49 protein-coding genes, 1 tRNA gene and 2 pseudogenes (2 of these 52 only partly in view) are annotated in these 57,671 nt (G+C 49.7%); 37 read left to right on the forward strand and 15 right to left on the reverse strand.

The genetic code is table 11. The annotated features are described in order from the left end of the window. Positions 1–779, forward strand: partial view of a photoactive yellow protein gene (gene pyp, locus ACINK7_RS12320; protein ID WP_404355527.1) — the 3' portion only. Its footprint begins 679 nt before the window's first position; 779 of the gene's 1,458 nt are visible here — the last part of the coding sequence; its start codon lies beyond the left edge, outside the window; it ends in the stop codon at positions 777–779. Further along, complete coding sequence (locus ACINK7_RS12325) at positions 776–1,957, forward strand: hypothetical protein (RefSeq protein WP_404355529.1); 1,182 nt, start codon at positions 776–778, stop codon at positions 1,955–1,957. The genes pyp and ACINK7_RS12325 overlap by 4 nt, the downstream gene beginning before the upstream one ends. A gap of 252 nt (positions 1,958–2,209) precedes the next feature. On the opposite strand, the gene ACINK7_RS12330 is transcribed toward ACINK7_RS12325, so the two are convergent. Continuing rightward, a complete protein-coding gene (locus tag ACINK7_RS12330; RefSeq protein WP_404355530.1) occupies positions 2,210–2,725 on the reverse strand; it encodes a YkgJ family cysteine cluster protein in 516 nt (171 codons plus the stop codon). A gap of 395 nt (positions 2,726–3,120) precedes the next feature. Between ACINK7_RS12330 and ACINK7_RS12335 the strand changes: the two genes are divergently transcribed. The 4 genes from ACINK7_RS12335 to xdp1 all read left to right on the forward strand — a co-directional run bounded on the left by ACINK7_RS12335 (position 3,121) and on the right by xdp1 (position 8,817). After that, entirely contained in the window at positions 3,121–3,558 is a 438-nt protein-coding gene (locus ACINK7_RS12335) for a multicopper oxidase domain-containing protein (protein WP_404355531.1), read from the forward strand. Beyond that, complete coding sequence (locus ACINK7_RS12340; protein WP_404355533.1) at positions 3,491–4,546, forward strand: multicopper oxidase family protein; 1,056 nt, start codon at positions 3,491–3,493, stop codon at positions 4,544–4,546. Before ACINK7_RS12335 ends, ACINK7_RS12340 begins: the two co-directional genes overlap by 68 nt. A gap of 572 nt (positions 4,547–5,118) precedes the next feature. Next, the gene (gene prsT, locus ACINK7_RS12345; protein ID WP_404355534.1) at positions 5,119–7,917 is read left to right on the forward strand and encodes an XrtA/PEP-CTERM system TPR-repeat protein PrsT; all 2,799 of its coding nucleotides are present in this window, start codon (positions 5,119–5,121) and stop codon (positions 7,915–7,917) included. 111 nt (positions 7,918–8,028) lie between these two features. Next, positions 8,029–8,817, forward strand: coding sequence for an exosortase-dependent surface protein XDP1 (gene xdp1 / locus ACINK7_RS12350; protein WP_404355536.1), 789 nt, complete (start codon positions 8,029–8,031; stop codon positions 8,815–8,817). 92 nt (positions 8,818–8,909) lie between these two features. Here the strand turns inward: xdp1 and ACINK7_RS12355 are convergent, their stop codons facing one another. Then, entirely contained in the window at positions 8,910–9,554 is a 645-nt protein-coding gene (locus tag ACINK7_RS12355) for a hypothetical protein (protein ID WP_125219207.1), read from the reverse strand. Positions 9,555–10,190: 636 nt separating this feature from the next. Here ACINK7_RS12355 and ACINK7_RS12360 point away from each other — a divergent pair. Together ACINK7_RS12360 and ACINK7_RS12365 are read left to right on the forward strand one after the other, a co-directional pair. Beyond that, a complete protein-coding gene (locus ACINK7_RS12360) occupies positions 10,191–10,595 on the forward strand; it encodes an antitoxin Xre-like helix-turn-helix domain-containing protein (protein WP_404355538.1) in 405 nt (134 codons plus the stop codon). Continuing rightward, complete coding sequence (locus ACINK7_RS12365) at positions 10,537–11,307, forward strand: RES family NAD+ phosphorylase (protein ID WP_404355540.1); 771 nt, start codon at positions 10,537–10,539, stop codon at positions 11,305–11,307. Before ACINK7_RS12360 ends, ACINK7_RS12365 begins: the two co-directional genes overlap by 59 nt. 304 nt (positions 11,308–11,611) lie before the next feature. Here the strand turns inward: ACINK7_RS12365 and ACINK7_RS12370 are convergent, their stop codons facing one another. From ACINK7_RS12370 to mfd, 8 genes are all read right to left on the reverse strand, one after another. Next, positions 11,612–11,794, reverse strand: coding sequence for a PLDc N-terminal domain-containing protein (locus tag ACINK7_RS12370; protein ID WP_014146695.1), 183 nt, complete (start codon positions 11,792–11,794; stop codon positions 11,612–11,614). 1,066 nt (positions 11,795–12,860) lie between these two features. Then, on the reverse strand, positions 12,861–13,076 hold the full coding sequence (locus ACINK7_RS12375; RefSeq protein ID WP_125219200.1) for an addiction module protein: 216 nt from the start codon (positions 13,074–13,076) through the stop codon (positions 12,861–12,863). A 303-nt stretch (positions 13,077–13,379) separates the two neighbouring features. Continuing rightward, on the reverse strand, positions 13,380–14,156 hold the full coding sequence (locus tag ACINK7_RS12380; RefSeq protein ID WP_404355542.1) for a general secretion pathway protein GspB: 777 nt from the start codon (positions 14,154–14,156) through the stop codon (positions 13,380–13,382). Between the two features lie 4 nt (positions 14,157–14,160). Next, positions 14,161–15,834 (reverse strand): AAA family ATPase, encoded by a 1,674-nt coding sequence (locus ACINK7_RS12385; protein ID WP_404355544.1) that lies wholly within the window; start codon positions 15,832–15,834, stop codon positions 14,161–14,163. A 373-nt stretch (positions 15,835–16,207) separates the two neighbouring features. Then, positions 16,208–16,363, reverse strand: a complete 156-nt coding sequence (locus ACINK7_RS12390) for a hypothetical protein (RefSeq protein ID WP_404355546.1) — start codon at positions 16,361–16,363, stop codon at positions 16,208–16,210. Positions 16,364–16,700: 337 nt separating this feature from the next. After that, positions 16,701–17,129, reverse strand: coding sequence for a hypothetical protein (locus ACINK7_RS12395; RefSeq protein ID WP_404355548.1), 429 nt, complete (start codon positions 17,127–17,129; stop codon positions 16,701–16,703). A gap of 32 nt (positions 17,130–17,161) precedes the next feature. After that, the gene (locus ACINK7_RS12400; RefSeq protein ID WP_404355550.1) at positions 17,162–17,434 is read right to left on the reverse strand and encodes a YqjD family protein; all 273 of its coding nucleotides are present in this window, start codon (positions 17,432–17,434) and stop codon (positions 17,162–17,164) included. Positions 17,435–18,107: 673 nt separating this feature from the next. Next, the gene (mfd, locus tag ACINK7_RS12405) at positions 18,108–21,569 is read right to left on the reverse strand and encodes a transcription-repair coupling factor (RefSeq protein ID WP_404355551.1); all 3,462 of its coding nucleotides are present in this window, start codon (positions 21,567–21,569) and stop codon (positions 18,108–18,110) included. Positions 21,570–21,938: 369 nt separating this feature from the next. Between mfd and treZ the strand changes: the two genes are divergently transcribed. Together treZ and treY are read left to right on the forward strand one after the other, a co-directional pair. Further along, the gene (treZ, locus tag ACINK7_RS12410; RefSeq protein ID WP_404355553.1) at positions 21,939–23,795 is read left to right on the forward strand and encodes a malto-oligosyltrehalose trehalohydrolase; all 1,857 of its coding nucleotides are present in this window, start codon (positions 21,939–21,941) and stop codon (positions 23,793–23,795) included. A gap of 30 nt (positions 23,796–23,825) precedes the next feature. Beyond that, positions 23,826–26,723: a malto-oligosyltrehalose synthase gene (treY, locus tag ACINK7_RS12415; protein ID WP_404355555.1), complete on the forward strand. Its 2,898-nt coding sequence runs from the start codon at positions 23,826–23,828 to the stop codon at positions 26,721–26,723. A 50-nt stretch (positions 26,724–26,773) separates the two neighbouring features. Here the strand turns inward: treY and ACINK7_RS12420 are convergent, their stop codons facing one another. Continuing rightward, positions 26,774–28,030: an MgtC/SapB family protein gene (locus ACINK7_RS12420; protein WP_404355557.1), complete on the reverse strand. Its 1,257-nt coding sequence runs from the start codon at positions 28,028–28,030 to the stop codon at positions 26,774–26,776. A gap of 454 nt (positions 28,031–28,484) precedes the next feature. Between ACINK7_RS12420 and ACINK7_RS12425 the strand changes: the two genes are divergently transcribed. Then, positions 28,485–28,898 carry a VOC family protein gene (locus tag ACINK7_RS12425; protein WP_404355559.1) on the forward strand — a complete coding sequence of 138 codons (414 nt, stop codon included), beginning with the start codon at positions 28,485–28,487 and terminating at the stop codon, positions 28,896–28,898. A 6-nt stretch (positions 28,899–28,904) separates the two neighbouring features. Here the strand turns inward: ACINK7_RS12425 and queA are convergent, their stop codons facing one another. After that, positions 28,905–29,927: a tRNA preQ1(34) S-adenosylmethionine ribosyltransferase-isomerase QueA gene (gene queA, locus ACINK7_RS12430; RefSeq protein WP_404355560.1), complete on the reverse strand. Its 1,023-nt coding sequence runs from the start codon at positions 29,925–29,927 to the stop codon at positions 28,905–28,907. Between the two features lie 89 nt (positions 29,928–30,016). Here queA and ACINK7_RS12435 point away from each other — a divergent pair. From ACINK7_RS12435 to ACINK7_RS12500, 14 genes are all read left to right on the forward strand, one after another. Next, positions 30,017–30,103, forward strand: a tRNA-Leu gene (locus tag ACINK7_RS12435). A gap of 164 nt (positions 30,104–30,267) precedes the next feature. Further along, positions 30,268–31,455: a tyrosine-type recombinase/integrase gene (locus ACINK7_RS12440; RefSeq protein ID WP_404355562.1), complete on the forward strand. Its 1,188-nt coding sequence runs from the start codon at positions 30,268–30,270 to the stop codon at positions 31,453–31,455. Between the two features lie 107 nt (positions 31,456–31,562). After that, complete coding sequence (locus ACINK7_RS12445) at positions 31,563–32,402, forward strand: hypothetical protein (protein WP_404355564.1); 840 nt, start codon at positions 31,563–31,565, stop codon at positions 32,400–32,402. 81 nt (positions 32,403–32,483) lie between these two features. Then, a complete protein-coding gene (locus ACINK7_RS12450; protein WP_404355566.1) occupies positions 32,484–32,711 on the forward strand; it encodes a helix-turn-helix transcriptional regulator in 228 nt (75 codons plus the stop codon). Next, complete coding sequence (locus ACINK7_RS12455) at positions 32,711–33,478, forward strand: hypothetical protein (RefSeq protein WP_404355568.1); 768 nt, start codon at positions 32,711–32,713, stop codon at positions 33,476–33,478. Before ACINK7_RS12450 ends, ACINK7_RS12455 begins: the two co-directional genes overlap by 1 nt. A 3-nt stretch (positions 33,479–33,481) precedes the next feature. Further along, a complete protein-coding gene (locus ACINK7_RS12460; protein ID WP_404355570.1) occupies positions 33,482–33,964 on the forward strand; it encodes a hypothetical protein in 483 nt (160 codons plus the stop codon). 106 nt (positions 33,965–34,070) lie between these two features. Then, positions 34,071–34,241, forward strand: coding sequence for a hypothetical protein (locus ACINK7_RS12465; RefSeq protein ID WP_404355572.1), 171 nt, complete (start codon positions 34,071–34,073; stop codon positions 34,239–34,241). Further along, complete coding sequence (locus ACINK7_RS12470) at positions 34,238–35,176, forward strand: toprim domain-containing protein (protein WP_404355574.1); 939 nt, start codon at positions 34,238–34,240, stop codon at positions 35,174–35,176. The genes ACINK7_RS12465 and ACINK7_RS12470 overlap by 4 nt, the downstream gene beginning before the upstream one ends. Further along, positions 35,169–37,115, forward strand: coding sequence for a cell wall-binding protein (locus tag ACINK7_RS12475; protein WP_404355576.1), 1,947 nt, complete (start codon positions 35,169–35,171; stop codon positions 37,113–37,115). Before ACINK7_RS12470 ends, ACINK7_RS12475 begins: the two co-directional genes overlap by 8 nt. A 359-nt stretch (positions 37,116–37,474) precedes the next feature. After that, positions 37,475–37,927 (forward strand): hypothetical protein, encoded by a 453-nt coding sequence (locus tag ACINK7_RS12480; protein WP_404355577.1) that lies wholly within the window; start codon positions 37,475–37,477, stop codon positions 37,925–37,927. A 271-nt stretch (positions 37,928–38,198) separates the two neighbouring features. Continuing rightward, positions 38,199–38,828 (forward strand): hypothetical protein, encoded by a 630-nt coding sequence (locus tag ACINK7_RS12485; RefSeq protein ID WP_404355579.1) that lies wholly within the window; start codon positions 38,199–38,201, stop codon positions 38,826–38,828. Further along, positions 38,825–39,313 carry a hypothetical protein gene (locus ACINK7_RS12490; RefSeq protein WP_404355581.1) on the forward strand — a complete coding sequence of 163 codons (489 nt, stop codon included), beginning with the start codon at positions 38,825–38,827 and terminating at the stop codon, positions 39,311–39,313. The genes ACINK7_RS12485 and ACINK7_RS12490 overlap by 4 nt, the downstream gene beginning before the upstream one ends. Further along, positions 39,313–39,972: a hypothetical protein gene (locus tag ACINK7_RS12495; protein ID WP_404355582.1), complete on the forward strand. Its 660-nt coding sequence runs from the start codon at positions 39,313–39,315 to the stop codon at positions 39,970–39,972. The genes ACINK7_RS12490 and ACINK7_RS12495 overlap by 1 nt, the downstream gene beginning before the upstream one ends. A 475-nt stretch (positions 39,973–40,447) precedes the next feature. Continuing rightward, a complete protein-coding gene (locus tag ACINK7_RS12500) occupies positions 40,448–40,810 on the forward strand; it encodes a head decoration protein (protein WP_404355584.1) in 363 nt (120 codons plus the stop codon). Positions 40,811–41,177: 367 nt separating this feature from the next. On the opposite strand, the gene ACINK7_RS12505 is transcribed toward ACINK7_RS12500, so the two are convergent. Next, positions 41,178–41,312 carry a hypothetical protein gene (locus tag ACINK7_RS12505; protein WP_404355586.1) on the reverse strand — a complete coding sequence of 45 codons (135 nt, stop codon included), beginning with the start codon at positions 41,310–41,312 and terminating at the stop codon, positions 41,178–41,180. An 830-nt stretch (positions 41,313–42,142) separates the two neighbouring features. Between ACINK7_RS12505 and ACINK7_RS12510 the strand changes: the two genes are divergently transcribed. Continuing rightward, complete coding sequence (locus ACINK7_RS12510) at positions 42,143–42,538, forward strand: hypothetical protein (RefSeq protein ID WP_404355587.1); 396 nt, start codon at positions 42,143–42,145, stop codon at positions 42,536–42,538. 14 nt (positions 42,539–42,552) lie between these two features. Here the strand turns inward: ACINK7_RS12510 and ACINK7_RS12515 are convergent. Then, positions 42,553–42,783: pseudogene (locus tag ACINK7_RS12515) on the reverse strand (hypothetical protein); the annotation flags it as partial. A 147-nt stretch (positions 42,784–42,930) separates the two neighbouring features. On the opposite strand from ACINK7_RS12515, the gene ACINK7_RS12520 reads away from it, so the two are divergent. Both ACINK7_RS12520 and ACINK7_RS12525 read left to right on the forward strand, forming a co-directional pair. Further along, entirely contained in the window at positions 42,931–43,464 is a 534-nt protein-coding gene (locus tag ACINK7_RS12520) for a helix-turn-helix domain-containing protein (RefSeq protein WP_404355589.1), read from the forward strand. Continuing rightward, complete coding sequence (locus tag ACINK7_RS12525; protein WP_404355591.1) at positions 43,461–43,667, forward strand: hypothetical protein; 207 nt, start codon at positions 43,461–43,463, stop codon at positions 43,665–43,667. The genes ACINK7_RS12520 and ACINK7_RS12525 overlap by 4 nt, the downstream gene beginning before the upstream one ends. A gap of 27 nt (positions 43,668–43,694) precedes the next feature. Here the strand turns inward: ACINK7_RS12525 and ACINK7_RS12530 are convergent. Beyond that, a protein-coding gene (locus ACINK7_RS12530; protein ID WP_404361446.1) for an IS3 family transposase occupies positions 43,695–45,178 on the reverse strand; the annotation gives its coding sequence in 2 pieces (ribosomal slippage) (positions 43,695–44,749 and positions 44,749–45,178; 1,485 coding nt in all). Between the two features lie 210 nt (positions 45,179–45,388). On the opposite strand from ACINK7_RS12530, the gene tnpA (ACINK7_RS12535) reads away from it, so the two are divergent. From tnpA (ACINK7_RS12535) to ACINK7_RS12575, 9 genes and pseudogenes are all read left to right on the forward strand, one after another. Then, complete coding sequence (gene tnpA / locus ACINK7_RS12535) at positions 45,389–45,682, forward strand: IS66 family insertion sequence element accessory protein TnpA (RefSeq protein ID WP_404355498.1); 294 nt, start codon at positions 45,389–45,391, stop codon at positions 45,680–45,682. After that, positions 45,670–46,020: an IS66 family insertion sequence element accessory protein TnpB gene (gene tnpB, locus ACINK7_RS12540; protein WP_404355496.1), complete on the forward strand. Its 351-nt coding sequence runs from the start codon at positions 45,670–45,672 to the stop codon at positions 46,018–46,020. Before tnpA (ACINK7_RS12535) ends, tnpB (ACINK7_RS12540) begins: the two co-directional genes overlap by 13 nt. Positions 46,021–46,105: 85 nt before the next feature. Then, positions 46,106–47,719 (forward strand): IS66 family transposase, encoded by a 1,614-nt coding sequence (gene tnpC, locus ACINK7_RS12545; RefSeq protein WP_404355494.1) that lies wholly within the window; start codon positions 46,106–46,108, stop codon positions 47,717–47,719. 106 nt (positions 47,720–47,825) lie between these two features. Continuing rightward, positions 47,826–48,149 (forward strand): hypothetical protein, encoded by a 324-nt coding sequence (locus tag ACINK7_RS12550; protein ID WP_404355593.1) that lies wholly within the window; start codon positions 47,826–47,828, stop codon positions 48,147–48,149. 3 nt (positions 48,150–48,152) lie between these two features. Beyond that, a pseudogene (locus ACINK7_RS12555) lies at positions 48,153–51,212 on the forward strand (type I restriction endonuclease subunit R). A 116-nt stretch (positions 51,213–51,328) separates the two neighbouring features. Then, entirely contained in the window at positions 51,329–51,622 is a 294-nt protein-coding gene (tnpA, locus tag ACINK7_RS12560; RefSeq protein ID WP_404355498.1) for an IS66 family insertion sequence element accessory protein TnpA, read from the forward strand. Continuing rightward, the gene (tnpB, locus tag ACINK7_RS12565; protein WP_404355496.1) at positions 51,610–51,960 is read left to right on the forward strand and encodes an IS66 family insertion sequence element accessory protein TnpB; all 351 of its coding nucleotides are present in this window, start codon (positions 51,610–51,612) and stop codon (positions 51,958–51,960) included. Before tnpA (ACINK7_RS12560) ends, tnpB (ACINK7_RS12565) begins: the two co-directional genes overlap by 13 nt. 85 nt (positions 51,961–52,045) lie before the next feature. Beyond that, positions 52,046–53,659, forward strand: a complete 1,614-nt coding sequence (gene tnpC, locus ACINK7_RS12570; protein ID WP_404355494.1) for an IS66 family transposase — start codon at positions 52,046–52,048, stop codon at positions 53,657–53,659. Between the two features lie 66 nt (positions 53,660–53,725). After that, positions 53,726–57,671 carry the 5' portion of an AAA domain-containing protein gene (locus ACINK7_RS12575; RefSeq protein WP_404355595.1) on the forward strand. The gene runs 266 nt beyond the window's last position, so only the first 3,946 of its 4,212 coding nucleotides appear in the window; the start codon lies at positions 53,726–53,728; its stop codon lies off the right edge, out of view.

Here is a 57,671-nt window from a genome sequence, read left to right on the forward strand (position 1 = left end):
AAGTACGAAAACTCGCTTTTGATACGCAAGAAGCTACCCAACAAATACATGCCATCATTGCCGACCTGCAAGAATCAGCACAAGCAGTAACTGGGGCGATTGAACAAGGTACGACACAAGCGCATAACTGTGTAGAACAAGCCAATAAGGCTGGAGAATCTCTGCATACAATCGATCATCGAGTGGATTCGGTTTACGATATGGGAAAACAAATTGCTTTAGCCGCTCGCGATCAAAATAGCGTAGCAACCGATATTAGCCAAAGCATGCTGCGCATTAATGAACTCGCCGAGGCAAACGCTCAGGCAATGAATCAAAATCAAGAAGTGAGTCAAGCGCTGTCACAACGCGCCCAAAAACTGGAAAAATTGGTTTCCAACTTCAAAACCAACACACTCTCCTCCAGCATCGTCGAATTTGGACGCGACGATATCGAAAGCGCTATGCGTAAAATGAGCAGCGAAGAATTGGATCGCATTGCATTCGGTGCAATCGAATTGGATAAAAACGGCCGCATTTTGCGATATAACTCCGCGGAAGGCGATATAACCGGACGCAATCCGAAAGAAGTCCTCGGTCGAAACTTTTTCACCGAAGTCGCCCCCTGCACAGACACTCCCCTATTCAAAGGCGAGTTCGACAAAGGGGCTCGTATGGGCTTTCTCAACAAAAAATTCGAATACACTTTTGATTACAACATGCGCCCCACCAAAGTTAAAGTACATATGAAAAAATCACTGAGTGGCGATACCTATTGGATTTTTGTTAAACGTGTATGATGTGGTGGCAAAACGGCGCTAATATGCGCCGATTGATTGTCGATTTCGTACTTGGGCATATAAGTCGATTACGCCCTGGCGCTCACATGCCGTCTCCACAAGCAGTTATGCTCTCAGAAAACTGGTCGGCTTCACCGCTAAACATTGACTCATTGGAATTAGTGGATTGCGCAACGGCATTCGCACAAATGTTGCATATTGCGGATTCCGGGCTGGAAGATTATTTACTTGCAAAACCTTCGGTCAACGGCTGGAAGGAGATCGCGACGGCGAGTCTTGAAAATTTTCATCAATTCATCAGCTTTTCCAGCTCAGGATCGACATCCCCTCCTGTCGTTACGACAATACCTCTCGCTCATATTCAGCAGGAAGTCGATTTTATCGCTCAGCATTTGTTAACCGGCAATAGCGCTGTTCGTCGAATCTGGACTTTGATTCCGGCTCAACATATCTACGGCTTTATTTTTACAATGGCATTGCCGAGCAGATTGGTCAATCGACCGGAAGTGATAGATGGACGCCAACGCTTACCGATTTCATTAGAAAAAAGCTTACAAAATGGCGACATGATTGTCTCAATACCTGACTTTTGGCAACATTGGATAAATTCGGGTCTTAGATTGCCGCGTCCGGTTACTGTTGTTATGGCCGGCGCACCTTGCGCACCAAAAATACTCGCGGCTTTATTAGCGCAAAACGCAGATACCATTGAAATATACGGAGCAACCGAAACCGGAGGCATCGGCTATCGAAAAAAACCTGATGAGCCGTTTGCTTTATTCCCTTATTGGCAAATCCTCAACGATTCGATTCGCAACCATCTTCATAGCGCTTACATTCCAGACAAACTACACTGGGTAGATAAAAAACACTTTATTGTTCAAGGACGTAAAGACGGACAAATCCAAATCGCCGGAATCAATCTTAGTCTCGAAACGATTGCTTCAGAGATCAAACAGCATGCTGCTATCCATGAATCGGTGGTTAGATTCGATGGAAAACGACTGAAAGCATACATCGTACCTAATAAAGACAGCAAACTAAACTCGTCTATGTTGATCGATGAACTGTCTTCATGGTTATCGACTCGACTGCCTAGTACACAGATACCCAAACATTTCACGGTAGGTTCAAAATTACCGCGAAATGGGATGGGTAAACTATGTGATTGGGATTAATTACTCTTTTAATCCTACTCCCTTAATACTCAAAAAATAGCTATACCTTTGTAACTATTCAGTCCCCGGAAATTATCGTTCCCACGCTCTGCGTGAGAACGATAGGGGGGTATGAATAATTACATACCTTTCGCACTTCAAATTTCGGCATTAGTGTATGGAGGTGGCGGGTTGTTCGACAAAGGCTTTGACAGCATGGATGCTGTCATAGAGACTACATGTCCCCCAGCTTCATATCAATTTTTTGCCGGATCAAAAATCCCCCTGCTCCCGCCAGCTCGCGAACCACTCGGTCAAATCGCGGCTGGCGCCGAAGTCATTCAAGCGTCGGTCGACAACATCTTGATTTCCCCACACCACGCCATCCAAACACCCCCCTTCCACCTCAGCCTCGATGTCTTTGCAGTAAAGCCCTTGATCACGGTCGACATAAAACCCGTAAGTCCGGCAGGCTACCGGACGATATAGGTAGACGCGACAAGCTCCCGCAGAGCGGTCCAGTAATGGACAGACGTAGGGGCGGGACTGCTGCTCGGCTAACGCAGCCATATCATGATCAATCTCCTGAAGCCGGTCCGAAGGCAAAACGGCCAGACCTTCCCGCAATAATTCCCATTCGGCCTCGGTCAGTTGAGGCACAGCCGCGAGCCGCCGGCAACAACCGTCGCAGCCCATACGGCATAACCAATCGGCATGATCCTGCCGGATAGAATCGACGCGCTCTTCGATATCGGCATGGAGCCGAAGCAATGTTTCCATCGTTTGCATACTTTACTTTTGAATAATGTCGTTAAAAATGCGCCTTTCTCTCACCATTCCCGTTGCGAGGCTTGTTGAAACTCACGCCTTCGTAGCGGCTACCGAAAGCCGCTAACGCTCGAAAATCAACCGCTTTGAAATAAGACGGCCAATACTACCATTGAGGCTGTCATAATACTCCCGTCTTACTGAAGAATCGTTCAACTTTATTGGGTATGGAGCATGCCTATAGAGGAACCCCGTGAACCCGTCCATGGGGCTTGACGGCGACTCAATCGCCAGGGTGGCGATTACAAAAGCTTTGATAGCATGGATGCTATCATAGAGCCGACATGGACGTGTTCACTGTGTCCTTTGACGTACACCCCGGCACCGACATTTAACTAGCAAAGGGTTTAAAAAGTATGAAATCATCTTTATTGTTTTCGCTACGATTATCGTTATGTTGCGGCCTGAGCCTATTGATCACAAAGCTACCGCATGCCGAAGAGACTTTATCCGTCGATAACGAAGCGGTGATAGAGCAATTGCAACAAGAATTTCACGGTTCTTATCCGGAAACCGCCCCGCCTTCGAACAAAGTCCAAAGCCAAGAACTGATTGCCGCCGAAGCCGAATGGGGAATCCTACCGCCTTACCAGACTACGGTTTGGGCCTATAACGGCAAAATCGCACCCGTTATCCGCATCAAGCTGGGCGAAACGCTCAAGCTGACGCTACACAACAAGTTACCGCAAGCGACTTCGATTCATTGGCACGGAGTAAGACTGCCGAATGCCATGGACGGCGTGCCGGGCGGTCACCCAGCCGGCCATCGAACCCGGCACAAGCTTCACCTATGAATTTACCCCGAAAGACGCCGGCACGTTCTGGTTTCATCCACATGCCAATTCTCCCGAACAAATCGAACGCGGCTTGCAAGGACTATTGATCGTCGAAAACCCGGACGAACCGAAATATTCACAAGATCTCGCCTGGATCGTGGATGACTGGCTATTGGAAAAAGGCGCGAAAATTCACGATCGTTTCGTCACCGGTCACGATTTGATGCATGACGGGCGCTGGGGCAACGTCGTGACGGTCAACGGCCAGTTCCGGCCTTCGATTCCGGTCAAACCCGGCGAACGCATTCGGATCAGAATGGTGAATTCCGCCAACGGCCGCGTGTTCGCGCCGACCGTGGAAGGCATCGAAGCCCAGATTATAGCCGTTGACGGTCTGCCGGCCCAAAGCCCCATAACGTTACAAAATTTTTATTTGGCTCCCGGCAATCGCATCGATCTGGACCTGACCATTCCTAAAAACGCCGCCGGAAAAACATTCGCTGTTTTGGATAGCTTCGGCAAAAAAGCCAACAACTTGGCCATGATACAAGTGGAAGACACGACAGCCGTAACTACGCCGACCTTCAAGCCTATCCAGGCCAAGCATTTTCCGGACTGGCGATCGGCAATCGACGCCCCGGTCACGCACGAGTTCATGCTGAACGCAATGCGCGGAGGCGAACACGGCATTACCTGGACCATCGACGGTCACAGCGGTCACGACACTATCGCGCAAGAACTGCAAGCCCATCGCTTTTACCGCCTGCGCTTTACCAACCGCTCTTATCGCTTGCATCCAATGCATCTGCACGGCCAATTCTTCCAAGTCATCGCGGTCGACGACCGGCCGGTGCGAGAAGGCTTTTGGCGCGACACGGTATTGATTGGTCCCAAGCAATCGGTCGATATCGGCTTGGTGCCGATCGACAAAGGGCTCTGGGCGCTACACTGCCATATTCTCGAACACGCCGAAGCCGGCATGATGACTACGATACGCATTCAATAACCCGAAAATCTCGGTACGGAATATTGCTAGCGAGCAAAATCATTCGACTAGAATAACCTCCGCTCTTCCCAAAAATACGGCTATAGGTTTTGAATATCAGCTAACGTTTCTGTAGCTGAGGCCATGACTTAGTATTCGATGCTGAAATGTGTACTTTGCCAAGCCGGCCGCCACCATTAAACCTAAAATCGGCAGTTTAATCATGGTTCATTATGTAACTCAAGAGGTTGCCTGAGTATCACCGACAAGCTATCGGGTGAGCGAAAGTTTTATACGAACGCTCAACAAGTTATTGAATTAACTTCTTATCCTTCATAGTGACAGGAAAGTTGAATTTCCGCTATTTGCGATACACTATGGATTCTTATGCTTAATTATCGCATGGTAGTCGGGTTCGCGCGATCTTCGAATGAAACCGGCGCGGCGGAAATATGGCACTGCCGAGCGGCATGGATTCGCTATGTTCTGATAAGCTTAGCGAGTTAAACGATTTCTTTTTTCTATCGTCGGAATACAAAATAATGAATACATTAAGCAATTTATTTATCAGAACCTGCCGTCTAAAAGCAATTATGATGAAAAAATTCGCATCGAGTCTGATCGTCCTGCCGGTATTGTTATACTCGGCCGGAGCCTTGGCGATTTCTGATCAAGCCGGTCAAGATTATGAAAAGGCGGTTGTTGCGTATCGTAATGGTGAAGTCAAGACAGCCATCATTCATTTAAAAAATGCTCTTCAGCATCATCCTGATTACGTATCGGCACATATTTTATTGGGCGAAGCTTATTTGCTGGAAAAAGATCTTGCCGGCGCCGAAGTCGCTTTATCCCGAGCAATGAAGCTTGGGGCCGACAAATCGCTGCTTGTCCGGCATCTGGCGCAATTGTATCTTTACCAAATCAAATACAGTCAACTAATCAATGAAATCGATCCCGAGCATTACAGTCAATCGGTTCAATCCGAACTTCACGTATTCCGCGGCGACGCCTATTTGCAACTCGGCCTGATCGACAATGCAATTGAAGAATATAATACGGCAGCTCGAAAAAACCCTGCATCGGTTGCCCCATCAATAGGTAGAGCCAATGCCCTGCTCCGCAAAAACGATTTTCAAGAAGCATCATTGTTTGCCGATCAGGCTACCTTGATGGAACCCGGTAATGCCGGTACTTGGTATATCAAAGCATCCATCAAACATGCCAAAGGCGAATTGAATGCTGCGGTCGCCGATTACGACAAAGCGTTGAGCATTGATCCCGAACATCTCGACGCCCGTCTGGCCCGTATCGGAATTTTCATGGACCAGAAAAAAGACGAACAAGCCGAGTCCGATCTTCTATTCGTTAGGAAAATGTATCCCTTCGACCCCAAAGCGGCCTATTTACTTTCCGTTGTATTGGCGCGTAACGGTAAAGTAGATGAAGCAGCTAAGTTTCTGGAGGAAGCCGACGATATTTTGAGTCAGATCAAACAGGAATTTTTACTACAACACTCGCAAAGCTTACTACTTTCAGCCTTGGTCAATTACAGCCTAAACCGGTTCGAACAAGCGTCCGTTTTCGCAAAAAACTATATCGATCGTTTTCCGGATCATCCCGGCGTCTACAAATTGCTCGGAACGATGCTCCTGTCGAAAAACGCTCCGGACAAAGTCATCGAACTGCTGAATCCGGTGATACCGCACGCGCACAAAGATTTCCGGCTATCGTTGATCCTTGCCGAAGCCTATATGAAATTGGGCCGTTACGACAAAGCAACAGAAATGCTCAACCTAGCGTCCGAAAACACCTCGCACGTTGAGGGTGGACGGACTGATTTGGGGCTGGCATGGCTTGCTTTGGGTCAAGAAAACCAGGGTATTGAAGAACTGGAACGCGATTTCGCGGCTAACCCCGTGTCCGGTACAGCCGGTTTGCCTCTGCTAATTCTCTACGTCAAAAGGGGCGAAACCGGCAAAGGAATGGCTCTCGCACGACAGTTGCATCTCAAAGAACCCGAAAATCTCACGATATTGAACATGCTTGGCATCGTTCAGGCGGCTGCGGGACAATTGACCGAAGCCCGGAACAGTTTTGAAAAGGCGGCGGAGATTAACTCCCAATTCCTTCCCGCACAATTCAACCTAGGCAAATTGGACTCGGCTGAAAAAAAATTCGACAAAGCTGAACGTCGTTTGTCTGAATTGCACAGCAAATACCCGAAAAATCAAGCCGTCATGATTGAATTGGCCAGAGTACTCGGTAATACCTCGAATTATGATGAAGCGGAACGTGTGTTGACGGAAGCCAAAAAAATCAACGCCAAATCGGTGCCGGTTTTTTTAGCGCAAATCGATTTAAAATTAAAACAGCAGAAGTATTCCGAGGCGGTACAAGTTGCCAGGGGAGCTTTAGCTTTAGCACCTGAGGACGCAGGCATACTCGGTGCGCTTGGACAAGCATACCTGTCGTCGGGCAATAATAAACAGGCGGCCGTGATTTTCGAACGGATGGCCAGGAACGCCGGATTTCATGCGGAACGGCTCTATGACATCGCAAACCGCCAGATTGCCGCCGAAGATTATCTAAACGCCATCGAATCCCTTAAAAATGCCGTTTTGAGTGATGAAGCCCATGTGCCCTCACGAATTAGACTAGCCGAATTGCAATTGAATTACGGTAATCCGCTTTTGGCTCTAAATTTGGCACAGGAATTGGTTGAAAAATATCCCGAAAAAGCCCACGGATACCGGTTAATGGGCGATATCCAAAGGCGCGAACAAAATTATACCGGTGCTTTGCAGCACTATCGAACGGCTTTCGGCAAAGAAAAGAATATCGATCATTTGATGAAGCTGTACTTTGCTTACAAACAGGCAGGACAAAATAACGACGCATTCGAATTGTTGAAATCTTGGACAGGCGACCGGCCGGACGACCATGCGGCGATTGCCGCCTTGGCCGAAGAGTTTTTACATAGAAACAAATGGCACGAAGCACAACAGCATTTTGAACGATTGTCGACGATTTACCCGAACGACGCGTCCTTAATGAACAATCTGGCTTACATTTATTTTCAGCAAAACGACAGAAATGCTTTACGCGTTGCCGAGCGCGCGCGCGAATTGGCGCCCGAGCTTGCCAGCGTCAACGATACACTGGGATGGATCTTGGTCCACGAAGGACAAATCGAAAAGGGCTTGAATTATTTGCGCAACGCCCACTCCAGGGCATCCGAAGATCCGGAAATTCGCTATCACATCGGCGTAGCGCTTTATCGTCTGGGCCGGCTCGACGAGGCAAAGGCAGAGTTTGAAACTGCAATAAACGCGGGGCAAACATTCAACGGCATCGAAGACGCGAAAGCATTAAGGGATAAGATCGGTCGATGATTCATTACGCGGATTAAACAAATTTCGTACCATCGTACAATAGCAGTGATATCCGGTTCGTGATAAAAAGTGTCTAAATTCAATCATTCAGCCAATCAAGGGGAAAAATATATGTTGAAAATTTATTCTGCGGCACTTTTTCTGTCCGTAGCGACAGCCTTGCCGGTAACGGCACAAGCTACGGCTTCTTTTACCATAACGTCGTCGCAGAGCCAATGCGGCAGCAGCGGTTGCACGTTCAACGGGGACGGTGTCTCGGCGGACGTTACGGCTTTTTCATCGACAGGGTATTCAAATACCACTTTCCGAAACGCAACAACGGCATACTGGAACGGTAGCGGTTTGGGAGTATACAGTTCGAATGACAGCGGATCGCCTAGTCATTCGGTCGATAATTATAATGGCGTCGACGTCGCACTGTTTTCATTTAGCGAAAACGTAACGCTGCAATCCATTTCTATCGGCTGGAAATACTACGATGCCGATATCTCGGTATTGGCCTATACCGGAGCCGGAGCGCCATCCAGTTTACTTGGTAAATCTGCAGCGGGTTTATTGTCTTCCGGATGGACGCTGATAGGTCATTACGCCGACTTAGTCACGAATACCGCTAAAGCAATCAACGAGGCGGCCGTTTCTTCCAGCTATTGGCTGATCAGTGCCTACAACAGTGCGTTAGGTAGCGCCCCTTCGGGCAATAGTCCGGGCGGTTATCTCGGTATGAGTAACGATTATTTTAAAGTCGTCAATTTAAAGGGTACAACGCCGCCGTCAACGGGCAACACGCAAAGCGTACCGGAACCGTCGACTATCTTAATGTTGACATTGGGGCTCATTTTCTTCTGGAAAACAGCACTTAAATCGCGTCAGGAAGGTTCCAGTCATACCTTGGCAGCATAGGGTCGAATTAGGGAACACCCATTAACTTGTCATAGTCAATAATATGTAAATTTCAAAATCTGCCTCCTTTCGCAATAGTTTAGCCCATGTTATCAGCCTAGTTTCAGCACATGAACTAAATAGTTGTGGTTGGGCATACCTTCATAGGGGCGGTCGGGGCTTATAGTCATTTGGGTCTTGGCGCCCCAGTTATACATGTAGCCGGCTTCGTTAATGTAGACCCAATGACGTAGGCCAAGAAAGCCGTTATTTATGTTCGCGTTATCACCGACACCGCATACACAATTCTTGAAATTACTTAAGTTCTCTTTGCACCAGACACCATTGTGTGGAATCTCGGTCGCCTTGGCACCGATCCAGTCGATATATGCCATCAATGCGTTCTTTGTCATGGCAATACCCCAGCCGGCTTCGGTTGCCTTTGCTCCTTTAGTACCGCCACTCAACTTGATCGCATTGACTGATTTTTGGCACTCTAGGATCAGAGTGTCAATGGTCTTGTTGGCATGAACGCCTCCGAACGTCCGAGTGAACCTAACCAGTTCATCCGCAATCTCCGGTTTACTCAACTTAACATATTTTAGAAAAGCCAATATAGACAGCCCCAGGTTATATTCCAGTTCGTCCTGACTCAGTCCATTCAGAGCATCGCCGTCATTTTTCGATAGTAGTATTCCATGAATTACGGAGACGAACCCGCAAACACCACCCCAATAGTTTTGACCAAGAAGCTGCATGGTAAACCCTTTTTATTCTAGCGTTATAATTAAGAAAACGACCCATCCAGAATAGCGATAAAAATGTTTAATTTATAGCGATGTATGCGGTAATAGTTTAAAAACATCGAAATCGTCATCCCGACAGGGATTGACGGGCGCCCGGCGGGCCAAACCGGGATGGCGCCAACTTTTAACGCGAACATAATCTAATTAATAGTCCATTCAACAAACGACGTCAATAAATCGGTAAATTGAGGTCAATCCTTATGGCACTCGCCCTTCACAGTTTCACCTATTTGACTAAGCGGATCACAGCAGGGGCTTTGATTTTGCATTATTTCGTTGGTTTCCGAGAAACCGGGGTTTCGACTAGAACAGGCCCCCCAGCGCGGCAGGCCCCCTGTGTCAAGATAGTTGTCGCCGAACACTAAAAATTGAAGAGCAAGGTCTGGATGTCAAATTTAAGGACTGCCCCACAGTCTTTCTACGTCCAGCCTACACCAATTGTTAATGGCCAATAAAAACTGGCCTCTAGCGCCCCGATGACTCAGGCCGGCCGCTCATTATTTTTTGTGCAGTCGGATATGATTGACAAAGCGCATTAATAGACATATTTTATAATTATATCTATATATGGATTAACAGGAAGGAGATATGAACAAGAGTGCTAAACATGATTTTTCACATGATAAATCTTCTATCGCAAAAGGCGCTTTAAACACATTCTTCAATATAGCCGACGCATGGCGGCTTAATACAGAGCAGGCCATGAAGCTATTGGGATTAGACTCAAAAAGTACTTTCTTTAAATGGAAAAAGAAGCCTGAGGAAGCTAACTTGACTCAAGATAAGCTTGAGCGGCTTTCCTATATCTTTGGGATCTACAAGGCGCTGCAAATTCTTTTACCTAAACCTGAGGCCTCCGATACTTGGTTGAGTCGACCCAATTCAGCGAGTCCGTTTAATGGGCAGTCTGCTTTGGACAGAATGTTATCAGGACATGTGGCTGATCTATATGTCGTCCGCCAATACTTGGATAGCCAACGTGGTTGGTCTTAGTGAGTTATTGCAGAACTCTTTGATCAACTGGAAACCCTGTTGGCGACTCGTTCCAAGCAGGTTTCCACCCGTTGGCCTATTTGATCGAGTTGCAGACCCGGAGTATTTGGAAGTGGTTTTCTTAATTGAAAGCCTAACCAATGATCGTTTACGCGAAGAGGCTGGAGAGATTTCTCTTGTCCCGCCGGACGAACGAATTTCAGGCCCGGGAACAACGCCAATCATGGCCGCATTCACGCATTTAAATCCGGAAGGCAGCCGCTTTACCGATGGCTCATATGGCGTATATTACGCGGCAAAGGATATTGATACCGCTATTGAGGAAACCAAGTTTCATAGGAAACGATTTCTTGAGGCAACCAATCAGCCGCCAATAGAAATAGGCATGCGCAGCTATGCATCGGATATAAATACAGAGTTTCACGATATCCGCGGCAAACAGAGCGACATGCCGGATATTTATACTTCCAGTCCGGACCAATATTCTTATCCTCAGACGCTTGCATGTGAACTTCGCAATAATGGCTCAAACGGTATCGTTTACGATAGCGTCAGGCGCCAGGGCGGAGAGTGTATCGCAATATTTAGACCTAAGGTTTTGTCACCCGTACGCCAAGGCAAACATTACTGTTATGTTTGGGATGGTTCTGATTTTTCAAACGTGTATGTAAAAACGGAATATAAGCCAAGCAAGAGAAGCAGAACCCGTTAAAACAACCATTTTCGGTCGGACATTTGGCACAAGCGCGTTTCAAACAGGATGGGGTGGACTCAACACTCGTGTCACCAACCGCCATTTAAACTGATCGATTGGCCGCTGCCGACGGGCAGCTTCCAGCTCGCGTAGCTCCGATTAGCGAACGCGTAATCGGAGGAATGAAGGCCGCCTTCGAGCGATTACGCTATGCTAATCGCTCCTACGGCCCTGATCTCCAATCATGCATTGCATGATTGGAAGACTTGACCCCGTCCGCGTCTTGTCTGACCCCAGTTTCTTGCAATTTCGAACAAGTCCGTTAACCCCCTTTCGGCCCCGCAAACCACCAGAGTATCAGACCGACAACGGGCAGCAGTAATATCAAAATCACCCATAAAACTTGCGATCCAGTTGAAGCACCACTTTTTACAATGCTAATAATGGCCCAGATATTCAGGACAAGCACTATAAGTCCCAGAAAACCGCCGACTTCAATATCCATAAGTCCCCCTAACAGGTTTGTGTTTAATGAATAAACTATTTTGTCTCATCAGCTTCAAACTTTACGCTTAAAAAATGGGTGAGTTCTGTACGGTAACGCACATTGCTCAGCTTGCAACAAATTAGATGATGGAAATATCGCTCAAAAATATCGTGTCTAACCCTGAGGTATCCCCACAAAACGCTCGTTCCCACGCAGAGCATCACTGCCATTAAGTTAAGGGAAACCCGTCATTCCGCCATGGACTGGCGGAATCCAGTGCCATGGATGGCAAGCTTTTGAGGCACATTAGAGCCTGAATGCAAGCATTACTTATCTCTGTGACGGCTTAACTTAATGGCAGTGGCGCAGAGCGTAGGAACGATGATAAAAAATAAATATATCTATCAACCAATTTTCAGCCAAAAAATTGTTTTATTTGGCTATTTCGTGGGGATACCTCAGTGTCTAACCCCATTTCCTTATTGTGACCCTTCCGCCATTGCGGCGGTGACATGCGCATCGTGAAAACGCGCATACCGAAAGTCTACGCTATTCAAGCCAATCCGCCAACAGTAAATCGGGGTCAGGCCTTACACTTGACATTTGCCTTCCCCTTTTTTTACCCATTACACTGCGCGGCTCACTGTAGGAGTTCTAATTTTGCATCATCTCATTGCTTTCCGCGTAGATAGGCCATTCAAAATCGCCCTGGGCTACACCTCGTTTTCTCCAGATTCAAAACGACAAGAAACCAATAAATCAATCGCTCTGTTCATTGAGCTCTATTAGTTTATCGATGCCTTCAAAGGCTTTATGAAGCTTTTTTGGATCGCGTCTGCAATCAAGAACTCGAAATACGTGGGCGTTGTCATCAATAATCCTGTAGTAAACAGCCTATGGAAAACGCTTTGCCAACAATCGATGAAACCCGAATGCACTGAATGAATTCCACCGTATATCGTCAGAGAATCTATTTCGGCAAAAAGACTATCGAAGAAGTAGTCTCCTACACCCGCTTCTTGGCGATCTTAAAATTTACGAACCGCCGCGAGGTCTTCGACAGCGGAACGAAGAATTCGGATTTTCATTCAAATCGGGATCGTAATTCTTTCTTGGCTTGTCGCCAATCTAGTATTTCGATGCTATCAGCTTGAAACCTTTCTTCGGTTTCTTTGAGTTCACTTTCATGCCAAGACAGATTTGGAAGGCTGGCTTCGTCATTTACCAAATCGCTCCAAAGTGCTTCAATTATCTTCAGTTTCTCAATGGCGGGTAATTTGTGAAGTTCGGTTATGCTCATGGTGGAGAAATACCTGCTTGGATGATTGATATTTTTGAATTTGCCTCAGCACCGGGGCCGAGTAGCCAACTTAATCCAATAGACAAGTTTAGTCAATTAATCCTCTTAATCATGACGATCGCGATCAATCCTTACATTTGTCATTAACAGGAAGGTAAGTTTCTCATTATCCTAAAGCTCGGGTCTCTCGTTGATAATACACTCTCACGGCCGGCCGGATAACGGCAATAGCGCCCGGCACGACGAGCGCAGTTTAAGTTGATCCGGCTAAAAGCCTCTGTATACAGGTGTCTTTATTCACCATCAAGGACGTTCGAGCATGAAAATCCGGCCGTCGTAGCGCACGACTAGACCGTCCTGTTTAATTTCGACGATGCCGACTCCATCTTTAGTATCCTGCCCCGGTTTGTATTTGACCATATCGATCAAGACAAAACGCTCGGACGGATCACTGGCATAGACAAAAACATTGATGTTCATCTTAGGAACGGTCTGGCGGAATTCGAATGGCATTTCCCGCAGCCATGGGATATCGTTTGCCCGCTCCGGCTTAGGCTCGGGAGGCGCGATAGCAAACGGCCGCGGCGCCACGACCGGTTCGGGAACGGACGTTGTCACAAGCGGCGCCTTGGCGGCCGTTAGCGGCTTTTGTTCCTGAACAGGACGAACTGGCCGTGATGCATCGTTCGGTTTTATTTCCGGCTTGTACTTCGAAGGAGCTTGGCGTTTCGGCGAGACATTCGAATTGGTCAATTCGGCAATTGGAGTCGTTTTTCGCTCGAGCGATAATTTCGGTTTAGGTTCTTCAACACGCGTAAGCGAGTCGGACGATCGCTGTTCGGAAACGATCGAGGCCGGAGGTCGTTTCGGAATCTCCGTTGTTTCCGTATTTTCGATCGATTTGGTTACATACCAGAACAGACAGGCGATAGCGATCAAATTAACAATCACGATGACGCCTATCCATCGAAACATGCTTTGCCGCCGCTCCGGTTCCTGCTCTAATATTCTGTTCGTGACCTGCTGCGAGGCTTGTCGTTCCCTGTCTGACTTGCGTAATGCATTAAGGATATAGGACATAACGTTATTCGTTGGTTTGCAGGCGCATCGATCGACCCGCCTCATTCAAATTATCGAGATAAATAAGGGTCTGAGGTCCCGCTATTCCGTCTTCGGTCAGATTGTAATGATGCTGAAATTTTTTTACGCGCGTGGTCAAATCACTATCAAAATACTGCGGCATCGTTTCTTTGTCGGTCACGCCATCGAATAACGCTAACTGTTGCCGCAACCAAAGCACGGCTTCGGACTGGGTTCCCGGACGAATCACGCGCAAGTCCGAAACCGGGGATTCCCACAGAATCAAGTAATAACCATTCCAATACCTGAGCACATCGCTCAAGGTGAATGCCGATTCCTCGTCGACTCGCATGACTGGTTGGCCTTTACGAAGACTCGCCAGCAATGCGTGACGTCTACTATCTGAATCCAACAAAAACTCGAGAATCACGGGTCTGTCCATTTCCAGAATGTCTTTCCAGCTGGCCTTACCGTGCAAACAGTTCAGACCGAGGGCCCGCACCGCCGTACAGTCGATGGGATCCGTTTCCTGATAGACTTTACCGAACAGCTCAAGCGTATTAAGAATACCTCGCTCCAGCGTCAATTCAGGATTTTCCAACCATTGGTCGAATAGCATGACCGGATCGACCAAGTTTTCCGATTCGGACTTCTTCAGGATCTCTTGTGTTGCCGATTGTACTGAAATCGATTGCAGCAAGCCGTCAACCGCCTGAGGAAGGTCTGTAATTGGATGTATCAATACTCTTGCTGGGTCTTCCTGCCCCTCCGCACCAACCAACCTATCACCATCCTGATAGAAAAACCAAAGCGTTATGCTAAGCACTAACAGACTCGATAAGACCGTAAAGCGCACCCGACTCTGAACGGGTTGTGCAAGCGTCTCGCTGGCTGCCTTATCGACGATAGCAGAATTGATCATTTTTGAATCTTCCGCATATGCGCCAAGCAACGCACGATCGCAGATGATGTTGATGACTCTCGGAATACCCGACGATAATTTGAAGATTCTCTTGATCGCGCTTTCTTTGAATAAATTCGGATTGCCATTGCAAACGAACAGGCGGTGGCGAATATAGGCGCGTGTTTCCGCAAGCGATAACGGCAACAAATGATAGCGTGCGGTGATGCGCTGATTGAGCTGACGCAAATCCCGGCTCGATAAGAGCTGCTGCAGTTCTGGCTGTCCGACCAGTATGATTTGCAGCAACTTTGTCTTACTGGTCTCGAGATTGGTCAACAGCCGAATCTGTTCCAACACTTCCCGACTCAGATTCTGCGCCTCGTCGATCAACAAAACGGTTCGCCTCCCGGCGGCATGTGCGCTGAGTAAATGCCGATTCAATGCATCGACCAAGTTCTTGAGCGATTGCCGTTCTTTGTCGTAGGAAATAGCCAATTCGTCGCAGATATTGGCCAATAACTCGATCGCGTTGAGTTTGGGATTCAAGATCAATGCAATCTCGATATTATCCGGTAATTCCTGCAACAGACAATGACACAACGTGGTCTTTCCCGTCCCGACCTCTCCGGTCAAAGCCACAAAGCCCCCGCCGTCGGTGATGCCATACAAAAGATGAGCAAGGCCTTCTTTATGACGGGCGCTCATGTATATAAAGTGAGGATCGGGCGCGATCGAAAACGGCAATTCCGTGAAGTTGAAATAATGGGTATACAAAGCTTTATCCTAAGTACAGCGGTTTGACCATTAAGCTCATCAAGTATATCAAGAGATTAACAAAACATTTACTCTCAACCTTGGTGCATGAGTATCTTCACAAGTCGTAACCTGAGTAGGGAAAAGTCGCATAAGCGCCAACTTAAGAAAGGAACGCGTCATTCCGCCAGGGATTGGCGGAATCCAGGACCACGGATGGCAATGCGTAGCACCACATCCATGTAATCTGGATATCGACAACACATACCGATATGACGAATAAAACCATAAACGCACCATAGAATAGGCACTAAGTTGGCGCTTATGAGGAGGGGTAGCCCACATCTGGCCCGATGCTTTCCAGAGGTGTGTCTATGGGAGTTGCTCATATTGCTCAAAACGGTATATCGTCATCACAAGATTCCGCAGGCGATCGATCTGAAGCAGTCATATTCTCACTCGATTCTTCGACCAGAATCAGCTCCCACATTTCATTCTGATGGAGCCAAAGTGGATCGGCATTGGTCATGATGAATTCATCTACGGTCATGCCCTCCGCCATCGGCGGACGCTTGATTCTGACTTGCTTGCCGTTTATAAAAACCGTCTCATATTGTTGCTAACGCACTTTTTTCGCCCGCTTTTGAGCCATTGTAAGTTTTTTCTTAACTTTTGCCATATCGGTAAATTGTTTTGTGGATGCTAAAGAACATGCACGAAATAGCTAACTTTATGAGTATAAAGGGAGTAGGGAGGCTTCCACAGCGCATCCGCCATCCTCTGAGGAATCGACGAATTCATCAATGAAACTTTGGCAATTCAGTAAGCTAATTTTAGCGAAATCCTTAGCTTAATGCGTATTGGGCTTATGCCAGCCTTACAAATTATCAATGCTCGTTAAAATAGCGTTCACAATATTTTTTCAGCAGATCGCGCGCATCATTGCTGCTTCCCAGCACCATGCCAGCCAACAAGGTTAGCGTGAGGCTACGTCCCGGATTCTGCTTAACCCAGTCACGAATTTCCGGGTCCAGCGAGTCTTGCAGCGCGGCTTCCAGTGGATTATGGCGCTTTGTGCGGCGTAAAGGCCTGCATTGACGCCTATCAAGTAGACTGAATAGGCGCGCGAAGCTCAAAACGATCAACACCAATATCAGATAAACCGCCGCCGTCAATAAAGCCGACACATCCACTGAAAAATACTGAGAAAAGTTATAAAACAACGCCACAGCGCAGAAGCTCAGTGCAATCAGAAAAAAAACGAGTGCAATTGCAATCGCGATGCTTTGTATCTTCAGTCTGTAACGCAGGCTCATGATTACCCGATGTTATCAACCATGGTTTTTATTCAACGATCCAGCAGTTTGCCGATCAACACCCCCACCCCAAATGAGATGGCCAGGCTGGTGAGTGGATTAGCCTTGACTTCATCCTCCACTTTGCTGAACGAATCTTTCACTTGTTGTTGAGTTTGTTCGGCCGCGTGTTGGAAACCCTGCTGCTTTTCTCCGACATAAGCCGATGACATCGTTTTGATTGTCTTAGCCAAATCGGCGAAATCTTCACGCAATGCCTCAAGTTGTTTTTGCAATTCCTCATTGCTAGCTTGTTGTGTCGCCATAATGCTCATCTCCTGGGAGTAGTGGAATCGTCTTCAAATTTCAACATAACGACTTTGACCAAATTATGCAAGGATATTTCATCGGCCATTTAGTTAAATAGACTCTTCAAGACGCTGCGTGAAAAAGAGCGGGGGCAGGCTTTACATTTGACACTTACCTTCCACATTTTTTCCGCCCGTTTCAATGCACGGATCACTGTAGGAGTTTTGATTTTGCATTATCTCGTAGCTTTCCGCGTAGTGAGGCCATTCAAAATCGGCTCAAAGGTTTAGAGTCAAGTTAAGCGGTTAGCTGAATGGCTTTGTTCGGCCAATCGTTATCAACAGTAAATGACCGGCCAAGTGGCTTGAGATGATCAAACTCCTGTTTCTGGAGCTTGGCTCGGATCTCTTCAAATGACCTAACAACATCCTCTGCATAAAGTCGTTCTCCGCTCTGTCGGCAAACTTCTGCTGTTACCCTCAATGACACAGTATTGCCACCACCTCGCAATAGTTTCTCTACCGGTTTTGTTTCAGCTCGCCACCGCATACGCGGCATTTTTCAAATGGAATCATTTCTTCACCCTCACTTTCCAATCATTTCAACGCACGCAATCCGGCTTATAAACTGTGTTCATTACCGCCCAACCATAAATCGCGACCTGGGGGGATCGCTCCCACATTTTTGTTTTTACTCCCCAGGCGCTAACTGCTTCAACAAAGCCTCGATGAATTCCAGCTTCTCTTCCGTTGCCTTGAACGGCATGATGAAACGCAATTTATCCGCGCCGTCGAATTTGTAGACTTGCGCCTGGGTTTGTATCAATTCGATCAGACGGGCCGTGTCGATCTTCGGTTCGTGTGAAAATACGATGCGGCCGCCGCCGGCGTTCACTTCGATTTTCTTGATGCCAAGTTTTTCGGCTTGCTGTTTCAGTTCGGCGACGCTGAACAGCGTCTTGACAGGTTCGGGCAACAGGCCGAATCGGTCGATCATTTCGATTTGCAAGGCTCTCAGGTCGTCATGTGTATCGGTGCTGGCGATGCGTTTATACAGCACCAGCCGAGCATGGATGTCGGGCAGGTAATCTTCGGGAATCAATGCAGGGGCCTGCAAATCGACTTCGGGACCGGTTTCCATCGGCGCGTCGAGTTCGGGCTGGCGGCCCGATTTCAATGCATTGACCGCGCGTTCGAGCAGATCGGTGTAGAGCGTGAAGCCGATTTCCTGGATTTGCCCGCTTTGTTCGTCTCCGAGCAATTCGCCGGCACCTCGGATTTCCATGTCGTGCGACGATAGCATGAAGCCCGCGCCGAGGTCGCCTGACGCTTCGAGCGCTTCGAGCCGTTTCAGTGCGTCCTTGGTCATGACCGTTTTCGGCGGAATCACGAAATAGGCGTAGGCCCGATGATGCGAGCGACCTACCCGGCCGCGCAATTGATGCAATTGCGCGAGACCGAGCTTGTCGGCGCGGTTGATTACGATCGTGTTTGCGCTGGGTATATCGATGCCGCTTTCGATGATCGTCGTGCTGAGCAATAAGTTGAAGCGCTGGTGATAGAAATCGAGCATGATTTTTTCGAGTTCCCGCTCCGGCATCTGGCCGTGCGCGATTTCGATGCGTGCCTCGGGCACCAGGGTTTCGAGCTGGCGCGCCATTTTTTCCATCGACTTGACGTCATTGTGAAGGAAAAACACTTGACCGCCGCGCTTGATTTCGCGCTGGCAAGCCTCTTTAATCTGCGAGTCGATCCATTCGCTGATGAAGGTCTTGATCGCGTGGCGGTTCGGTGGTGGGCTCGCAATGATCGAGATTTCGCGCAGACCCGACATCGCCATGTTCAAGGTTCTCGGAATCGGCGTCGCGGTCAGGGTCAGCATGTCGATCTCGTTGCGCAACTTCTTGAAATGCTCCTTTTGGCGCACGCCGAAACGGTGTTCCTCGTCGATGACGACCAAGCCGAGCTCGCGGTATTTGATCTCGTTCGACAACAGCTTATGCGTGCCTATCACGATATCGACCTTGCCCTGCTCCAGGTCTTCGAGAATCGCTTTTTGCTGCTTCGGCGTCACGAAGCGCGACATCACTTCGATGCGCACCGGCCAGTCGGCGAAGCGATCGCGGAAATTCTGATAATGCTGCTGCGCCAACAGCGTGGTCGGTACCAGCACCGCGACTTGCTTGCCGCTTTGCACCGCTATGAAGGCCGCGCGCATAGACACTTCGGTCTTGCCGAAGCCGACGTCGCCGCAGATCACGCGATCCATCGGCTGCGGGCTGGCCATGTCTTCGAGAATCGCTTCGATCGCGGTTTGCTGATCCGGAGTTTCCTCGAACGGAAAAGCGGCCGCGAAGGCTTGGTATTCGGTGTTGTCGACATCGAAGGCATGGCCTTTTTTCATCGCGCGTTTAGCGTGGATGTCGAGCAATTCGGCCGCGACGTCGCGAATGCGTTCCATCGCCTTTTTCTTTGCCTTACTCCACTGGTCGCCGCCGAGCCTGTGCAGCGGCGCGTCTTCGGGGCTGATGCCGGTATAGCGGCCGATCAGGTTCAGCGACGAGACCGGCACGTAGAGCTTGTCGTTGTTCGCATATTCGAGCATCAGAAACTCCGCGGTCATGCCGCCGAGTTCGAGGGTTTGCAGTCCCAGATAGCGTCCGACGCCGTGCTCGACATGCACGACCGGCGAGCCGATCGTCAATTCGTTCAGATTATTGACAATGTTTTCGAGTTCTTTCGCGGCCGATTTACGGCGACGGCGGCGCTGCTGGACTTTTTCGCCGCTCAACTGGCTCTCGGTGATCACGGCGATCGCCGGACTATCCAACCACAAGCCTTGATCGATCGACGCAATCAGCATACATGGCGATTGTTCAGACTTAAGAAAGGCGTCCCAGCTATTGACTTGATGAACCTTGATACCGAATTTGCTTAATATACCGATCAAGTCCTCGCGGTGTCCGGCCGTTTCGGCGACGAACAACACCTTGCCGGGAAACTCATCGAGAAACTGTTGCAGCACCCGCGCCGGCTCTTTCAGCTTCGCGTCGATCGTGACCTTGGGCAGCGGCATGCAGTGAAAGTCGATTTCGCTTTTACCGCCGAGTCTGGCTTGACTCAGCGTCACACGCGCGAACTTTTCGGTCCGTTCGCGCATTTCCTGCGGCGACAAAAACAACAATCCGGGCTCGAGCAACGGCCGTTCGACATCGTATTTGCGTTGTTCGTAACGCTCTTCTGCCTCGCTATAGAAAGACTTGGTGCTTTGCGCAAAATTTTCGGCCGTAACCAACACCGCCGAATCGGGCAGATAATCGAATAACGCCGCAGTGCTTTCGACGAACAACGGCAAATAATATTCGATGCCGCCAAACGCGACGCCCTTGCTGACATCGAGATACAGACTGTTCTTTTGCGAAGCGTTCGGGAATCGAGTTCGGAACGCCTGGCGGAAATGCTTGATCGCCTCCTCGGTGAAAGGAAATTCGCGCGCCGGGAACAATTGAATACGGTCGATTTTTTCGACCGAGAGCTGCGTCTCGGGATCGAAGGTGCGGATCGATTCGATGTCTTCGTCGAACAATTCGATCCGGTAAGGCACCTTACTGCCCATCGGAAACAGATCGACGATGGCTCCGCGTACCGCGAATTCGCCGTGTTGGTAGACCTGCGACACGCACTGATAACCGACGCTTTCGAATTTCGCGCGGTTCAGCTCCAGGTTGAATATATCGCCGACGCCGATCGAAAAACTGTTGGCCAGAACGTGCTCTCGCGGCGCTAGCCGGTGCATTAGTGTCGAAACCGGTACGATCAGCGCTCCGCGTTGGACTTCGGGCAGTGCCGCGAGAGTTCTCAAGCGTTCCGAGACGATGTCAGGCAGCGGCGAGAACACGTCGTATGGCAGGGTTTCCCAGTCGGGAAAATGCAAAATCGGATGCTTATTTTGCAGAAAGAACGCCAGTTCATGCTCAAGACGCAGTGCAGTTTGACTATCCGGCGTGATAATCACGAATAAGCGTTTTTCTTGTTGTATCGCCGATGCCAGTGCGAGTGAATCGCCGCAACCGTTTAAACCGGTCCAAATTGAAACGGTATGGGCTTGTAATGGAATTTCGGTGGAAAAAATTAAATCTTGGTCTTTGGACATGACTCGGCGTCAAAATTGAGAAATTTAAAATCACTATTATATACGTTTCATGGACGGCTTCTCAGTAGATCCATTTGAAATTTAGAATGGCGGAAACGTTAATCCTCACGATCATAAGATGGCCGGTTTCACCTTAGAGCATGAAAGCACTGATTTCATGCCTGTTCCTAAAGGGTGAATCCCGACCCAACCTTGCATGTATATATTCGTCGGCGTATATTGATAACTAAGGATCATAAGAATACGAACAGTCCTATAAGTGAATATCACGGTTTTCTCTTCAGAATTTACTCAGAGTGAAAATCTCTCCCCGCGTTTGCAAGGATCGCCAAAGTTGCGGTCGTTAAAGACCGTGTAAGGTTAAAGCTTATGTCTATCGTAAAACGTTTACACTCCATGCCGTTCGGCTCTCATATACTCGACGACGGACGCGTCAATTTCCGCTTGTGGGCGCCCGGCGCGAAGCAAGTCGAACTTTGTTTACAAGGTTTGGCTCCGGAAACACGATTATTGATGGCACCGGAAGATGATGGCTGGTTCGGCATTACCAGCGAATTGGCCAGCGCCGGATTTTATTACCAATACCGAATCGATAAAAAAATACAAGTTCCCGATCCTGCCTCCCGATATCAACCGCAGGATGTCCACGGTTCCAGTCAGGTCATCGATCCTACCGAATGGCAATGGCAAGACGATGATTGGATAGGCCTGCCTTGGGAAGATTCGGTCATTTACGAATTGCATGTCGGCACGTTCAGCAAGGAAGGCACGTTTGCAGGCGTTAAAAAACATCTGGATCACTTGGTCGATTTAGGCGTCACTGCGTTGCAATTGATGCCGATCGCAGACTTCCCCGGGCGCTGTAATTGGGGTTACGACGGTGCACTGTTATTTGCCCCCGACAGCCGCTACGGGACACCCGACGACTTAAAAGACTTGATTGCCAGCGCACATACCAAAGGTCTGATGGTTTTCAACGATGTGGTTTACAATCACTTCGGACCGGAAGGCAATTATCTGCATCATTACGCACCACCATTTTTCAGCGACCGAACGCATACGCCGTGGGGCGCGGCGATAAATTTCGACGGCGAACACAACCATTGGGTACGCCAGTTTTTTATCCATAATGCCTTATATTGGCTTAACGAGTTTCATTTCGACGGCCTACGCTTGGATGCGATCCATGCCATTTTCGACGAATCCGAACCGGATTTTTTGAGTTGTCTGGCCGAAGCCGTGCGTCGCGGTCCGGGGTTCAATCGGCAAATTCACTTGATCCTCGAAAACGACGCCAATGCAGCGCATTACTTGAGGCAAGATTCGGAGCACCCGGAACGTTTTTTTACCGCGCAGTGGAATGACGACTTTCATCATACGCTACACGCACAGCTGACCGGAGAACACCAAGGTTATTATCAAGACTACGGCGAGCAGCCGATTCAACACCTAGGTCGTTGCCTTGCCGAAGGCTTTGCTTTCCAGGGTGAAATTTCAAGATACCGAGACGACAATCCCCGCGGCGAGCCCTCGAAAGATCTACCGCCGACGACTTTTGTCAATTTTCTTCAGACTCACGACCAAATCGGCAACCGAGCCTATGGCGAACGCTTATCGGTTTTATGCCCGCCCGAAGCGTTACGGGCAGCAACCGCGATATTGCTGCTATCCCCTGCCCCGCCGTTGTTGTTCATGGGACAGGAATGGGCCTGCAGCCGTCCTTTCAATTACTTTGTCGACTTCTCCGACGACTTAAATAAGCAAGTCGCCGAAGGCAGGCTCAACGAATTTGCCAAATTCCCCGATTTCAAACCAAACCCCAAAAAGCCGATTCCGACGCCGAATGAGCCGGAAACCTTCGAGTCGGCAATACTGGATTGGAACGAAATCGACGAGACGCCGCATCTGCAATGGCTCGAATATCACCGAAAACTATTACGCATTCGAAGCCGGTATATTCGACCGAGACTCTACGGATTGGCCGGAGGGCAAGCCGAATATCGGGTGCTCAATGAAAATGCATTTTGCGTGCAATGGCCGATGAATGATGGAAGCATTTTGAAAATGATCGCCAACCTCGGCAGCGAGCCGGCTTGGGTCAACTGTTTCAGTGAGGGAGAAGTGTTATTTGCCGCCGAACCCGATGCGTCCGAGCGTGTCGAACAGGGCCGGTTAACGCCTTGGTCAGTGATTTTTCTATTGGCCGAAGCCGATGCCGAGGCTTAAGCTTTCTCGAAATGCAAAAAACTAACTGCCATGGCGCTTTCCGATAAGCCAGACACCGATGCCGCCATTCCGGATTCGACTTACCGGTTACAATTAAACAAGCATTTTAATTTTGAGCAGGTCGCCTCCTGCATTCCCTATCTTCACAGCTTAGGCATTAGCCATTGTTATCTATCGCCTTTTCTGAAAGCCCGCCCGGGGAGTTCGCATGGCTACGATATCGTCGACCATAACACGCTCAATCCGGAAATAGGCGGGGCTGAAGATTTCGACACCCTCATTAGTCGACTTCAACAACACGGCATGGACTTAATCGCCGACATCGTACCTAATCATATGGGCATCATGGGCGCCGACAACGATTGGTGGCTCGATGTCCTGGAAAACGGGCCATCCTCGTCCCATGCCTTATTTTTCGACATCGATTGGAATCCGGTCAAAAAAGTACTGGAAAACAAGATCTTGATTCCGGTATTGGGCGACCATTACGGAAATATTCTCGAAAAACAAGAACTGAAACTTAGCTTTAACAGCGAGCGCGGCGAGTTCAGCGTTTATTATTACGAACATCGCTTTCCGATCGATCCGCAAACGTATCCATTGATCTTGAGTTCGCAACACGAACGCTTACATGAGTATTTCGAAGCAGACGACCCCGTCTTACACGAATATCAAACGCTCGATAACAGTTTCGGAAAATTACCCGCCTATACTGAAATAACGCCGGAGTCGATCGAAGAAAGAACCCGCGATAAGGAAGTATTTAAAAAACAATTAGCGAGACTTTGTTTAGAGAATGCCTGGCTTACATTATTTATCCGGTCTAGGATAACGGAAATCAATCGACATCCCAAAGACTGCGGCGAACTGCACGCCTTACTGGAACGACAAGCCTATCGCCTGGCTTACTGGCATGTAGCCGGCGATGAAATCAATTATCGCCGTTTTTTCGACATAAATGACCTAGCCGGGCTCAGAGTCGAGGATGCGGAGGTTTTCGATGCCAGCCACCGGCTTGTTCTGAGTCTCGTCGAACAAGGGAAAATCCAGGGCTTGCGAATCGATCATGCCGACGGCTTGCATGATCCGGTCGCTTATTACCGACGCTTGCAATCGGAAAATATGTCTCGTTCCGATAAGGATTGCGCTTCGAAAATTGCTCCTCTTTATATCGTTGCCGAAAAAATCGTCGCGAATTATGAATATCTTAACAGCGACTGGCCCATTCACGGGACCACCGGTTATGAATTTGCCGCGATCGTCAACGGACTGTTTATCGACATGACCGCCGAAAAAGCGTTGACCCGCACTTATACGCGTTTTATCGGACATAAGCGGGATTTCGACGAGATTCTCTATCAAGCCAAAAAGCATGTGATGGAAACGTCGCTGGCCAGCGAACTCAACATGCTAGCGATCCAACTCAGTAGAGTCGCTGAAGCCAACGCTAAAACCCGCGATTACACCCTCAATGCCTTACACGATGCACTAAAGGAAACCGTATCCTGTTTTCCTGTCTACAGGACTTATATTAATAGCCTAAACGTACGCAAAGAAGACAGCCAATATATCGACTGGGCCGTTCAACAAGGGCGCCAACGCAGTCGAGCATCCGACTTAACGATATTCGGCTTTATCCATGACGTCTTATTATTAAAAACCGGAGATTCGACAGTTTCCAGCAATGACTTATTGAAATTCGTCATGCGCTTTCAGCAATATACCGCGCCGGTCATGGCCAAAGGCACCGAAGACACGGCTCTCTATGAGTACAACCGGCTGGTTTCGTTAAACGAGGTCGGTAACGACCCTAGACATTTCGGCAACTCAGTCAATGCATTCCATCATTTCAACCAGGAACGCGCGCGTAAATGGCCCCATAGTTTATTATCTCTATCCAGTCACGACACGAAACGAGGCGCAGACACGCGGGCTCGCATCAATGTATTGAGCGAAATTCCGCAGCAATGGCATGAAGCAGTTTTTCGATGGCATCGAATCAACCGAACCAGGAAAGATAAAAGCGAAGCGGTCATCGCGCGTAACGACGAATATCTGTTTTATCAAACCCTAGTCGGCACTTTTCCGCTAGGTGAATTAAACGAGTCTAAATTATCCGCATATCGAGAACGAATTGAAAATTATATGATCAAAGCCGTACGCGAGGCCAAGCAGTTGACTTCTTGGACGAACCCGAACACGACTTACGAGCAAGCGGTCAGTCTATTTGTCAAACGTTGCCTGAACGAGACCCACACAACGCCTTTTTTGCCGGATTTTCTCGAATTCGAACGCGAAATTCGCCCGGCGGGATTGCTCAATGCCCTATCACAAACGCTGCTGCTATTAACCTCTCCCGGCGTGCCGGATATCTATCAAGGCAACGAGAACTGGCGGTTCTCGCTGGTCGATCCGGATAACCGCCGACCGGTCGACTTTAATCACCTCGGCAATATCTTGAACGAACTCGATAGCGAAACGAACAAGGGGCGCCATGATTTACTAAAAACTTTGCCAGAAACAATCGAAGACGGGCGCATCAAATTATTTGTGGTCGCGCAAACGCTACGATTTAGGCGCCAATACTGCGACCTGTTTCAAAATGGCGATTACATCAAGCTCGATTGCAGCGGAACACAGTCCGATCATATCGTCGCCTATGCCAGAAAAACACAAGATCGATGGGCTCTAATCGTCGTACCCCGACTGACGATAAGCTTGCTGGATAAAGAAACCCGACGTGTCCGTCCGAAAATTTGGCAAGATACGGCATTGATATTGCCGCAAGGGTCTCCCTTGAAGTTTTACGAGCTTTTCAGCCGAAACGCTTTGACGGCAAACGATGATAACGGAAATCGCCAACTTAAATTAGGCGAAGTATTCGAATACTTTCCATTCGCTTTATTGACCAATCTTGCACCGGACTAAGCCAATCTTACGATGCGCTTCGCTAATCAAAATCAGGTATATTTCATCACCTACTGAATAAAGAACAATGCTACGCCCAAGCCGACCGAACACAACATCGCGCCGCCAACCCTAAAACCGAGCGCGCGGCCGCCGATACTCAATGCCATGATACTCTTGACGATCGAATTAACTGCCACCGCGATCAAAATGGCCAATACCGCGACATCGATCGCCAAACCTTCTTGACTCATGCGCGACATCGACAGCGTAATCGGGTCGACATCGGTGATTCCGGAGATCGCCGCGACAAAATAGACTCCGGTATCGCCGAAGTAAATCCGCAGCATCCTAGCGATGAATAAAATAGCGAGCAACAACGCCCCGAATTTCAGCGCCATAACTAATTGAAAAGGATTTTCCAGCTTGAGGTCAGTATCGGATTCATAGATATTTGTCGCAGTTCTCCAAAACAGAAATGCGAAGAGATAACTGAGCACCCCCATCAAGAGAAGCGCCGGAAATAAAGGCCTCAACAAAGCCGGATTAATGATCGAAGCCAAAAACAAGGTCCGAGGAAACATCGTCGCGCAAGCGGTGAGAATTCCGGCAGACAGCGCATTTTCGTCACCCGGAAATTGCCTTGAAAACCTCGCCAAATTAAGCGTCACCGCGGTCGACGAAGCCAAACCGCCGAATACGCCGGTCAAAACCGGACCGTGCCGGTTACCGGCAATCTTGATCGAAAAATATCCCAAATAAGATATCGTCGCAATCAAGACCACCATCAACCAAACATGATAGGGATTGAATACTTGCCAAGAGTCTAAGTAACGGTCGGGTAAAATCGGCAGTATGACGATCGAAATTAGCAGCAACTTTAGTGTTGCGAATAATTCTCGGCGCTCGATTTTTTTTAACCAACCATGCAGTAAAGGTTTAAAACCGAGTAAAAACGTAACGACGACAGCCGATGAGGAAGCCAAGACGGTATAACCGAAAACAGCCAGCGCGCCGAATGCAAAGGCCAGCAACGAGGCGATGACACTGGTGACACCAAAGTCCTCGGTTCTCTCAAGGCTACTGTGATAAGCAACCATTAATACTAACGTCAATGCCAAAAAAGAAAAACCGATTAAAAGCGGATCCACCTCCCGCGCAAACAATGCCCAAACGCCGCCGAGCAAAGAGATTAGACCGAAAGTACGCAACCCGGCCACACGCGTTCCTTCTCCCCAATCGCGAGACTCCCAACCTCGCTCGAGACCGATTAGTAAACCGATGCCGAGGGCCGTGCCTAACAGTTTGAAATTTTCCAAATCAGTCATGAAGCACCCCTGACGAAATTATCGACTATGCTTATCCGATTTACGATAATCCTAAAGAGAGCAGTTGGCATGTGTTGTAGACCGTTGGTGCTTAGCCAAGTCGAAGCATGAACGGGCTACAACACTTTCACCGACTTAATGATGCTTCAAAACTACCCTTCACCTTACGACAAGGCTCTCCTGAGCCTATACTCGAAAGGCTCAGGGCTCACAGGTAGTTTGAAGCACTCAACTGCTCTTTTTACAATAATCGGAACGGCAGCTATTTCTTACAGTCCAAACGATTAAACGAATAAGATTCCAGCCGATGAAGCATTTCGGCTTAGAGTATCACGAATTTTATCAATGTAGTCTTTCAGGCGGCATCGTTCTATCGCGTAAGCTGATATCTCATTTTGTTATGTCGGTCGAGCAGAAGCGACACCGACTCATCTAATCGGAGGTTATCGACATCATGATCAAGATCAAAAATATCGACCATATTGTGATCCGTGCCCGAAACCCGGAAATCATGATACGTTTTTATTGCGATGTGCTAGGTTGCCGTTTGGAGAAATCGTCGGAAAAAATCGGCTTGTATCAATTGAGAGCAGGCGCCTCATTGATCGACATCGTTTCAGTTCAAGGCGAACTGGGTCGGCAAGGCGGACGGGCTCCGAGTGAAGAGGGTCGGAATATGCATCATTTTTGCCTGCGCATCGACCCGTTCGATGAACAAGAAATCAAACGGTACTTAGTAGAAAAAAGCGTTAGCTACAGTGATATCGAAACGCATTATGGAGCCGAAGGCTACGGACCTTCGTTGTATATCGAAGATCCGGAAAATAATGTTATCGAGCTGAAGGGAGCGGCAAATATTAATTTATAAGTCGCATCAATGCGTCAAGAACATCGCATCGCCATAGCTGAAAAAACGGTATTCTTGTTTTATGGCATGTCGATAAGCCTTCATAATATTGTCGTAACCGGCAAACGCCGAAACCAGCATCAATAAGGTCGACTCGGGTAAATGAAAATTGGTCAGCAAAACATCGACTGATACAAATCGGTAACCCGGCGTAATGAACAAATCGGTATCGCCAAGACCGGGCTCAAGCCTGCCGCTCTTCGAAGCCGATTCCAATGCCCTTACCGCGGTCGTGCCGATCGCGATGACACGACCGCCTCGCGCCTTAGCTTGCTCGACTGCTTGGACTGTCTCAGGGGAAACCGCATAATATTCCTTATGCATTAGATGCTGAGACAAGTCCTCGACTCGCACCGGCTGAAATGTACCGCTTCCGACATGTAGAGTCACAAACGTTTTTGGTACGCCCTTAGCCTCCAACCGATCGAGAATAGCTTGGCTGAAATGCAAGCCGGCGGTCGGCGCCGCCACGGCACCGGCTTCCCTAGCAAACACGGTTTGGTAGCGCTCCAAATCGACAGCATCGTCAGCCCGGTCGATATAAGGCGGCAACGGAATGTGACCGATGCTTTCCAGAATATCGAGCACACCGGCGTCGCCATCGAAGCGAAGCCTAAACAAGTCATCTTCCCTACCCCGCACTTCGCAGCGATAATCTCGATCCAGCTCGATAATCGCCCCGGCTTTGGGCGACTTACTCGACCGCATATGCGCAATGGCTTCATGCCGATCGACGATACGCTCGATCAAAATTTCCACCTTGCCGCCGGTTTGTTTTTGTCCGAATAGGCGCGCGGGAATCACCTTGGTATCATTAAACACCAATAAATCATCAGGCCCGACCAGATCGATAAAATCGCTGAACTGCCTGTCGCACAGGTGCCCACTAGCGCCATCCAAACACAACAATCGGCTGCTAACGCGGTCAGGTAAGGGGTATTGAGCAATTAAATGCTCCGGTAAATGATAATTAAAGTCGCTTTTTTTCATGGCGCGCGATAATACCAGTTTGTTCCGAATAATGACACTTAAAAAAACATTGGACAATTGAAAAAATTTCAATATAATATCCGTTCTTTGCCGGGGTGGCGAAACTGGTAGACGCGCTGGATTCAAAATCCAGTGGTAGCGATACCGTGCCGGTTCGATTCCGGCCCTCGGTACCAATTGATTATTCAATGATGTACAAAAAAGACTAAAAGCCCGCAAGTTTCCTAGCTTCGCGGGCTTTTTTGTGTTTATCGATGTTCAACTAGATTCATTGACATACCGTCAATTTTGACGGTATTTTTGACGGTATATTTTTCAACGCAGATTCTTATACCGTCAAATGCTCACCGATACCGCAATAAAAAACGCCAAGCCCGGCGACAAGCCCACCAAGATGACTGACGAAAAAGGTCTTTACCTGATCGTCATGCCGAACGGTTCAAAATACTTCAGGTTCGATTATCGATACGCAGGCAAGCGCAAAACCTTGGCCTTGGGTGTCTATCCGGAAACCCGGCTCAAAGATGCGCGTATGAAGCTATACGATGCCAAAAAACTTTTGCACGATGGCATCGATCCGAGCGCCAAACAAAAGGCCGAACATGACGCGACGACGCACACCTTCGAGCGCGTGGCTCTCAAATGGGCGGATTCCGTCAAAGACACGATCAAGCCGATCACGCACACCAAACGAATCAGGCGATTCGAAACGCATGTGTTCCCGCATATCGGAGGAATGCCGTTGGTCGAGGTCAAAGCCCCGAATATTTATTCTGCTTTGCGTCCCCTGGTCGAGATCAAGCAACTTGAAACGGCGCATCGATGCCGAGCCGATATATCCTCGGTATTCGCCTATGCGATCGCTCACGGCCTAACAGACTATGACCCGGCGCAAGCGGTAGCCAAACAGATTCCTTCCTTCAAAGTCGAGCATCGAGCCGCGATCACAGACCCGAGACAATTAGCCGTACTGCTACGCGATATTTACGGCTACGAGGGTGCCTTTGTCGTTCAATGCGCCATGAAGCTATCGGCGCTACTCTTTCAGCGTCCTGGAGAAATACGTCAGATGCAATGGGCGGACTTGGACCTTGACGCAAAGGAATGGCGTTATTTCGTCACAAAGACCGAAGTTGAGCATATTGTTCCATTGAGCCGTCAGGCCGTAGAGGTTTTGGAGCAAATCAAACTACTGACCGGCACACAAGGCTATGTGTTCACAACTCGACCCGGCAGGCCGTTGTCAGAAAATACGGTGAATTATGCACTCAGGGCGCTAGGCTACGACGGCAAGACGATGACCGCGCACGGTTTCCGAAGCGTGGCGTCAACGATCCTCAATGAATTGGGATTTTCCCCCGATGCCATAGAGAGGCAGCTCTGCCACATGCCGCGCGATAACGTCAGAGCCGCGTATAACCGGGCGCAATATTTGCCGGAACGGGTAAAGATGATGCAGGCCTGGGCCGACCATTTGGACGGCTTACGCAACGGCGCGGACGTGATACCGTTTAAACGCACAGGATGAGTTATAATTAAATTCAACCGGATAGGCCGACGGGCCGACAAGCGGGATTCGTCCCCCGTTTCCGGTTGATCCTACGCGACGACTTCACTTGACGGAGTGAAAATAACATGACCCTCCCTTCCGGCGCGTCAGAACTTTTCAATGATTCCGATCATTGGCTAAACCGAGACTTACCGATTGTCTTACGCCTGAATAAACCAGAAGATGTTGACTTATGCCGGGCATTGTTCAAAGTAGACCGGGCGATAGTCGAAAACGTCTTTGTTTCCTATCGGCATCAATGGGCGCTGTTCCTGGATCACTTGGTATCTTCGGTGCGCGAATACTATGAGATCGACGATAAGGAAGATACCAGACCCGCAGCAAGAAGAAGAGCCTATCAGGATTTGACCGGACGCTTGAAAGAAATCGAGGAAACAGCAAACGAGCTTTCCAGGCTGGTAGATTCGGTCAATCGATTATCTGAACCATTCGATCCGACTGATATTGCCGACATTGACATTCCGGTAAACCCTCTACAATGGCTAAACGATACCGTCGAGTTAGGAGAAATCGACCACGAAACCCGGCACCGATACCAATATTACCTACAAGCCGATATTGATCGCTTGGCTTATTTCGGTGCGAAATACGTCCCGACGATTGGCGACATGCTCAGGCAGCTGGCTAAGCAATATCAAGCCGCTTGGGGAGCATCACAAGACAAACAGACACCGACCAACTCACCGAAAAGCCGTTATAACGACTTTCTGTTTCATTTCTTTTCAGAGCTTCGCCACGAAGCGGAGCGCAACCAAATGCCTAAACGATTGCTATTAGGCAACCAAGGTCTAACCCTCGAAGACTGGGCTGTTATCTTCCGCAGCGTTTTGGATGACGATCGCTTCACCGAGCAATCGCTTAAGGACTTCTTGCGAAAAAAACCCTTTGGTGGAAATTGTCCCTGATTTTTTTTTCGTATTTCCACCGACTTTTTTTATTAAATTTCTTAATATCTCGCCACGTTATCAAAAACGAGGTGAGATTAAATGAAACAACAAGTTACCACTTTGCCTGCCGAGGGATTTGTCCGTTTAAATCAAATTATAGGAGATAAAAAAGCAAATCCACCTATTCCCGCTTTAATTCCTATTAGTCGAAGCACATGGCTAAGCGGAGTCGAAACAGGTCGATTTCCTAAGCCGGTTCGGCTTGGTAAGAGAACAGTTGCGTGGCGCATATCCGACATCAGAAAGCTCATTGATGAGGTGGCCTAATGTCAGCAATTGCTTACAACAATGATCCGAACACCAAGCCTAGCCGGTTGTCTCGCCGCCGAAAAAAGAAATGGCGGAATTCGAAATTGACATCGATGCTTAACGCGGCTATGCTTTCTACGCACTCGCAAAAAACGAGTGCCGGGCGTGGAAACCCGTTTTCAAGTGGCGATAAAACGCCGCAGCCTCTAGCGGCTTTTTTATGCCTACCATTCAGCGCGGCCTTAAACCGCGACTATTCTGTTATGGCGGGCTTATTCAGGCAGCGTTCGGCGCTGGCCGCTCCACTTGGCGGTTTTCCACCCTGCTTAAGCCCGCCACCCGATACCGTGGAAAGTATCCGTGGCGGTTTATTCCTCACAAGTGGAGTTACCGCAATGAAAAACCCTATCCAACACGCGCAAACCGCGCAAAATCACCCAAAAACCCAAGAAAAAGCCGTTAATAGCTTTCTTGAACAAATCCACGCGTTAGAAATCGAGCGTGAAACCGTTTTAACTGCTGGCCTCCCGGCATTACAACGCTTAGCCAACATTGCCAAAGGCGACACCGGGCAGGCCGGCACTGTTCGCCGCTTTCTATTGGGACTCTACAACGGCCACCGCTGGCCGTTCGATTTGACGACACTTCGCGGTCTGGATCGTGATTTGTTCGATGACTGCATGGCACTGTTGCGCCTGGACGCCCGCGCGACGATAAAGGAGGTTCATCAATACTTCACCAACGGCAGTGCATTGTTCGCGAAATTCGTAAAGATGGAGGGTTGAGCCATGACTTGTCATATTTCCCAAGCGGCTATCCAATTATTCGAACGCCAAAAAGATCAGCTCACCGCCGAAGAGCTGCAAGCGTATTCAAATTTGATTGATACGGCGCAATTTACCGCCGAAGGCATAGCGGAGATGCTGTGCACTCACGCCACCCTTTTGAGCGATGACGATGCGAACGGTCCGGACGATTGGCAATTGTCGCAAATTTTATACACCGTTGCCGATCAAGCCCGAAATATCTCCGCATTGCTTCAAGTCGGTACCGAAGCCGGATATCTGGCTAGAAAAAAGAGCGTTATCGAGGTTGAACTGTCCGGTAATGAGCGAGCGACATTAGAGTCTCTAGCCGAGAGGAGCGGTCTATGCGCCGAAACGTTTGCGGGGAGTCTCATTTTATTGGGGCTTCGCGACATGCTGACGGAAGAACGGAAGCCAAAGACGCGCTTGAAAGGTAAAGCAGACGTTTCTGTATCGGTGAATTAAAAGAGCCCGACTTACAATAAGCCGGGCTCTGCAATCCATTGACGAAACCGTCGTTGATTATATCAACGTGTTCGATCGTTTGCACCCCGGCGTTAGGAAAAACGCCATGAAAACATTGAAAAACTTTTATCAAAAACGGCAAAAACCGCCGTCGATTTGCCGTGCTTGCGGTTCGCATCATTTTGCACACTCATTTTATTGTACGGATTGCCGCAATTTGGCGGCTACGTTCGCACTCACCAAGACCTTGCGTGAGCGCCGGAGGGTTGAGCAATGAGCACACAATTTTCAAACATCGAAGAAGCTTGCCGCGCTGCCTGTGAAGCGGTAGGTGTTGAGTTCGTTCCAGTTTCAGCAGATGACCATTGGTATGTTGCAAATCTTCGCGATGACCGCAAGAAAGGCAACGGCAGAATTAAACTATTTGCCGATCGTCTTGGCGGGATCGTCAAGAACTGGAAAACCGGCGAACAAGAGCTTTTCTTCGTCAACGGTCACACCACTGGAAAACCTTTGTCCGCCGAAGAAAAGCGGCGCATCGAGGCCGAGAAAAAGCGCCGCGAAGCCGAACGCCAGCGCAATTACGACAAGGCCGCGCGTCGAGCGGCTGCCATTCACCAAGCGGCCGACGATGCCATAGTTCACCCTTACCTCGTCAAAAAGCAGGTTCAAGCCTTCCCGGGCGTCAAGGTCGGCCGTTGGGAACGCACGATACGGAATGACGACGGCACACGCCGGAAGATCGTTATCGACAACAGTCTGCTTATTCCCGCCTACAACGAAAAAGGCGCAATCCGTAATTTACAGGCGATATTTCCGGCAGAATCGCCGGAACTGGACCGATCAAAGGATTTTTTGCCGGGCTGTCAGTTGGGCGGCTGCTTCTTCACCATCGGCAAGCGCACCGATCCGGTTCTGATTTGCGAAGGCTACGCGACCGGAGCAACTCTGCACGAGGAAACCGGTTATCGGGTTTATGTGGCGTTCGCGGCCAATAATCTGAAAGCGGTTGCGCTATTGGTCCGAAAATACCGTCCTGATTTGAAGATAATCATCTGCTGCGACAACGACAAAACCGAAGGCAATCCGGGCATTCGATACGGGAACGAGGCGGCGCTTGCCGTCAACGGTTTTTTGACCTATCCGCCGATAGAAGGTTTCGACTTTAATGATTATGCGGCCATGCTGAAGGAGTTTGCAATTAATGAGTAAGGACAACGTAATCGATTTGGTCAACAAGCCGAAGAAGCCGAAAAAACCCGGCAATTCGGGCGGTTCCGGTACCGGTTCCGGCAGCAAGGCCGAAAAGCGGTTCGGTGATTATGCAATAATCAACAATGCTTTCCATCACATCAAATCCGTTCGATCAGGTCCCGACGGTCAAGGTTTTATTGAAATTCTGCTCTGTAATTTCGTTTGTAAGATCGTTCAGGAAGTGACGACCGACACCGGCCTAGAAGATCAGGCGTTTGTCCGAATCGAGGGTAAGCGCAACGATGGCGTGATCTTGCCGACGATCGAAGTTCCGTTCGCCAAGTTCTTTAATTCACGCGGTTCTTGGATAGGCGAGCATTGGGGAACGCGGGCATTTGTCCCAAGCGGCGCAATGAAGGCCGACAATCTACGCGCGGCGATTCACTTATACAGTACGTTAGACGGCGACGTTCCACGATGCCACATATACAAATATTCAGGTTTTAAAAAGATCGATGACCGATGGCACTATTTGACCGGTTCCGGCGCAATAACCGAGGCCGGTTTATTCGATTCTGTGCAGGTCGATCTTGGGGCCGGTCACATGAGCCGCTATGCGTTACCCGCACCGCCTGACCGTGACGAACTGAAGACGGTTGCCGGGGCGTTATCCGATCTTTTGACCGTGTGCCCTGGTAAACCACAAATCGGCGCCGCATTATTGGCCGCAGTTGCACGAGCACCTTTAGGTGAGTGCAGTCCGACCGATTTTTCTATTTTCCTGCAAGGCGTCACCGGCAGCCGGAAATCATCGGTTGCCGCGATCGCTTTGGCATTCTTCGGCGAGTTCAACGCGCGGCGGTTTCCGGCGAACTGGTCAGATACCGACAACGACCTTGAGCATAAAGCATTCGCCGCTAAAGACGCGGTTTTTGTCGTTGATGACTACAAGCCTTCAGTATCGCAAGCCGAAGCCTCACGGCTCTATTCGAAGGCGGAAAGATTCTTTCGTAACACCGGCAACCAAGCCGGACGTGGGCGACGTGGGGCAGATTTGCGAGCACTGGCCGCACCCTATAACCGATCGATGACGATTGCGACCGGCGAAGATTTGCCGAAAGGTCAATCGATCATAGGCCGCCTGCTCGTTCTGGAATTGACGCGGGCCGATGTGGATTTGGTCACGTTGTCGAGATTGCAGAACGCAGCCGATACCGGCGCATTGTCAAGGCTGATGAGTTTTTATATTCAATGGCTTTGTAGTCGTCTGGATGATTTGAAAGCGTCGTTCGGTGAGTCGATCCGTTGTCTTCGTGATGCGGCTCTGCGTGATGGCTTTGCCAATTCACATACCCGCGCCCCTGAAATCTACGCCAGTTTAGTAGCGGGTTCGGAAATCTTCATTGATTTCTTGAACGATGCCGGTCTGGTTGAAAGTGTGCAGGGCAATGTCATGTTGGCAACGATCGAGGATGGATTGAAAGCCGCTTTCGCGGAACAATCGACTTATATCGAGGAACAAGACGAGGTGCAGCGTTTTATTGAGCTGTTGAGGTCGGTGCTCGTTTCAGGCTGCGGGCATATTGCTTGCCGCATCAACCAAGGTCCGCCAGATACGAGACCGCATTCGTTTGGATGGAGGGCCGACGATTCGAGCGGAGAGCGAGTGCTAAGGCCGATGGGTGCCAAGATTGGCTGGCATTCCGATAAGGACGGCCAAATCTTGTTGAATCAGGGTTCCACATTCAAGGAAATACAACAATTTGCCAGGGCTCAGGGAGAGCCTTTTCTGATGTCGGCGGCGTCGTTGTGGAGAAGACTTCATGAACGCCAATTGATACTGGCAACAGAGAAACGCGGCGGCGGCAAGGTTCAGCTGACCGTTTGGCGGACGATTGCAGGGAAGCAAGAGCGGGTAATGATCCTGTCTGCAAATCTCATCGAGTCGGCAGAATGAAAAAGTTGCAAGGGGGGTACTGTTATATTTTGAGGGAATTGAGGGAAATTGTCTTGTATCCCTTGAATTACGTGGCTTTCTTGCTCCCTCAAATGAAAAAAAAGTGAGGGAATTTCCCTCAAATTTGAGGGAGCAGAGAAAACCTGGCTTGATGTGCAAATCGGCCGGTTTAAGGCTGATAACCGTGAATCTCCCTCAAAAAGTGAGGGAGATTCCCTCAAAAAAATAACGATTGAGGGAACGCAAAGCCGCGCGGCGTCTGGCCTGAGATGCAATTTCCCTCAATTCCCTCAATTCTGAAGGGTACCCCCATTGATACAAAATTTATTTAGTAATTTTTTTCTAACAGTAGGTGAAGAATGAGAACGGTAAAACCATACAAAAACATCGTCATCGATGGAGGACAATTTAGAGGTTATAAAATGGAGGGTTTCATCAATATCTTTCGTCACAAAAAAACAGCAAGCGTTAAGTGGGGTATTGGGAGCATCGATCACTTGCATGTTCAATCAATGGCGTTTGATAGGTATTGCGATGAAGCAGGAATGAGTAGGCAGTTGATAAAGTGGTTCGAAGATCATAAGCACTTGTTCTGCTCTAAAGCAAACATTTACCTAAGCAATAGATGGGGTGGTTGTCGTTATATTCCTCACGATCTCGCTGATGATTTAGCTTGGATCGTTAAGACTATTTTCGATGAGGCAGCAATTTATTCGATCGATAGGCAAACAAAATATGATGATGAAATGGGACTTAAACGTCACGCCCTTAAGCTGAGTGATTTTGTAGATAACAAGAATGGGCGGAAGTAGATGTACTGTCCATTCAATCCGATGTTTGAGTTCTGAAACCGCAATGCCTTCGGCACCGGGGCCCCTGGCATAAGAGCCACCCATACGGGTAATTCAAACCCCGATTTTTTTGAGTTTCTGGGTCTCTATAGTCTCAACTAATAGCTTAGGAATATCTTATAAGTGTATGTTTTTAATATTAAATACATCAGTTTTTAACTTAGGGTTGTCGATCATTTCGCAGTCTAATCGAAGTGTTCGGAAACGCAGTCAGAAAGGCGGCATAGTAAATATGTTAGAACGAGTTGAACGATTATTGAAATCTTTGGACCAGAGGAAGCCGCTTGATGATGATTTGTCTAGCTGGTTAACTCAGGCGTTTAGAAGGCACATTGAAACCGGCGTTGATTTAGGTGCGGCTTTGAACATCGGCGGATGCCGGGCCGAGTTCCTACGGGCACGGCGCGACTATTGTATTGAGCGAGCGTGGCGAATCCTCGAACGAGAGGAACCAGGGGGGAGCCATTGGGCGCGATCAGGACGACTTAAGGACTTGATAAAACGATTCCATGCCGGACGGTGGCAGCACTTGGAACTTAAACCGGAGCCTGAAAGCATGGACGATCTATCCAGATGGATCTTGAGATCGTTGAAAACTGGGCAAGGTTTGATCGGTCAGCGGCGGATCGATGACATTTTGAAAAATAATGATGGTTCAAATTTCAATCAGATCGTTGTAAATTTTTATCATTGGAATCAATTTTATAGATCGAACATGACTGAACAAAAATCTAATCCGAAACGGGTTACCGACGAAATGGCCCGCGACATTTGGGCAAAACGACATCGGTTAACCGAAAATTGGAAGCAACGCGAGCGTGAAGCCGCAGCCGAAGAAATGCGGCGGAGGGTGTCGCTATGAGCACCGCGCAATTAAAACCAGGCTTCAACCGCGAAAAATTACGGCGCTTCATGATGAAAAACAAAGATTTGCACGCGGCATATCTTAAACTGCATGAAGATATCGGCTTTCTTGCTCGAGAGCAGATACCGCCATTCGAGCGCCGTCTAAAGGAGGCTTCCGAAAAAGCCGGGCTTAATCATAATCGCGAAGTGTTCAACGCCCGGAATGAAGGCCGCACGCCGGTTGAATTCGCTAATTTCATGGATTACCCGCTCGATAAAATGCTTGAATCCTATGTATCACATCCAATTCGTAAGCATATCGATTATGGAATTCTCCAAAAATATGTCAGATACACCCTTGAGTTAAACGCACTCAAAGACCATCAAGAGAGGATACAGGAAGAATTAAAACCGCGTAGGCACCTTGTTGATCGATGCCTTGAATTCTTAAAAAATCAGGGGCTAACGCCTGACGAAATCGGCTTGGAGGCAAATTGGTGATGGACAAATTCAACAAGAACACCGTTTATGCCGATATCGAAAAAATCAGGGGCGCTATTACCGCTCTTCAAGAAGAAGCTTCTTGGATCGAGACATCGAAACCGCCGAAAGCGGACCTTATTGCTCGGATGAACAAGTGGGTTGACGCACTCGGTAACGAATCGGATTCAGTTCGGCGGGTGATGTATGACGATGACTCGCGCGATATTTTCAAAGTAGCGACAAAGATAGATTTCGGCGGCCATGGGCGCTCCGCTAATTTGGGGCCGCTTTTGTGCGAATTATTCGCCGATCCGATCAAAAACACACTTGGCAAAAAAATCGAGCAGCTTGATTACGAACCCGGTCCGGCATGGGCCGACCGTCCGCGACTTTTGGAGAAAAACGCCATGCAGGTAAAGCAACTTGAAATTGCCGAGGAAAGTTTGATTTGCGAAGCCGAAAAAGTGGGGCTTCCGATCCCACGCCGCGAAGATTTGAGCCCTGAGGTATTCCTCGAGGTCGATTTATCGCAGCCGTTACCAGATGCGCCCGAGTCGGCAGCGGCGATCGAATACCGGGATCGCCAAGCGGCGTTAATGGAAATGGCCGACCGCGATCAGGCGAACTCCGCGCGGTTGGTTGGCAGTCGAGGTGCTGTAAATTTTGATCTCGTCTAAGTTTTGATCCCATGCCGGTGTCAACCTCTCTCAACTTGGCGCTCATAACCGGCATGGGATCACCCTTATCCGACCCGGGCCGGGGAAAGCTCGGAGAACAGTTTTGATCCCTCGAAGGTGCCAACCTCTCTTAACGTGGCGCTCATAACCGGCGAGGGATCACCCTTATCCGACCCGGGCCGGGGAAAGCTCGGAGAACAGTTTTGATCCCACGCCGGTGCCAGACCTCACCCCACTTGGCAATTCGTGACCGGCGCGGGATCACCCTTACACTTGTTCAGAGTGTGGCACCCTTGCCCGGCTTAGGCCGGGCTTTTTTTGATTGATATGCAGACATCTAAACAGCGACCCAGGCCCTTGAAAGCTTGGGAGCGATACGGCTACAGCTCATACGCTGAATATTGGCTGAGCCGCCGCAAATCGACCCAGGCCCTTGAAAGCTCGGGGTAGAAATTTTTTACTAGGAGAAAATGAAATGATTTTTACAGAACCAAATAGAGCAGGTGAATTCCTGCTTACCGAAGTTTCGCCACAATTCCGCGAAAACGTGACGGTTGCCGAAGGCCAAGACCTGCCAGCCGGTGCGGTGGTGGCAAAATTGACCGCCGGCGGCAAATTTGTGGCGCTCGATCCCGAAGCCGACAGCACCGGCGCAGAAGTGGCAGCGGGTGTCCTTTACAGCGCAGTAAATGCGACGGAATCAGACAAGCCGGGTTTGATAATTTCGCGGTTGGCCGTGGTCAATGGTGCCGCCCTGACGTGGCCGGAAGGGATCAGCGGCGGCGACAAGGCCGATGCTGTTGCGGCGCTGGAGTTAAAATTTCTTATTGTTCGATAATCGGAAACTTTACCAGAATCAATTTACATGCCGGTCTGTAAGCCTTGCTATTAGTGGCCTTCAAGGAGTTGGCATGTAATTATGCTAGAGAATCGATTGTTTCCTTTTTGTTTACAATTTTTGGAGCAACATGCTTTTTTATCAAATCGCGCCCATGGGCGCGATTTGCCAGCGCCAGTTGTCCACGCGCGCGGAGTGGATGGCCTCATTTGAAATGAGACCCTTCCGAATTCCGTTGTCCACGCGCGCGCGGGTGTTGTACCGGTTGAGACGGTTCCGTCTCAACCGGTAAACCGTTGTCCACGCGCGCGCGGGTGTTGTCTCATTTGAAATGAGGAAACCGGGTATTTTAAGGTGAATGTTTGGGCTAGCGCCAAAGCCGTGAAAAACCGTCGATAAACGCGGCGGCCAAGCATATCAGGGCAATGAACATCCAAAACGGCTTCATCGACAACGCGAACAGCAAAAACGACACCAACAACGCTTGTATTGATAACGGCATGGCAACAAAGACCTCAATAGGCAAAATCCGTTACTGACTCTACCGAATAACACAATGGTGCTCAAGAGACGGTTTTCCAGATCGAGCGGCGACCCGAACGGCGGGTAAATTTGGGCGTGGGGGAAAAGGTAATCAGTAACTTTTTCAGTAACATAAATAGAAAATCCATAAAACTTAACAATATCAAAGGCGTTCGATTCCGGATAGCCCTCGATAAACTCAAGAAGTTACCTCATTTCAAATGAGGAATGATTTTTAGATAGTGGTTTAAATAAAATGACTGACGGTATTTTTGACGGTATCAAAAAGCCATACATTTTTAAATATATGATAAGTATATGAATATTAGCTTTTTCGAGACAGGCCCTCGTACCAAAGAATAATCAAGGCCTTAGCGGATTTTCCGCCAAGGCCTTTTTTATTGCCTTTTGAAAAATGCGATACTGCCGCAACAAAAGCGACCCACTGCTCTTTATTGGTTGCCGGATTTTTATTATCCCATCAACATTACAATAAACAGGCTTGTTTACTTCACCAACCTCATCAGTTTTCTGTAATTGTCCTCGACGTCGCATTTCACTGGCTCTTCGTTGATTTTTGCCTATCGCACATCAAATTTCGGCGCTTCACTATCTTCTCCCTCCGGGAGAAAGCTAGGATGAGGGCACAGGGCAAACGCATTAAAATAATCAACATATCAATATGTTATCCTGTTTCTTAGAGCGCTTAGTCAATTCGGCTTAACTTATGGCACTCCTCCCTGGGCCCCGTTAGGCCGCGCCGAGCACTGGCGATTTTGCCGAGAATAGCCCGTTAGGGGAGCGGCAGGGATGCCGCTCGTTTTCGGAGGGCTAGGGATAGCCCTTCCGAAAACCCTCGGCAAAATCGTCAGCGCGCAGGATGCAGCGGCCTCCGGGTGTCTGCTGACTCGCGCCATCCGGGCGCTCGCACTTCGTGCGCCTTTGGCGTCCCAATCCGCTCCCGGCGGATTGGTCTTTTGGATACTTTTCTTTGGACAAGCAAAGACAAAATCGCCTGGAGCGATTTTGAACAGCTTTAGCTGGCCCGAAGGGCGAAACCCAAGGATGGGTTTCGTAGCAGTATCGCGGTTGTCGGTCCGCGAACCGACTACACATAAGCGTCGCGATAGCGACACAAAGCCTTATTTAGGTTTCAAACTAAATCTTATAGTTAACCAGGAAAAAAAGAATATTTTAACTATTTGATTTTCTATAGTGTTTTAATGCGTTTGCCCTGGATAAGGGGATAAAAAAACCGTAATTTGATGTGCGAACACTATATGATTGAGTCGCTCGAAAAACATGCGGGCGCATTCGATCTTCGAATGCGCGATCACCCAATTCGGATTGTAGTCACCGACCGGCGTCGACATGAAAAAGCCTTTCGGCAGTTTGGCGTTGACCACTACTTCATCAAGGGTACCGAGTTCGGCTACAAAGTTCCGTTCATTTTGGGAATCCGCGGCTTACTCGACTGTTCGACAGCGAGAGCGCTACGGCCAAAAGGCAATATATACTCATCGCAGATGAAAATTCGGCCTCGGGATGCCCGTTAAAGGACGCCGTAAATACGTCCATGTAGGCTCTATGCCAGCTCCATGCTGGCAAAGCCTTTATCGAGCACCCCGAGGCTTCCTCCGGCACTGCCGAAATTTGAAGTGCAAAAGGTATATGCTGCCTTTTATGCTGCTGGTGTGGCACCCTCAAAAGCAACGGATAAGTTGCCTTTAGATATGAAAGCAACTAATATGTTGCCATCCATCGTGAAAGCAACATATGCGTTTACTAAGATGAATTCTTTACTCCACCAGATAAAACAACGGCGACTGACACTCGGCCTCAAGCAGAACGACATGATGTTGCGTGTAGGCGTATCTCGTCAGCAATATCAGCGCCTGGAATCAAAAGGAAACCCTAGGCTAGACACCTTGGAGTTGATAGCGAAGGGCTTGAATAGCGAACTTATGCTCATACCAAAGGAAAAGCTTGGCGCTGTTATAACGCTGCTTGAACAGGAGAGTTCCGAGCTAGGTAAGGAGCATATATCCCAGGCGAAAAATACTGCAAAAGAAGAGGCAAAGAAAAGTCTTTCAGATGATCCATGGCAGGACTTGCTGGGGGATGATTCATGAGCGAAGCCCAAGTCGATGAAATACACGTACTCAAGTTGAGCTTGCACGAAACGCTGGTTGGATACTTGGCTGGCTTTCAAGGCGGTAGAAATGTGCTGAGCTTTGCCGATGAATTTAAGAGTGATGCAGGCCGTCCTACCTTTAGCTTGATTACACCAAATGCTCCTTCGGAATGTGTCAATGACTTTGAGACACCAAGTTGATTTATTTAGTGTCTAATTGTTGTGTATTTATGGGTCGAGGTTCTCCTTTGTGTTTATAGGCGGATTAATCCAAACGGCGTTAGGCAAGCTGGGTGGCAAAGGGCACTTTCCTTTGAATCGCTTTGGATTGGCGAGGAAGGCAATCTCCAGGGTTTTTGCGCGTGCTTGGTATACCGTAGCCGCTTGGTCGAAATGGACGGTGGCCGGGGTCATGTAACCGATGCCCGAGTGGCAATGGGACTGGTTGTACCACGGGAAGAAGCGTTGGCAATGGCTGCGGGCATCCTCAAGGCATCCGAAGCGGACGGGGAAATCAGGCCGATATTTCAGGGTTTTGAACTGGGCCTCGGAATAGGGATTGTCATCCGAGACATAAGGCCGGCTATGGGTCTTGGCGACATCCAGATCGACCAGTAAGGCAGCCACGGGCTTGCTGCGCATGCTGGAACCGCGATCGGCATGCAGCGTCAGTGTATTCGGCGGGATGTTGTGCTTGGCCACCGTCTCGGCGATCAGTTGCTCGGCCAGTTCGGCGGTTTCCCGCGGGGCGACCATCCAGCCAACGACATAGCGGCTAAAAATATCCAGGATCACATACAAGTGGAAACAGGTCCATTTAGCCGGGCCTTTGAGTTTCGTGATATCCCAGCTCCAGACCTGGTTAGGCGAGGTGGCCAAGAGTTCCGGCTTGGTGTAGATCGGGTGCGTCCGTTGGCGCCTACGCTCCGCTGACTGGCCGTCCGCTTCCAGAGCACGATACAAGGTGCGCACCGAGCCGATGTAGCGCCCCTCGTCCAGCAGAGTAGCATAAACAAAATACGGTGAGCAGTCGGCGAAGCGTTCGCTGTTAAGCACCTCCAGGAGTTGCTGCCGCTCATTAGTCGAGAAAGCCAGCGGGGCGGACGGACGGGGCACCCGCGTTACCGACACAGGCGCCAGGTGGCGCCGACGGGCATCCTCGCGATAGACCGAACTGCGGTTCAAATTCAGGGCTGCACAAGCCGGAGCCAGGCCGACCTCCGGGGCCAACTGGTTAAGGGCTTGCATCAGCTGGACTCGCTCGGCGTCTCGTCCGTCGGCAGTCCGAACAAGACGCAAAGTTTTTTTTGGACATCAATAATGGCATTGGCCTGAGCGAGTCTACGACGCAGGCGCTCATTATCCTGGGTAAGTTGGCGCACACGACGGTCCTCGGCCTGAGCCGGATCGGTCTTGCGCCCGCGCTTTTGCGGCGCCAGCGCGGCACGCTGATCGGCAGCACGCTGTTTGCGCCAAGTGGCTAATTGGGATGAGTAAATCCCTTCTTTGCGTAATAGGGCGCCAATCTCACCCGGCTGAGTACAGCAATCAGCGGCATCCAGGATGCGGCGCTTGTCGCTGCTGGTAAATTGTCGGCGCTGGGCGGTGGCAACCACCTCCGGATCGGGCCGCGCGCCGGAGGTCGCGTTTCCAGCCGCCCTACGGGCGTCTTCCAACGCGACCTCCGGCGCAGTTAATTGTGGTGATTCCATGGTCTCTGCTTTTGATTTGCTCATGATTCTGGCCTACCTTTATACTCTAATTTCCGAGGGGTCGATGTCTCAGGTCATATTGGCACAGGAGGCTTGTGGAAAAACTCTGAGGATAACAACGGCGGGGAAAGTTTGTAAGCGTCCAACGCCACCATCTAAAAATCCCTCGCAGCCACTGTTATCCTCAGGATTTTTCCACGAGGAGAGCACATGGCATTATCGGACAAACAGAAACATCACATCGAAGCCTGGCAAGCCAGCGGATTGACGAAATCAGCGTATTGCCGTCAGACGGGTTTGAACGTCAAAACCTTTGGCCGCTGGTGCCGATTGGCTCGGCAAGCGGTTGACGCCGATGCGCCGACATTGATACCGGTCCGGCTGCAACCGGAGCCGGCGGTCTCGGGTTCGTTGTCGTTACGTTGGCCGCAAGGCCACGTTTTAGAGCTGCCGGTCAGTGTATCGCCGCATTGGCTCGGGGAGTTGCTGCAATGTCTGGTTTGATTGAGAGTCCGGCGCAAATCTGGCTGGCGGTCGAGCCGGTCGATATGAGGCGGGGCATCGATGGCTTGTCGGCGATTGTCCAACAGCGCTTAGGACATGCGCCATGCGCCGGGGCAGCGTTTATTTTTCGCAATCGCGCCGGTAATCGTTTGAAAGTGTTGCTGTGGGACGGCAATGGCGTTTGGTTGTGTCAACGCCGTCTGCATCGAGGCTCGTTTACCTGGCCCAAGGCCTCCGAAACCGTATTTGCCCTGAGTCAGGCGCAGTGGCAATGGTTGATTGCCGGGGTCGATTGGCAGCGCTTATCGGCGTCATCGTCAGCCGATTGGCAAGTCTAAAAGGCCTGAAAAAAACACGTAAAAATTCGTAGAAACCCAGTTGAATCAAGTGCTTCAGAGGGCTTGATAGGGTATAATAAGCCCCATGAATCCACTGGCCGAACTCGATCAATTGAACCTGGAGCCCGCCGCGAAAAACCATGTCGCGGCGTTGCTGCAGGCGCTTCTTGATCAAGCTGCTCAGGACGCCAAAACCATTGAGGCTAAAGAAGCTGACATCCAGGCTAAAGACCTCAAAATCGGCGCCCTGACCTACGAATTGGCCTACTACAAGCGTATCCGCTTCAGCACCAAGAGCGAAGCGCTGGCACCACTGCAACGCGACGTGTTCGAGGAAACTCTCGATGCCGACATTGCCGCTATCGAAGCCGAGGTCGAGCAGCTTCAAGACGGCCCGGCGTGTGATACTGTGGTTCGCCCCAAACGTCCGCGCGCCGGCCGCCAGCCCTTACCGGATCATTTGCCCCGCATCGAGCACCGTCACGACCCCGAATCCTGCACTTGCGGTCAGTGCGGCAAGGACTTGGTCAAGATCGGCGAAGACGTCACCGAACAACTGGACGTCGAGCCGGCTAAATTCTTTGTCCATCGTCATATCCGCCCGCAATATGCCTGCCGAGCCTGTGAAACCGTCACGGCGGCGCCGATTCCTCCAGCCGTGATCGACGGCGGTATGGCGGCAGTCGGCTTGCTGACCTGGGTGCTGATCGGCAAATTCCTCGATCACTTGCCGTTGTACCGATTGGAACAGATCGCCGCCCGTAGCGGTGTGATCTTGTCCCGCTCGACACTGGCCGATTGGGTCGGACGCCTCGGCGTCGCCCTGGAGCCCTTGGCCGATCGTTTAACCTGGCACTTATTGCATCGCGATAGCTTGCATGCCGACGAAACCCCGGTTTCGCAACTGGATCCCGGCAACGGCAAAACCAAGAAAGCCTATTTATGGGCTTATCGCAGCAACGATTTGCAACCCGGCCCCAAGATCCTCGTCTTCGACTACCAAGCCGGCCGGAGTGGCCGGCATGCGCAGCAATTTCTACAAGGCTGGCACGGTCACCTGCTGGTCGATGACTACAGTGGCTACAAAGCCCTGTTTGCGACGGCGCGTGCGCATCCCGAATCATCTTGCCTACTCGAACCGTGTGTCGAATTGGCGTGCTGGGCGCATGTGCGCCGAAAATTCTTCGATCTGTATCAGGCCAATCAGAGCCCGATCGCGCAGGAGGCGTTAAATCGTATCGCGGTCTTATATGTGGTAGAAGCCGACGCGCGGGAACTGACATCCCGAGAGCGCCAAACCCTTCGGGCCGAAAAAAGCCTGCCGGCACTCACGGACTTACACGACTGGCTGCACCAAACCCGGTTGCGCACCGCACCGAATACCGCGACCGCCAAAGCCATCGATCACGCGTTAAAACGCTGGCCAGCCCTGACACGATATGCCGAAACTGGCGATTTACCCATAGACAACAACCCGGTAGAAAACGCCATCCGGCCCATTGCCCTGGGCAAAAAAAACTGGCTGTTCGCCGGATCCGAGCGTGCCGGTCAACGGGCCGCCGTCATCCAAACCCTGCTCGGCACTGCCAAACTCAATGGCCTCGATCCCGCCGCTTGGTTAAATGAAACCCTGGAAAAACTCCCTACCTGGCCCAATAGCCGGATCGACGAGCTGTTGCCTTTCGACCATCTGGATTAAATCATGCTCAGTTGAGTACGAATAGGTGGCTCGGCTGGACGCTTACACACGGGAAGCAGAAATTGGCGATGTGTTATTTTGCGTGCGCGGAAGTACAACCGGAAGAATGAATAAATCGGATCAAAAATACTGCATAGGAAGAGGATTAGCTGCAATCAGAGCAAAATCCCCTGAACTGAACGAATATGTATTTCAAGTATTATGTCATTTGAGAGACGCTATTTTTGAGCAAGCTAAAGGTGCAGGTTCCACTTTTCCAAATATTTCAGGAAAGGAGCTAAAAGAGTGGCGTATATCCCCTGTATCCAAGGAACACGCGCTAATTGTTAGTAAAAACTTACGGCAATTAACTTTGGTTAAGAGCAATCTTTTACTAAAAAAAGTAAGCGTACAAGCTCTAAAGAAAAGCTTGCTAAGTTTAGAGGTATAAAAAGTGTTTAACGAACAAACCGTCACAGAAAATGGAATTATCGACCGCTTAAAAAGCTTAAGCGGAGCAAAGTGGACTTACTGCCACGGTGAGAACCTGCCTAAACAAGTGCAGAATATCTTCGTTGATGAATGGCTTAAAGACGCGCTTTGTTCGTTAAACCCCGATATCGCCAAGCAGCCGGATTACGCGGACGAAGTGATTTATAAACTGCGTGGTGTGGTGCTGGAAGCACGCCACACCGGCTTGGTCAAGGCCAATGAAAACTTCCATGAATGGTTGATGGCCGAGAAAACCTTGCCCTTTGGCGAGAACGGCGACCATATCACCATCAATCTGATTGATTTCGACAATATCGACAACAACCACTTTGTGGTCGCGCAGCAAGTGCACTATATCGCGGCCACTGAAGTGTATTTTGACATCGTTCTTTATGTAAACGGTATTCCCTTGGTGGTGGGCGAAGTGAAAACCGCAACGCGCCCGAGTGTTACCTGGCAAGATGGGGCCGCCGATTTTATGGGCGGTAAAAAACACTATTGGAAAAACGTAGAACCCTTCTTTGTGCCCAACCTGCTCTGTTTCGCCAGTGAGGGCAAAACCTTTGCTTACGGTGCCATCAATGCCCGGGTAAAAGATTGGGGTCCTTGGCACAACACAGATCAGCGTGATGAGATTCTTCCTGGCATAGCGTCAGTGCTGGATAGTTGTGAGGGCTTGTTAAACCCACTAACCTTATTGCAGTTACTCGAATCCTTCGCGTTGTTTTCAACGGTTAAAACCGGTAAGAACACGCCACCCAAGCGCATTAAAATTCTACCGCGTTACCCGCAGTTTGAAGCTGCAAAGCAGATTGTGGAGCGTGTGCGCAAAGGTTACCCGAAAAAAGGCCTGATCTGGCACTTCCAGGGTTCGGGTAAATCCCTGTTGATGCTCTATGCCGCCAAAATGCTGCGCGCCGAAAATGCGCTTAAAAATCCCACCGTATTGATCGTGGTCGATCGCCGCGATCTGGACAGTCAAATCAACGAAACCTTTGGCGGTGCGGACGTTAAAAACCTCATCAAGGTGCAAAGCTGCAAAAAGCTCGGTGAGCATATTGAGCAAGACAGCCGTGGAATATTGATCACCACCATCTTCAAGTTTAAAGAGGTCGAGATTGACGAGTGCAATCCCAGTGGCCTGAATAACCGCGACAACATCATCGTGCTCGTAGACGAAGCACACCGCACCCAAGAGGGCGGCTTGGGCGAGAAAATGCGCTGGGCCCTGCCACAAGCGCACTTCTACGGTTTAACCGGCACACCGATTTCGGGCATTGACCGCAACACGTTCAAGCTATTCGGCGCCGAGGAGGACCCCGGCCGCTATATGAATCGCTATAGCTACAAACAGTCGATCCGCGATGGCGCCACCAACCCGGTTAAGTTCGAGCCACGCTTGGCTGAACTGCGCGTAGACCGTGACGCCATTAACCAAGAATTTGAACAGCTGGCCCAAGAAAACAACCTGGACGAAGAAGAAAAGGCGGCGCTCTCCAAGCGTGCAGGTAAATTGGCTGTGATGCTCAAAGCACCCAAACGCATGGCCGCAGTCAGCTCCGATATTGCCGAGCACTTTACCAGCCATGTGAAGCCGAAAAAGATGAAAGGCATGGTGGTGGTGTACGACCGCGACGCTTGCGTGCAGATGTACTATTTGCTCGGTGAAAAACTCGGCTTTGATGCCGTTGAAGTGGTGATGAACGTCGACCAAGCACCGGTAAAAGCCGGAGAAGGCGGTAAAAAAGACAAGCTCAACAAAGACTGGCGCAAGTGGCATGAGGATTTAGAACTGCCGATTCAGCAAGCCGATTTTGAGCGCTGGCAGCAGATTGATGCCGAAGATCAAACTCAGAAAGACCTGATCGAGAGCTACAAAGATCCCAAGCACCCGATACAGCTGATTATCGTGACCGCCAAGTTGCTCACCGGATTTAATGCGCCTATCTGCTATTGCATGTACCTGGATAAGCCCCTGCGCGATCACACTCTGTTACAGGCGATGTGCCGCACCAATCGTCTCTATGAAACTGATGATGTGCGCAAAGACATGGGCCTGATCATTGACTATCTCGGCGTATTTGAAAACCTGCGCACCGCGCTGGCCTATAATCCGGAAGAGATTGATGGCGTAGTGGAAGGCATTGAGGCCTTTAAAGAGCTGCTGCCTGCTCAGCTTAAAAAGTGCCTGGACTTCTTCCCCAATGTGGACCGTACGCTAGAAGGTTTTGAAGGCATTATGGCCGCGCAAGAATGTTTGCCGACCAATGAAAAGCGCGATGAGTTTGCCGCCAGCTTCGGTGTGTTGTCCAAGCTGTGGTCAGCTATTAATCCTGACCCATTCTTAAGTCCTTTCAGAAAGGATTATAAATGGCTGGCGCAAATTTAGTCCGTCCGCCCTGTAGGCCAAACTGGCGCTCTTGTGTGGGCGGCATTGGGCCCCGAAACCATCAAGATGATCCATGAGCATACCGATATCAACCGCATCCGCGACGATATCGATGAGCTGATCATGGATGAGCACGCCATTTTTACGCTGACCGACAAAGAACAAGAACAACGCGCGAAGCGACTGGAGATTGACTTAATGGGGCGCCTGCGAGGTCACACCGATCCGAAATTTGTCGAGCTGGGTGAGCGTCTGGAGAAGCTGCGCCAAGACTACGAAGCCGGTGTGATTAAAGCGATCGATTGGTTAAAAGGCCTGTTAGACGCCGCCAAGGACACCGTGCAAGCCGAGCGCGAAACTGGCGACCGCGTCGTTACTGAAGAAGATAACAAGCAGGCCTTAACCAAGCTCTTCCTGGAAACCCGGCCCGAAACCACGCCCAAGTTAATAGGCGATGTGGTTGAGCAGATCGACAAAATCGTCAAAGCCACCCGTTTCGAAGGTTGGCAAAACTCCAATAGTGGACCGCGTGAAATCCAAAAGGCGCTTCTGGTGACGCTTGCTCAATTTGGGCTGGGTAAAGATAAAGAGCTGTTTAATAAGGCTTACGCCTACATCGAAGAACATTACTAACAAGGATGGACAAATGACCGTCAGAAAAAGAATCTCAAAAGTAAGCGTCCAACGCCACCATCTAAAAATCCCTCGCAGCCACTGTTATCCTCAGGATTTTTCCACGAGGAGAGCACATGGCATTATCGGACAAACAGAAACATCACATCGAAGCCTGGCAAGCCAGCGGATTGACGAAATCAGCGTATTGCCGTCAGACGGGTTTGAACGTCAAAACCTTTGGCCGCTGGTGCCGATTGGCTCGGCAAGCGGTTGACGCCGATGCGCCGACATTGATACCGGTCCGGCTGCAACCGGAGCCGGCGGTCTCGGGTTCGTTGTCGTTACGTTGGCCGCAAGGCCACGTTTTAGAGCTGCCGGTCAGTGTATCGCCGCATTGGCTCGGGGAGTTGCTGCAATGTCTGGTTTGATTGAGAGTCCGGCGCAAATCTGGCTGGCGGTCGAGCCGGTCGATATGAGGCGGGGCATCGATGGCTTGTCGGCGATTGTCCAACAGCGCTTAGGACATGCGCCATGCGCCGGGGCAGCGTTTATTTTTCGCAATCGCGCCGGTAATCGTTTGAAAGTGTTGCTGTGGGACGGCAATGGCGTTTGGTTGTGTCAACGCCGTCTGCATCGAGGCTCGTTTACCTGGCCCAAGGCCTCCGAAACCGTATTTGCCCTGAGTCAGGCGCAGTGGCAATGGTTGATTGCCGGGGTCGATTGGCAGCGCTTATCGGCGTCATCGTCAGCCGATTGGCAAGTCTAAAAGGCCTGAAAAAAACACGTAAAAATTCGTAGAAACCCAGTTGAATCAAGTGCTTCAGAGGGCTTGATAGGGTATAATAAGCCCCATGAATCCACTGGCCGAACTCGATCAATTGAACCTGGAGCCCGCCGCGAAAAACCATGTCGCGGCGTTGCTGCAGGCGCTTCTTGATCAAGCTGCTCAGGACGCCAAAACCATTGAGGCTAAAGAAGCTGACATCCAGGCTAAAGACCTCAAAATCGGCGCCCTGACCTACGAATTGGCCTACTACAAGCGTATCCGCTTCAGCACCAAGAGCGAAGCGCTGGCACCACTGCAACGCGACGTGTTCGAGGAAACTCTCGATGCCGACATTGCCGCTATCGAAGCCGAGGTCGAGCAGCTTCAAGACGGCCCGGCGTGTGATACTGTGGTTCGCCCCAAACGTCCGCGCGCCGGCCGCCAGCCCTTACCGGATCATTTGCCCCGCATCGAGCACCGTCACGACCCCGAATCCTGCACTTGCGGTCAGTGCGGCAAGGACTTGGTCAAGATCGGCGAAGACGTCACCGAACAACTGGACGTCGAGCCGGCTAAATTCTTTGTCCATCGTCATATCCGCCCGCAATATGCCTGCCGAGCCTGTGAAACCGTCACGGCGGCGCCGATTCCTCCAGCCGTGATCGACGGCGGTATGGCGGCAGTCGGCTTGCTGACCTGGGTGCTGATCGGCAAATTCCTCGATCACTTGCCGTTGTACCGATTGGAACAGATCGCCGCCCGTAGCGGTGTGATCTTGTCCCGCTCGACACTGGCCGATTGGGTCGGACGCCTCGGCGTCGCCCTGGAGCCCTTGGCCGATCGTTTAACCTGGCACTTATTGCATCGCGATAGCTTGCATGCCGACGAAACCCCGGTTTCGCAACTGGATCCCGGCAACGGCAAAACCAAGAAAGCCTATTTATGGGCTTATCGCAGCAACGATTTGCAACCCGGCCCCAAGATCCTCGTCTTCGACTACCAAGCCGGCCGGAGTGGCCGGCATGCGCAGCAATTTCTACAAGGCTGGCACGGTCACCTGCTGGTCGATGACTACAGTGGCTACAAAGCCCTGTTTGCGACGGCGCGTGCGCATCCCGAATCATCTTGCCTACTCGAACCGTGTGTCGAATTGGCGTGCTGGGCGCATGTGCGCCGAAAATTCTTCGATCTGTATCAGGCCAATCAGAGCCCGATCGCGCAGGAGGCGTTAAATCGTATCGCGGTCTTATATGTGGTAGAAGCCGACGCGCGGGAACTGACATCCCGAGAGCGCCAAACCCTTCGGGCCGAAAAAAGCCTGCCGGCACTCACGGACTTACACGACTGGCTGCACCAAACCCGGTTGCGCACCGCACCGAATACCGCGACCGCCAAAGCCATCGATCACGCGTTAAAACGCTGGCCAGCCCTGACACGATATGCCGAAACTGGCGATTTACCCATAGACAACAACCCGGTAGAAAACGCCATCCGGCCCATTGCCCTGGGCAAAAAAAACTGGCTGTTCGCCGGATCCGAGCGTGCCGGTCAACGGGCCGCCGTCATCCAAACCCTGCTCGGCACTGCCAAACTCAATGGCCTCGATCCCGCCGCTTGGTTAAATGAAACCCTGGAAAAACTCCCTACCTGGCCCAATAGCCGGATCGACGAGCTGTTGCCTTTCGACCATCTGGATTAAATCATGCTCAGTTGAGTACGAATAGGTGGCTCGGCTGGACGCTTACTCTCAAAAAGCACCATGTCGATGTTCTTTAGAACAGGATGTGACCGCGAGCTTTATTTATCTTTGCACACAGGAAAAAAAGAGAACATTGAGGTCGCCGGACTTTCGGTGCCACTTAAGTCCCGTCCAGGCGTTCAGATCATTACCAAAGCAGGCAATGACTTTGAGCGTGGCCAATATGAGATGTTAGTGAGAGAGCTGCCAGGAAACGTTGTATTCGAGCCATCTTTTAACGATGTCGATTTGCTGAAAACCCTATCTGCGCACGCTGCCAATACGCTTATAATTCAGCCTGCTATAGAGCCTGAAACCTTTCGAGGCACCGTTCTTGGCAACCTGGGACTCAGTCATTCTGAGCAGTCCTTCTTGATTCCGCCCCTGAGTGGAATGCGCCCTGACCTTATCTATGCATGGGCAAACCCAGAACCCGATTGGGAGGTGTTGCCCGACGGAAGACGATCGCATGTTGATGGAAGTGACGGTCGTATCGCGTTATCCGTTATCGATCTGAAAAATGTTCAGGAGGGAAATGCCAGTTATGCCGCAGAAGTTTGTCTGTACTCAATTTTCCTTTCTAACTATTTGAGCGTTAATAATCTCGACGATCAATACTACGTATCGCACCAATGCTTTCTTTGGAGTAACGCTGAGCTATTCAATTTCAGTAAGGCATTAATTGCCAAACCGATAAAAACGCCATTAGAGAAAATCGATGCATTACGGTATGACTGGGAGCTAGTCAATTACCTGCTATACATGCCAAGCGTACTGAAATTTTTCAGGGAAGATTTGATTCGAGTAATTTCTATTGGCGATGCCAGTGGATGGAAAGCAGTCGATTACCATGTCTCCGGCAAATGCAACGCCTGTGATTGGCTTGGTGTGGAGAAATGGCTTAACCCTGCAGACAAGATATTCTTCCAAAATAATCCAGAAAACTATTGCTCCAGAGCCGCTGAAACCCAGGACCATCTTTGTAGACTTCCAGGCTTAAGCAAAGGCGCGCGACAAATTCTGTCAAATAATGGTGTAAGCACTGTCAATGCGCTGGCTCAGGTGCCAAGCACCTCACCCGCCATACTCGGCAAACATACCTTTTTGAAGCGAGAACGAAATTCGATTGAAGGCAAAGCTCAGGCTTTATTGACCAATAGCCTAACAACCGACACCAACGCAATCGTTGCTGGGCTTGCCCGGGACATAAATCTAGAGATCGACATTACAGTCAACTTTGATGCGTCTTCTGGGTATTTAACGGGCATTGGCTTTAGAGCAAATCTGCTATATCCGTATGGTTCGGCGAGCGCTCCGGAACGTTTAAGCCTAACAAGTTTCGTAAACCCTAAAGATGAGGTCGTATCCGAGTGGGGTGTCGTTCAAAACTTCATTGAGGAATTTGTTCGAGTTGTCGATTCAGCTGTTGCCAAATTTGGTGCACAGAGTCTTGGCAACCCCAAGACGCAAATTTATTTTTGGGAAGTACGCCAGTATGAAGAGCTTTGCAAGGCCTTCGGTCGCCACTTAGGAGCAATTCTTGCCCTGCCTACGGCCAAGCAGAAAAGTCTAGCTTGGGTATTTCCTCCGGATGAGCTGATTGAAAAAGAGGATGGCGAAATTAGTCCTGCAATTGTCTTCATCCAGGATATTATTCAGCGAATCGTTAATACACCGATTCCCTTTGCGCTTACGCTTTTAAGGGTGGCAGAAGAGTACCACCTAGCCCAAATGCCACCACAAAATGTAGACAACTATTATCAAGAACCGCTTGGCAACAGCATTCCACGAGAGCGCATCTACGAAATATGGAAGTCCCCTGCAGGTGTGTTTATGCGCGGCTCTCGAACCATCATGGTTCACGATGCTATCGCCGACTACGGCAAGGCGCTCAGGGCTCAGGCATATTCACTAGCGACTATTACCGCCAGATTGCGAAATGATTTCAGAGGCAAGTTAAAAGGCTCAGCACGGGTTCTTCGTTTGCAGGGTGTTTCAGGGAAAAGAGGTGTAGCTGATGATTCGAAGTTGTGGGCACAATGGGATTTAGTCAATGCCGCGACGAGCAAGGTTGAACGGATTTCTGAGTTCACTATGCCCGGAGAGCGACTGGAATCGTCTTTTAAGGCGATTGTACTGACAAAGATTATTCGCATCTTAGGTCCGTACCATTTTGAATTTGAAGTAAGCCCAGACTCCACAGAATCCAAACTTGAGGAGGGTAACAAATATCTTTCCCTAGGCTCGATAAATACTCCTGGATTTCTGCTCCAAACCGGCTTTTCCTTCGGCGGTCAACAGGCCTTTCCAAACTTGGAGTATCGTCGACTTAGATTGGCTACTTACCAATTTATTTCAGCGTCACTGATTCGATTTGATAGAGTAAACCGGGTTGCAGAAGTGGAATTTAAACCTAGCTTTAGCCCGTCAGAACTCTATGGATTATTTCAAGCAGCAGTGAACAGCGCCGCAATTAATAATTTTACAGTGCCGGTTTTTCTAATGGAGTCAGCACCATACGATGATTCCAGCAATACAATCGATATTCTTGAAGCAATTGGTCACCCTGTTAATTCGAAAGCGGACAAGAATGCGGTCATTGCTTTAGGTCGACGCGCACCATCGAGTAAAGCAGGTACGGATCCGGTAACGCCAGCGTCTACTGTACTTTGGGAGGCTAATAAGCTCGCAAAACAGGCTGTCCGGAATCAATCTGACGTCACGGCAATTGTTTCAAAATCCAAGAGCTTAAACCGGCATCCGCTCAATCAAAGCCAGATCGATGCTATTAAGGGCTGTGCGAAACAGAGTCTCAGTATTATCTGGGGGCCTCCTGGTACGGGCAAAACCGATACATTGTCGGCATTAATTCATGCGCTAGCATCAGAAGCTATTGCGAAAGGTTCTGGTCTAAAAATTCTGCTAACCGGCCCTAACTATCGCGCTGTTCAAGAGTTAATAGAAAGAACAATCAACAGTATTGCCAACGACTCATCCTGCGTGCTTGATGTATTTAGTGGCTTTTCTCGCTCAAGAGAGCCAGTCCCCCTGAATCTTAATGCAGTTCATTTGGGCGGAGGTGCATTAAGGTTTACAAATAGTGACCCGCTGCACGGAACGTTTTTGCAAAGCATGCGGGATCTTAACAAGGTGACAATTGTTGGTACTGCTGCACATGCCCTGCCAACGATGGTTCAACTGCTGGGCTCCCAAGGCTCATTAGCACCCATATTCGATCTAACGATTATTGATGAGAGTTCACAGGTCCCCGTAATCTTGGCACTACGCGCTTTAGCAGTTCTCAAGGATTCATCACAATTGGTGATCGCAGGAGACCACATGCAAATGCCGCCAATTGCGAGCCTAGACGCTCCAATTGGTGCGGAGTATCTGGTTGGGAGTATCCAGACATATCTATTGCAACGGTTTAACATGAAGCCATTACCCTTGCTGGTTAACTATCGTTCAGGTGCAGACATCGTCGCTTACGCGCGCAGCCTCGACTACCCTCAGGCATTGGTTCCTGAATTTCCGGATTTGCGGATACATCAAATCAATGCGCCTAGCAGTGCTCCAGCCGCAACCGGTATTTCTTATTCACCCCTGATAGGTGAAACACTAGCGTCGAATAAAGCGGTGATCAGTTTAATCCATGAGGATATCGCATCGTCCCAAGCAAATCCCGAAGAGGCAGAGTTAGTTGTTACTTTGATTTGGCACTTATTTAACAGTGCCAGTTATTTCCTTGATGGAACTAATCAGACAGTTCATCATAGACCCGCAAATGAGGATGAGTTCTTCGAAAAATGTGTTGGAATAGTAACGCCTCATAAGGCGCAAAAATCGCTAATAATTTCAAAGTTGAATCAACTATTTCCGAGTGCAGATAAAGAAAAAATATTTTCTGCGGTGGACACGGTTGAACGATTCCAAGGTGGCCAGCGACACACAATTATTGTTTCATTTGGCGTTG

Origin of the sequence: Methylotuvimicrobium sp. KM1 (assembly GCF_044788715.1) — a bacterium.
GTDB lineage: Bacteria > Pseudomonadota > Gammaproteobacteria > Methylococcales > Methylomonadaceae > Methylotuvimicrobium.

Excerpts from the sequence above, each read along its gene's own strand:
- tnpA (WP_404355498.1), top strand. The coding sequence starts at position 45,389 with ATGGCATTATCGGACAAACAGAAACATCACATCGAAGCCTGGCAAGCC.
- ACINK7_RS12550 (WP_404355593.1), top strand. The coding sequence starts at position 47,826 with ATGAATAAATCGGATCAAAAATACTGCATAGGAAGAGGATTAGCTGCA.
- ACINK7_RS12510 (WP_404355587.1), top strand. The coding sequence starts at position 42,143 with ATGCCGCTCGTTTTCGGAGGGCTAGGGATAGCCCTTCCGAAAACCCTC.
- ACINK7_RS12460 (WP_404355570.1), top strand. The coding sequence starts at position 33,482 with ATGACTTGTCATATTTCCCAAGCGGCTATCCAATTATTCGAACGCCAA.
- ACINK7_RS12425 (WP_404355559.1), top strand. The coding sequence starts at position 28,485 with ATGATCAAGATCAAAAATATCGACCATATTGTGATCCGTGCCCGAAAC.
- treZ (WP_404355553.1), top strand. The coding sequence starts at position 21,939 with ATGTCTATCGTAAAACGTTTACACTCCATGCCGTTCGGCTCTCATATA.
- ACINK7_RS12400 (WP_404355550.1), bottom strand. The coding sequence starts at position 17,434 with ATGGCGACACAACAAGCTAGCAATGAGGAATTGCAAAAACAACTTGAG.
- prsT (WP_404355534.1), top strand. The coding sequence starts at position 5,119 with ATGATGAAAAAATTCGCATCGAGTCTGATCGTCCTGCCGGTATTGTTA.
- ACINK7_RS12455 (WP_404355568.1), top strand. The coding sequence starts at position 32,711 with ATGTCAGCAATTGCTTACAACAATGATCCGAACACCAAGCCTAGCCGG.
- ACINK7_RS12520 (WP_404355589.1), top strand. The coding sequence starts at position 42,931 with ATGCTGGCAAAGCCTTTATCGAGCACCCCGAGGCTTCCTCCGGCACTG.
- ACINK7_RS12380 (WP_404355542.1), bottom strand. The coding sequence starts at position 14,156 with ATGTCCTATATCCTTAATGCATTACGCAAGTCAGACAGGGAACGACAA.
- ACINK7_RS12495 (WP_404355582.1), top strand. The coding sequence starts at position 39,313 with ATGGACAAATTCAACAAGAACACCGTTTATGCCGATATCGAAAAAATC.
- ACINK7_RS12485 (WP_404355579.1), top strand. The coding sequence starts at position 38,199 with ATGTTAGAACGAGTTGAACGATTATTGAAATCTTTGGACCAGAGGAAG.
- tnpB (WP_404355496.1), top strand. The coding sequence starts at position 45,670 with ATGTCTGGTTTGATTGAGAGTCCGGCGCAAATCTGGCTGGCGGTCGAG.
- ACINK7_RS12440 (WP_404355562.1), top strand. The coding sequence starts at position 30,268 with ATGCTCACCGATACCGCAATAAAAAACGCCAAGCCCGGCGACAAGCCC.
- ACINK7_RS12450 (WP_404355566.1), top strand. The coding sequence starts at position 32,484 with ATGAAACAACAAGTTACCACTTTGCCTGCCGAGGGATTTGTCCGTTTA.
- tnpB (WP_404355496.1), top strand. The coding sequence starts at position 51,610 with ATGTCTGGTTTGATTGAGAGTCCGGCGCAAATCTGGCTGGCGGTCGAG.
- ACINK7_RS12375 (WP_125219200.1), bottom strand. The coding sequence starts at position 13,076 with ATGAGCATAACCGAACTTCACAAATTACCCGCCATTGAGAAACTGAAG.
- ACINK7_RS12335 (WP_404355531.1), top strand. The coding sequence starts at position 3,121 with ATGAAATCATCTTTATTGTTTTCGCTACGATTATCGTTATGTTGCGGC.
- ACINK7_RS12465 (WP_404355572.1), top strand. The coding sequence starts at position 34,071 with ATGAAAACATTGAAAAACTTTTATCAAAAACGGCAAAAACCGCCGTCG.
- tnpC (WP_404355494.1), top strand. The coding sequence starts at position 52,046 with ATGAATCCACTGGCCGAACTCGATCAATTGAACCTGGAGCCCGCCGCG.
- queA (WP_404355560.1), bottom strand. The coding sequence starts at position 29,927 with ATGAAAAAAAGCGACTTTAATTATCATTTACCGGAGCATTTAATTGCT.
- ACINK7_RS12360 (WP_404355538.1), top strand. The coding sequence starts at position 10,191 with ATGAACAAGAGTGCTAAACATGATTTTTCACATGATAAATCTTCTATC.
- ACINK7_RS12490 (WP_404355581.1), top strand. The coding sequence starts at position 38,825 with ATGAGCACCGCGCAATTAAAACCAGGCTTCAACCGCGAAAAATTACGG.
- ACINK7_RS12475 (WP_404355576.1), top strand. The coding sequence starts at position 35,169 with ATGAGTAAGGACAACGTAATCGATTTGGTCAACAAGCCGAAGAAGCCG.
- ACINK7_RS12365 (WP_404355540.1), top strand. The coding sequence starts at position 10,537 with ATGTGGCTGATCTATATGTCGTCCGCCAATACTTGGATAGCCAACGTG.
- ACINK7_RS12525 (WP_404355591.1), top strand. The coding sequence starts at position 43,461 with ATGAGCGAAGCCCAAGTCGATGAAATACACGTACTCAAGTTGAGCTTG.
- ACINK7_RS12325 (WP_404355529.1), top strand. The coding sequence starts at position 776 with ATGATGTGGTGGCAAAACGGCGCTAATATGCGCCGATTGATTGTCGAT.
- ACINK7_RS12480 (WP_404355577.1), top strand. The coding sequence starts at position 37,475 with ATGAGAACGGTAAAACCATACAAAAACATCGTCATCGATGGAGGACAA.
- treY (WP_404355555.1), top strand. The coding sequence starts at position 23,826 with ATGGCGCTTTCCGATAAGCCAGACACCGATGCCGCCATTCCGGATTCG.
- ACINK7_RS12340 (WP_404355533.1), top strand. The coding sequence starts at position 3,491 with ATGCCATGGACGGCGTGCCGGGCGGTCACCCAGCCGGCCATCGAACCC.
- ACINK7_RS12390 (WP_404355546.1), bottom strand. The coding sequence starts at position 16,363 with ATGACCGTAGATGAATTCATCATGACCAATGCCGATCCACTTTGGCTC.
- ACINK7_RS12355 (WP_125219207.1), bottom strand. The coding sequence starts at position 9,554 with ATGCAGCTTCTTGGTCAAAACTATTGGGGTGGTGTTTGCGGGTTCGTC.
- tnpC (WP_404355494.1), top strand. The coding sequence starts at position 46,106 with ATGAATCCACTGGCCGAACTCGATCAATTGAACCTGGAGCCCGCCGCG.
- ACINK7_RS12500 (WP_404355584.1), top strand. The coding sequence starts at position 40,448 with ATGATTTTTACAGAACCAAATAGAGCAGGTGAATTCCTGCTTACCGAA.
- ACINK7_RS12420 (WP_404355557.1), bottom strand. The coding sequence starts at position 28,030 with ATGACTGATTTGGAAAATTTCAAACTGTTAGGCACGGCCCTCGGCATC.
- ACINK7_RS12395 (WP_404355548.1), bottom strand. The coding sequence starts at position 17,129 with ATGAGCCTGCGTTACAGACTGAAGATACAAAGCATCGCGATTGCAATT.
- ACINK7_RS12330 (WP_404355530.1), bottom strand. The coding sequence starts at position 2,725 with ATGCAAACGATGGAAACATTGCTTCGGCTCCATGCCGATATCGAAGAG.
- xdp1 (WP_404355536.1), top strand. The coding sequence starts at position 8,029 with ATGTTGAAAATTTATTCTGCGGCACTTTTTCTGTCCGTAGCGACAGCC.
- ACINK7_RS12370 (WP_014146695.1), bottom strand. The coding sequence starts at position 11,794 with ATGGATATTGAAGTCGGCGGTTTTCTGGGACTTATAGTGCTTGTCCTG.
- ACINK7_RS12505 (WP_404355586.1), bottom strand. The coding sequence starts at position 41,312 with ATGCCGTTATCAATACAAGCGTTGTTGGTGTCGTTTTTGCTGTTCGCG.
- ACINK7_RS12445 (WP_404355564.1), top strand. The coding sequence starts at position 31,563 with ATGACCCTCCCTTCCGGCGCGTCAGAACTTTTCAATGATTCCGATCAT.
- ACINK7_RS12470 (WP_404355574.1), top strand. The coding sequence starts at position 34,238 with ATGAGCACACAATTTTCAAACATCGAAGAAGCTTGCCGCGCTGCCTGT.
- mfd (WP_404355551.1), bottom strand. The coding sequence starts at position 21,569 with ATGTCCAAAGACCAAGATTTAATTTTTTCCACCGAAATTCCATTACAA.
- tnpA (WP_404355498.1), top strand. The coding sequence starts at position 51,329 with ATGGCATTATCGGACAAACAGAAACATCACATCGAAGCCTGGCAAGCC.